We start from the raw sequence: 53,908 nt of genomic DNA, 5'->3' as shown, positions 1-53,908 counted from the left end.
GCCTATCACGGCGTGAGACCGGAGCAGGTGTTCGTCGGCAACGGCTCGGACGAGGTGCTGGCGCATACCTTCGTCGCGCTGCTGAAGCACGATGCACCGCTGCTGTTTCCCGATATCACCTACAGTTTCTATCCGGTCTATTGCCGTCTGTTCGGCATCGACTATGAGACCGTGCCGCTCGATCAGGCCATGCAGATGCGCATCGCGGATTATCGCCGGCCGGCCGGCGCGATCATCATCCCCAATCCGAACGCGCCGACGGGGATCGCGCTGTCGCGCGCCGAGATCGCAACGCTCCTGGACGAGCATCCCGATATTCCCGTGGTCGTTGACGAGGCCTATGTCGACTTCGGCGCCGAGACCGCAATTCCGCTGGTCGCGTCCCGTCGCAATCTGCTGGTCGTGCAGACCATGTCCAAGTCGCGCGCGCTCGCCGGGCTTCGGGTCGGATATGCGATCGGCGATGCCGATCTGATCGATGCGCTGACGCGCGTGAAGGACAGCTTCAATTCATATCCGCTCGGCCGGCCGGCCCAGGCCGGCGCGATCGCGTCGATCGCGGACGAGGCCTATTTCCAACAGAGCCGCCTTTGCGTGATCGAGGGCAGGGAGCGGCTGACCCGCGGACTGAAAGCGGCCGGCTTCGACGTGCTGCCGTCTCTGGCCAACTTCGTCTTCGCGCGCCATCCCGCGTATGAGGGGGCCGCGCTTGCAGCGGCGCTACGCGAGCAGGCGGTGATCGTCCGCCACTTCTCAGCGCCTCGCATCTCGGATTTCTTGCGGATCACCGTCGGAACGGATGAGCAGATCGACCGGCTGCTGTCGGCGTTGGCTGAGATCGTGGGACAACACGAGAAATCGTAGGGTCGGCAAAGCGGCTTGTCCGCCGTAGCTCGAAGAGCGAAGGCGGAAGCGCGCCCACCATCTCTCGCGCCGTTGCGAGGTGGTGGGCACGGCGCAAGGGCGCCTTTGCCCACCCTACGCACCGGCGATGTGGTCGCCTACCACCCCTCCAGCACGATCTTGCCGCGCGACTTGCCGCTCTCGAGCAGCGCGTGCGCGCGCTTGAGATTAGCCGCGTTGATGGTGCCGAAAGTCTGGTCGAGCGTGGTACGCAGCACGCCCTTGTCGATGAGATCGGCGACGTCGTTCAGCAAGTGATGTTGCGCGATCATGTCAGGCGTCTGGAACGAGGAGCGCGTGAACATCGATTCCCAGTGTACCGAGATCGCCTTGCCCTTGAACGTGCTCATGGCGAATTCCGGGGGATCGTCGATCAGGCCGAACTTTCCCTGCGGCGCCATGAACTCGGCGATGCTCTTGTAGTGCTGGTCGGTGAAGGTGAGGCTTGCCACCAGCGCGACCGGCGGCAGCTTCAGTTTCTCGATCTGCTCCTTCATCGGCTTGCCGTGATCGATCACCGCGTGCGCGCCGAGATCGAGGCACCATTTCTGTGACTCCGGCCGCGTCGCGGTCGCAACCACGGTGAGGCCGGTGAGGCGGCGGGCGAGCTGGATCAGGATCGAGCCGACACCGCCGGCGCCGCCGGTGATCAGGAGCGTGCGTGGATCGACGCTCTTGCCCGGGACTGCGCCGAGACGATCGAACAGCAATTCCCATGCGGTAATGGAGGTGAGGGGCAGGGCGGCGGCCTGCGCGAATGAGAGCGACTTCGGCCTGTTGCCGACGATGCGTTCGTCGACCAGATGGAATTCGGAATTGGTGCCCTGGCGCAGGATCGAGCCTGCGTAAAACACCTCGTCGCCCGGCTTGAAAAGCGTGACGTCGGGGCCGACAGCATCGACGATGCCGGCGGCGTCATAGCCCAAGATCTTGGTCTCGCCCTCCGGCGGCGCGGCGCGCTTGCGCACCTTGTAATCGACCGGATTGGCCGAGATCGCCTTTACGGCGACGCGGATGTCGCGTCCTTTGGGCTCTGGTTTGGCAGTCTCGAAATCGATCAGCGCGTCCTGATCCTCGATCGGAAGCGACTTCTTGTAGCCGACGGCCTTCATGGCTGGTCTCCATCAGATGGCGTATTCGCCTGCCGCTCTTAACTGTCCCGCTAGCTCCAATTTGGCAAGTACTGTACGTTCGGGGATATAGTCCCTGTTTGGATACTATTGGGAAAACAAGCATGAAACGGCGCAATTTTGCCCGTCGCCCCGGCTGCTCGGTCGAGGCGACGCTGGATTTGATCGACGGCAAGTGGAAGGGCGTGATCCTCTATCATTTGCAGAGCGGCACCCAGCGCTTCGGCGAACTGCGCCGCATGATGCCGGGCATCACCCAGCGCATGCTGACCAAGCAGCTTCGCGCGCTGGAGGAGGACAAGCTGGTCATCCGCAAGGTCTATGCCGAGGTGCCGCCGCGCGTGGAGTATTGCCTCTCCGAGTTGGGGGAGAGCCTGCGGCCGGTGATCGATATTCTCAAAGCCTGGGGCGAGAGCCACCAGCAGCGGCTGTCCTGCGCGCCGCCGCCTGACGTGGTGAAGAAGCCAAAGCGCGCAGCGTAATATCCGGGAGCGGCGTGCCGCTCCCGGAAGGGATCGCCTAGAACGCGACCTGCGTGCGCATTGCGACCGCGTTGAACGTCGAGCCCGTGTTCACCGAGGAGGTCGCACTCGCCTGCTTGGAGATGTCGCCATGCAGGTAATCGAGCATGAAGCGGACGTTGTTGTTGACGTACCAGTTCAGCGCCGCGGTGTAGATGGTTTGCCGTCCGCCCGCGATGCCTGCGGCGGTCGCGAGCTGATCGTTCAAATTCATCGTGCTCACGCGTCCGGCGATTTCCCAGGCGCCCCAGCCGCCACCGGCCAGCGAGAAGGGATTGGCCGGCTTGATGCCACCATACGAGGCGCTCGCCGCGTTGTAGGCACGGCTCTCGCCGGTCAGCACGTAGCCGACCTGCGCGTAGCCGCCGTCGAATTTCAGGCTCGACGCGCCGAGCGGCGGCAGGCCCGTATTCGCCGTGCGGTCGACGTTGAACCAGTAATATTCGCCCTGCGCGATAAACGAGCCATAGGTCGCGGCCGCTTCGACGCCGTAGACCTGCGCGCCCGATACGTTGGCAATCGCACCGGTGGAAATCAACGTCGTGGGATCGATCCGCAGCTCGGGCCGGTCGCTGAGCGTTAGCGTCTGCGCCTGCGTCACCTGGTTGCGCGGCGGCTGGATCAGCCATTCCGCATCGGCGCCGACATGCACGGAGTAGCCGTTGCCGCTGACCGGGTTGCCGGCGATGCGGGCGACTGCGCCATATTGCTCGCTGCTTCCGGGCGGGGAGACGCTGGAGGCGGAGTGGATCGCGCCCGTGGTCGGTCCTGTAACGTAGGCGCCCATCCAGAGCTGGTCATTCCACCAGCGGGTGCCAACCGCCGAGCGGAAGTCACCGGCTGCGATGTTCTGCGCGATGATGCCGGCCGAGGCGCGCTCCATGAACATGATGTCGTTGGAGCTGGTGGATTCGTCGAGCGTCCAGGCAATATCCATGACGCCGGCTTCGACCGCCATCTTGCCGCCGAATGGCTTGAGGCCGGTATAGCTCAGATAGGCGTTTTCGATGCCCGACGTGCCGCCGCCCGGCAGGAAGCCGACAGCGGTGCCGCCGGCCGCGCCGGTGCCGCCAAAACCGTCGGCCGTGCCGCCGAAATCGTAGATCAGGGAGTAATTCCAGTCGCCGAAGAACTTGCCGACGATGCCGATACGCGCCCGGCGAACGTTCTCGCCGCTGTCGAGCTTTTGCGGCACGGTTGATGCCGTGTCGGGGCGGTAATTGTAGCCGCCGACATCCCAGTGCACGCGGCTCGTGATGGCAACGCAGTTCTGCTCGTCCGCGGTGCAGATGGTCGGCCGGTTATTCGGCATCGTCACCACGACGCCTGACGGGGCGACCGGACCCTTGACCGGAATGGCCGCGTTGGCGTTGGCGAGGGCAGCTTTCGCCTCCGAGCGCGCTTCAGCCTTGGCCTCGGCCTTGGCTTCCTGCCTGGCTTTCGCCGTGGCGGCCGTGTTCGCGGCGGTCTGGTTCTGGAGCTTGTCGAGCTTTTGCTCCAACATCTTCAACTGCTGCTTCAGGAGTGCGATCTCCTGCTCGCTATTGCTGGCTGATTGAGCCTGGGCCTGTGAGGCCGCCAGCACGCCGGCGAGACCAATCGCCGTGGCTGCCATTCTTGTCCTGCTCATGTCGTGACTCCATCCTTTGACGAACTTCCCCAAGTCGCAACGGGAGAGCCTAAGAGTGATCGATGACTGCCCCGCGACGGCGCGCGCCCGGCTCTGCGGTTCCCACTGATGCCAATTCGCCGCAACCGAATCCGCCTGGCACGAGCATGCAGGATGATGCGCATCATGCCAATCCACCGCCCAAGTCAGATTGTGATTTCGCACGCCGGGCTTGCATGCCGGACACACCGGAAAGGGGCTGAATATTGCTCCCCGGCGCCCTTCTATTGGGGGGCGAACGCGCCTATATTCCGGCGTCTTTTCCAAGAGGTAGGAATGTTTCGATCGACCTGGATCGCCGTCGTCACGGCATTGTGCATAGGCTTTTCGGCCCACTTCAATCCGGCTGCGGCGCAAGACCGTCGCGTGCCCTCGTCGCAGGCCGAGCTGCGGCTGTCCTATGCGCCGATCGTGCAGCGGGTGCAGCCGGCGGTGGTCAACGTTTATGCCGCCAAGGTGGTGCAGAACCGCAACCCGCTGCTGGACGACCCGATCTTCCGTCGTTTCTTCGGCGTGCCGGGCCAGCAGCAGGAGCAGGTGCAGCGGTCGCTGGGTTCGGGCGTGATCGTCGATTCCTCCGGGCTCGTTGTCACCAACGTCCATGTCATCGAAGGCGCCGACCAGGTGAAGGTGTCGCTGTCGGACAAGCGCGAGTTCGAGGCCGAGATCGTCTTGAAGGACTCCCGCAGCGATCTCGCGGTGCTGCGTCTGAAGGATACCAAGGAGAAGTTTCCGGCGCTCGAATTCACCAATTCGGACGAGCTGATGGTCGGCGACGTCGTGATGGCGATCGGCAACCCCTTCGGCGTCGGCCAGACCGTGACCCATGGCATCATCTCGGCGCTAGCGCGTACGCAGGTCGGCATCACCGACTATCAGTTCTTCATCCAGACTGATGCTGCGATCAATCCCGGCAATTCCGGTGGCGCGCTGGTCGACATGAACGGCCGGCTCGCCGGCATCAACACCGCCATCTATTCGCGCTCCGGCGGCTCGCAGGGCATCGGCTTTGCGATCCCGGCCAATATGGTTCGGGTCGTCGTCGCCTCTGCCAAGAGTGGCGGCAAGGCGGTGAAGCGGCCATGGCTTGGCGCGAAGTTGCAGGCGGTGACGCCGGAGATCGCGGAGAGCCTCGGTCTGCGCTCGCCGACCGGTGCGCTGGTCGCGAGCGTCGTTGCCAATGGGCCTGCGGCGAAGGCCGGGTTGAAATCCTCCGACCTCATCACCGGGATCGACGGCCAGGCCGTGGACGATCCCAACGCGTTTGACTATCGCTTCGCCACCCGCCCGATCGGCGGGTCAGCGCAGATCGACGTGCAGCGCGGCGGCAAGCCGCTCAAGCTGACGATCGCGCTCGAGACTGCCCCCGATACCGGCCGCAACGAGCTCGTCGTCACCGCGCGCTCGCCGTTCCAGGGCGCGAAGGTCTCGACCATCACGCCGGCGGTCGCCGACGAGCTGCATCTCGACGCCGACACCGAAGGCGTCGTCATCACCGAGCTCGGTGATGACTCCCCGGCCGCCCAGGTCGGCTTCCAGAAGGGCGACATCATCCTGGCCGTCAACAACCAGAAGATCGGCAAGACCGGCGACCTCGAGAAGGTGGCAGGCGTCAGCCAGCGGCTCTGGCGCATCACGCTGGTGCGCGGCGGTCAGCAGATCAACGTCACGCTGGGCGGATGAGTCCGAAGCGACCACAGGAGACGCCAACTCTCTTTGCCGCGGCGGGGCTCGATCACGATGCCCCGCATCCGCTGCCGGATCGGCTGCGGCCGCGGGCGCTGTCGGAGGTCGTCGGGCAGGATCACATCCTCGGCCCTGATGGCGCACTGACGCGCATGCTGGAGACGCGCACGCTGGGCTCGCTGGTGTTCTGGGGCCCGCCGGGCACGGGCAAGACCACGGTGGCGCGGCTGCTCGCGGATGCGACCGACCTGCATTTCGAGCAGATCTCGGCGGTCTTCTCGGGTGTAGCAGATTTGAAGAAGGCCTTCGATGCTGCGCGCGCGCGCCGCGAGATGGGCAAGGGCACGCTGCTGTTCGTCGACGAGGTGCACAGGTTCAACCGCGCCCAGCAGGATTCGTTTCTGCCCGTGATGGAAGACGGCACCGTCGTCATGGTCGGCGCCACCACGGAAAACCCGTCCTTCGAGCTCAACGCGGCGCTTTTGTCCCGCGCACGCGTCCTGGTGTTTCGCTCGCTCGATGCGGCCGCGATCGAAAAGCTGTTCGCGCATGCCGAGGCGGTCGAGGGCCGCAAGTTGCCGCTCGATGCCGAGGCGAGGGCGGTGCTGGTGCGCATGGCCGACGGCGATGGCAGAGCTTCGCTGACGCTCGCCGAAGAGGTCTGGCGCTCGGCGCGAGCCGACGAGATTTTCAATGCCGCGCAATTGCAGGACATCCTGCAACGGCGTGCGCCAATCTACGACAAATCGGCGGATGGCCATTACAACCTGATCTCGGCCCTGCATAAATCGGTACGCGGCTCCGATCCGGACGCCGCGCTGTATTATCTCGCGCGCATGCTGGACGCCGGCGAGGACCCGCTGTTCCTGGCGCGCCGCGTCGTGCGCATGGCGGTGGAGGATATCGGCCTTGCCGATCCGCAGGCGCTCGTCATCGCCAATGCCGCCAAGGACGCCTTCGACTTCCTCGGCCACCCCGAAGGCGAGCTCGCGATCGCGCAAGCGGTGGTCTATCTCGCCACAGCGCCGAAATCGAATGCGGTCTACACCGCGTTCGGCACGGCGATGCAGGTGGCAAAACAGGCTGGCTCGCTGCTGCCGCCAAAGCACATCCTGAACTCACCGACCAAGCTGATGAAATCGGAAGGCTACGGTTCAGGCTACGAATACGACCACGATGTCCCCGATGCCTTCTCCGGCCAAGACTACTTCCCGGAAGCCCTGGGCCGCCAGACCTTCTACGACCCGCCCGAGCGCGGCTTCGAGCGCGAGATCAGGAAGCGGCTGGATTATTGGGCCAAGCTGCGCAAGGAGCGGGGCGGCGCGGGCTAGAGGCGGCCATTTCGCCGTGACGGGAGCCGGCTTTTAGGGTACGCAGGCAACCATGAGCCGCCGCATCAAGAGAATGAACCCAAAGCCCCGTTCGCGTGACGAACGCGACGATTCGCGTCCATTCAAGGCGCGCAGCGCAAAGAAGGCTGGACCGCGGCCTGGGACCAAGCCCGGGGTAAAGCCGCCGCGCTTTGCGGCCGAGCGCGCAGAACGGCGTGCGCCCAAAGCTGCAATGGAAGAGCCGGCTGCGGCAAAGCCCGTCGAGGCGTTGCTGCCGACCAAGGTCCAGACCGTCAAGGTGACGGCTGACGAGAACAACATGCGCGTCGATCGCTTTCTGGAGGCGCGCTTTCCCGGCCTGTCGTTCTCCCATATCCAGCGCGTCGTCCGCAAAGGCGAGCTGCGCGTCGACGGCAAGCGTGTCGACAGCAAGGACCGCCTGGAAGAGGGCCAGAGCGTCCGCATTCCGCCGCTGAAGCTCGACACACCGAAGGTTGCCGGCGAGCTCTCGGAGGCCGCACAGAAGACGCTCAAGGCGCTGAAGGAGATGACGATCTACGAGGACGACGACGTCCTCGTGCTGAACAAGCCCGCCGGCCTTGCCGTGCAGGGCGGCTCGGGCATGACGCGCCACATCGACCAGATGCTGGAGGTGATGCGCGATTCCAAGGGTCAGAAGCCGCGCCTCGTGCATCGCATCGATCGCGAGACGTCAGGCTGCCTTCTGATCGCGAAGACGCGCTTTGCCGCCTCGCATCTGACCGGCGCGTTCCGCTCGCGTTCGGCGCGCAAGGTCTATTGGGCATTGGTGCCGGGCCTGCCGAAGCCGAAGCAGGGCCGCATCTCGACTTTCCTTGCGAAAGAGGAGAGCGAGGACGACACCATCATGCGCATCGCGCAGCATGGCGACGAGGGCGCCAGTCACGCGGTGACCTATTACGCGGTGGTCGAGACCGCCGGCAACAAGCTGACCTGGGTGTCGCTGAAGCCGGTGACAGGCCGCACGCACCAGCTTCGCGCCCACATGGCCCATATCGGTCATCCTATCGTCGGCGATCCCAAATATTTCAACATCGAGAACTGGCAGTTGCCGGGCGGCCTGCAAAACCGGCTGCATCTGCTCGCGCGCCGCATCGTCATCCCGCATCCCCGCGGCGGCGTCATCGACGCCACTGCGCCACTGCCGCCGCACATGCAGCAGTCGTGGAATTTGCTCGGGCTCGACGCAAGCAGGTTCGACCCGATCGAGAACGCACCGGAGGAGTAGGGCGCATTGCCAACCACCTCCTCGGTGTCATCGCCCGCGAAGGCGGGCGATCCAGTATTGCAGAGGCCGGACCTAGAGAACTCGCCCTCACCACAACCGCCGCGGCGTACTGGATGCCCCGGTCAAGCCGGGGCATGACAGCGGCGGTTGTGGTTGAGACCGAAAGCACCCCTCAATTCCGAAATTGCTCCAGAAACATCCGCAAGCTGTCGTGCGGACTCTCGACATCCATGATCAGCCAGCCCTCCGGACCGTTGACCAGGATGAAGTTCAGCACGACCTTGCGGCCGTGATTGTCGAAGACCGCCGTGACATAGGTCTTGTCGTATTGCTTGCGGGTGATCGCGATTGCGACCGGGCCGAGCTTCCAGTTCGTGCTCTGCACCAGGAAATCATAGGGCTCGCTGCGCGGCGCGGACCACGCTTTGCGCAAGGAGGGGTCGAAGAATTGCCGGGTCGTCGCAGCATCCCGCGGCAGGCCCCTCGACAGCTCCGGCGAGCCCGCGCCGTAATAGGCATAGACGTTGCGGATCAGCGATTCCGGGGTGCGAAAGCCGGCCTCGGCCGCGGCCGGCCAAAGCCCGGCGAACAGGGCCACAATGCCCGCAAGTTCCCTCATGCCCGCCGCTCGCTTTATCGGCTGCCGGTCTTATTTTAAAAGCTTAGCACTCAGCGGTCGGGACCGAAAACTCACATGCGCGAATTGTTCGAAGAAGCAGCCGGCCAGCCCCCGCCGGACCCCAGGGAATCGGCGCGCGCCTCGGCGCGGACGCCGTTGCGCAAGCGCTTCTACAAGGAGGCCGGCGTTGCGGAGACCGAAGGCGGCTTTGGCATCACCCTCGATGGCAGGCCGATCCGCACGCCCTCTGGCCGCCAGGTGGTGATCCCCTCGCGCGCGCTGGCCGATGCCGTGGCCGCGGAATGGGCCGCTCAGGGCGAGGCGATCGATCCCGTGACCATGCCGCTGACGCGGATCGCCAACAGCGTGGTCGAGGGCGTGGTCGACCGCGTCGAGCTCGTCACTGATGACCTCGCGAAATACTTCGAGACCGACCTGCTGTTCTATCGCGCCGGCCACCCCGAGGGGCTGGTCGCCCGCGAGGCTGCGCATTGGGACCCCGTGCTGTTCTGGGCCGCAGAGGCGCTGGGGGCGCATTTCATCCTCTCCGAGGGCATCATGCATGTGAGGCAGCCGGACGAGGCGCTCCAGGCTGTCCGTGCGGCGTTGCCTGGCGATCCCTGGTCCGTGGCCGCCCTCCACATGGTGACGACCCTGACCGGCTCGGCGCTGCTGGCGCTGGCGTTGGCCCATGGTATGCGCCACGCCGACCAGGTCTGGGCCGCGGCTCATGTCGATGAGGACTGGAACATCGACCAATGGGGTGTGGACGAGGAGGCCGCCGCCCGCCGGGCCACCCGCCTGCGCGATTTCGACGCCGCCGTGGCAGTTTTGACCGCCGTGAAGCCGCCTGCGGCCCAAGGTCCTTAACGAGAGGTTTACGAGGGGCTCTTAGGGTGGGCCAGATTCTCGGGCCCTTCAGATGCCGACGCCGATCAGCTCGATCCTTCCGGTCAGTGCCGCCAGCCCCGTGGCTGATGCGGCAACGCCCGATCTTGTGCTTCAGGCCGGCAGCGTCGTCGATGCCAAAGTCGTCAGCTTGCTTGCCGACAATCTGGTGCGGATCGCGATCGCCAACCTCTCGATGGACGTGATGTCCGAGGTGGCGCTGACCCCAGGGCAAAATCTCCAGCTCGCGGTGTCGCAGAACGATGGCACCATCAGGCTCGCCGTCGTGGGCGGCGCAGGCGAGGCAAGCGCCGCTCAGGTCACGCTGACGCCGACCGCGGCGTCGCTGGTCGACAGCCCGCCGCTGGCGCCGTCGGTCAATGCGGCACGCAACACGCTGACACCTTTGGAGCAGGTCGCCGTTACAGCAGCCTCGGCCGAGGCGGTCACAAAGCACGGCAGCCAGGCGCCGCTGTTCGCCAATCTCGCATCGGTCGTCACCGGCAGCGATTTGCCGGCCGGACTGAAACAGGCCGTGCTGGACGTGCTGGCGCAGCAGACACCGCTCAACGCTGCGCTGGATGGCGGCGATATCGAGTCCGCGTTTCAGAAGTCCGGCCTGTTTCTCGAAGCTTCGCTGGCCGCTGGCACGACGCCCCAGTCAGGTGCGGTGCCGGATCTGAAGGCGGCCCTGCTCGTGCTGCGCGAGACATTGGCGGCGACGTCAGGCCTGCCCGCGACCGCCGCGCCGCAAGTCGCAGCACAGAACGCAGCGCCTGCGCCTGGCACTTCGGTCGTTCTGCAGACTGCAGTCTCGGCGCCGCAGGTGGCGGGCGAGACAGCACAGGCGGTGCTTCCGTCGCCCGGTGCGGCGATTGCTCAGCCTGCGCAATTGCCGCGCGAGGCTGCGCCGGCCACTGCGGTGCTGGCCAACATCACCGGCGAAACGCCCCAGGCGGCTCTGCCTCGCACCACCATGTCGGCAGGCCTTGCCGCGAGCCTGCTGCAGGAGGTCGCGCAAAACCTGCCGCGCCTGACCGGCAATGTGCCGGGTGCGACCAAGGCCGTTCCTGACGGCCATGTCTTCGAGGCGGCCGCGCGCATGACGACGCCGCCGCCGTTCCGTGGTGCGCTGCCGGCGCCGCAATCCGTCGCTTCGCCAACGCTCACGCCCGACACGCCACTCGCTGCAACCGTGCATCGCCTGCTCGACGATACCGATGCTGCGATCGCGCGGCAGACGCTGCTGCAGGTGGCTTCGCTCCCTGATCGCGTCGATGCCAGCGGTCATCGCAGCGATCCGACCGCGCCGCAGTGGAATTTCGAGATTCCGTTTGCGACCCCGCAAGGCACAGCGATGGCGCAGTTCGAGATCTCGCGCGACGGCGGCAACGAAACGCCCGATCCCGCAAAGCGCGCCTGGCGCGCGCGCTTCACGATCAATGTCGAGCCATCAGGACCCGTGCACGCGCTGATCACGCTCAACGGCGACAAGACCTTTGTGCGGATGTGGGCCGAGCGGCCGGCGACCGCGCAGCAGCTCCGCGCCGGCATCGGCGAGCTCAATCAGGCGCTGACCAAGGCCGAGCTCAAGCCGGGCGACATCATCGTGCGTGATGGGACGCCGCCGCAACCGGCTCCGGCGCGCGCCGGGCATTTCCTGGATCGCGCCACATGAGTGACCAATCCAAGCTCGCAATCGCGCTGCACTACGAGAAGGGCAGCGGCGCGCCTGTCGTCGTCGCCAAGGGCAAGGGCACGATCGGCGAAAAGATCGTCGAGATCGCCAAGGCCAATGATATTCCGATCGAGGAGAACGAGATTTTGGCCGGCGCGCTGTCCAAGGTCGAGCTCGGCGAGGAGATTCCGCCCGATCTCTACAAGGCCGTCGCCGAAGTTCTGGTGTTCGTGCTGCGGCTGTCGGGCGGCGCGCGCTAGCGCATAACGCCGCTAAGCACGAGATGCCGTAGGGTGGGCAAAGGCGCGCAGCGCCGTGCCCACCATCTGCAATTGGTAGGCACGCTTTCGCTTTGCCCACCCTACGGCAACTGCGTTCGTCGTGACGGCGTCGGCTCTATCCCAGCTTGAACAGCGCCTGCAAAAACTCCACCACCGCTTTGCGCGATTCCGCGGCCGTTGTCGGATTGCCGCCGACATGCGGGTTGAGCTCGACGCAAGGGTCCTTGTAGGTGAAGGGCGCGTTGGTATCGCCGTTCATCAGCACGCCGCGGTCGCCTTCCTTGATATGGCAGTTGCGCACGGTCTGGGCGTTGGCCGACACCACGACCGAGTTGACGCCGAGCAGCCCGCTGTCAAAGCCGTGCGCGCTGTCGGGATATTCGGTCAGCACCACGTCGCGGCCCGCAGCTTTCAGCCGTTCGACAAAGGCCTTGCAACTTCTCACGGGGTTATAATCATCAGGCGTGCCGTGGAAGATGCGGATCGGGCGCGCGGCGACGTCGGTGTCCGTCCGATAGGTCGTCGAGCAGTCCGGATAGAACGGGATATAGGCCGCGAACTGCAGGCCAGACTTGTTCCAGAGCTTGTTGAAGCGGTCGAGGCTCGCATAGAGCGTCGCCTGTCCGCCGCGCGAAAAGCCCATCAGCACGATTCGATCAGGATCGACGCGGGGATGCTTCGCCAGGATCTCCAGCGAGCGGTAGATGTCGATAATCAGGTTGAGGCGGCCGAGCAGGGCCTGGTTCGGCCCCGTCACCGTCAGCCCTCGGCCGGTAAAGCCGTCGATCACGAAGGTCGAGATGCCCATGGCGTTGAATTCGTGCACCCAGGCTTCCGTAGTGGCTCCGACGCCGCTCGAGCCGTGTATCAGCACCACGACCGGCATCTTGCCGGTGCCCTGCGCCACGCGGAATTCACCGGCAACGGTTACCGGCTTGCCGGACGCTTCATCGCCGTTGAGGAATTGCTGGTCGGAGAGGGTGAGTGACGGGATCGGGAAGATCTCGGTCCGGGCTGGTGCTTCCTTGGGAAGCGATTGAGCGCCGGCGAACCCTGATGAAACGCAGAGCGCGACGAGTGTCACGGCGACGCGGAATGCCGTCGGCATTGAATCCTCCCCTTAGATTTTTGGGAAGTAGATCAACGCTCATCAGCGCTGTCAATTTGCGCGAAGCAGCCTCAGGCCTTGTCGGCCGGCTCTTTCGCCGTCAGCGCCTGGTCGATGGCGAAGCCGCCGATCTCGCTCATCGCCTGCGAGATCACGTCACCTTTGCGCTCAAAGCCCCGCGAGAGATAGTCGAACTGCGTCCGCGCCAGCCGCAGCACCTCGATCGGCACCGAGACCGCGGTCTCGTTGAAAGCGTCGACGGAGGCGCGCAAGGTTTCGAGCTCGGTGGTGAGCTTGCCGATGTGGCTTTCCGCATCCTGCATCAGGCTGAGCAGTTTGCCGCGCTCGGTGTCGAAGGCAGCGCGCTCGGCGGCCGCGGCTGCGGTCACCTCCGCAAGCTGCGCCCGCAGCGCGGCGATCTGGCCCACCATGGCGTCGGAGGCAAGCTCTGCGGCTTCGTGGCGTTCGGCGTTACGCGTGCTCTCTTCCTGCGCCTGGTGATAGAACCGTTCGGCCGACATCGCCCGCTGTGCCAGCGACTCGATCAGACTTGCCGCGCGCAGCAGCATCTGGCCGTTCCGCCCCGACACCATGCTGGCCATGCGCCGCAGGAAGTCGGTGGTCTCGGACGCGCTGTTCGGAGGCAGGGGAACGACTGTGGCGGACATGAGGTGATGCTTGCAGCCGGACGTGATGACCGCCGCCGTACCGACTGAGCTCACGCAACATTCGGCGCCTGATCGTAAGCAGGGAGCAAGCCTGAATCGGCAGGCCCGGTCAACCGACCTGAACGCGCAAATCGTCGGCATCCCGTCCTTTGGCGTCAAGCGTCCTTCTGCCGCCCGATCCGCCCCAGATGGGTGAAGCCGAAGCCAGCGGAATATTTCAGGCCGTAGCCCAGCGCCCGGTCGATACCGATATGGGCGAGCCAGATCAGGGCGATGGAGAGGGTGAGGGACGAGGCGAGGCCAAAACCCAGCGTCATCAGCGTCACCGGCGCCATGTAGCTGTGGGCGGCGTTGTAGACCAGCGCCCCGAACTTGGCGTCCGACAGGTATGCCAGGAAGCTCAGATCCGGGACCAGGAAGAGCAGGGCGTAGACCCACCAGGAGCCGCCCCAGGTCGCATAGAGCGCAGTCATGGCCGCGAACAGAGCAAGCCCCTCGAGCCGCAGCAGGATCCTGACGCCGCCGGTCACAGCGCCTGTTTCAACAGGTCTTTCGTCCATCCTGGCCTCCAGGGCAAAACCTTGTAATTCCTTGCGCTTTCACGCTACTTCAAGGCAGCCCTGCGGCGCCGAAAGCCGCTTCCCGGCTTGCAAAATGCCGTGTTAGAACCCGCTTCACTTAAGGCTTAAGAACTGGCGGAGCAAATGAAACATATCCTGGACGCCCTTGAAGACCGTCGTGCCGGCGCCAAGCTCGGTGGCGGGGAGAAGCGCATCGAGGCGCAGCACGCCCGCGGCAAGCTGACCGCGCGTGAGCGCATCGAGCTCCTGCTCGACAAGGGATCGTTCGAGGAGTTCGACATGTTCGTCGAGCACCGCTCCACCGAGTTCGGCATGGAGAAGAACAAGATCCCGGGCGACGGCGTCGTCACCGGCTGGGGCACGGTCAACGGCCGCAAGACCTTCGTCTTCGCCAAAGACTTCACGGTGTTCGGCGGTTCGCTCTCTGAAACGCATGCGCTGAAAATCACGAAACTTCAGGACATGGCGATGAAGGCGCGGGCGCCCATCATCGGCCTCTATGACGCGGGCGGCGCCCGCATCCAGGAAGGCGTCGCCGCGCTCGCCGGCTATTCCTACGTGTTCCGCCGCAACGTGCTCGCCTCGGGCGTGATCCCGCAGATCTCTGTCATCATGGGCCCCTGCGCCGGCGGCGACGTCTATTCTCCCGCCATGACCGACTTCATCTTCATGGTGAAGAACACCAGCTACATGTTCGTCACCGGCCCTGACGTCGTGAAGACCGTGACCAACGAGGTCGTCACCGCCGAAGAGCTCGGTGGTGCCTCGGTGCACGCCACGCGCTCCTCGATCGCGGACGGCGCCTTCGAGAACGACGTCGAGACGCTTCTGCAGATGCGTCGCCTGATCGACTTCCTGCCTGCTAATAACACCGACGGCGTGCCGGAATGGCCGAGCTTCGACGACACCGCCCGCATCGACATGTCCCTGGACACGCTGATCCCGGACAATCCGAACAAGCCCTACGACATGAAGGAGCTGATCCTGAAGGTCGTGGACGAGGGCGACTTCTTCGAGATCGCGGAAGCCTTCGCCAAGAACATCGTCACCGGCTTCGGCCGCATCGCGGGCCGCACCGTCGGCTTCGTCGCCAACCAGCCGATGGTGCTGGCCGGCGTGCTCGACAGCGACGCCTCGCGCAAGGCCGCGCGCTTCGTTCGTTTTTGTGATGCCTTCAACATCCCGATCGTCACCTTCGTCGACGTGCCGGGCTTCCTGCCAGGCACCGCGCAGGAATATGGCGGCCTGATCAAGCACGGCGCCAAGCTGCTGTTCGCGTACTCGCAGTGCACCGTGCCGCTGGTGACGATCATCACCCGCAAGGCCTATGGCGGCGCCTTCGACGTCATGGCGTCCAAGGAAATCGGCGCCGACATGAACTACGCCTGGCCGACCGCCCAGATCGCCGTGATGGGCGCCAAGGGTGCGGTCGAGATCATCTTCCGCAGCGACATCGGCGATCCCGACAAGATCGCCGCGCGCACCAAGGAATATGAGGACCGCTTCCTGTCACCCTTCATCGCCGCCGAGCGCGGCTACATCGACGACGTCATCATGCCGCATTCAACTCGTCGGCGGATTGCGAGGGCGCTGGCGATGCTGAAAGACAAGAAAGTGGAAGCGCCGGCGAAGAAGCACGACAATTTGCCGTTGTGAAAAATGAGTAGGGTGGGTTAGGCGAAGCCGTAACCCACCACCGGAACTGACCGTGCCGAGATTTTGGTGGGTTACGCCGAGCAGATGCGCTTCGCGCATCTGCAGGGCTTACCCACCCTGCAGATTCGATCAAAATCCCATGACCGAAGACGATCCGACCGACGAAATCTCCGACATCGAAGACCGGATCGAACGGCTCGCCGCGATCGCCGAGCGGTGCCGGAAAATCATTTTGGCGTCCAAGATCGCGATCGGCAGCGGTGCGGCGCTGCTGTTGGTGACTATCCTCGGACTGTTTGGTTTTGGTCTGACCGCCGCGCTCGGTTCGATCGCTCTGGTGCTTGGCGGCATCGTCTCGCTCGGCTCGAACATCAGCACGTTGCGGCAAACGGACAATGCGATCGGCGCTGCGGAAGCGCGCCGGTCGGCGCTCATCGGCAGCATCGATTTGCGCGTGGTCGCCGATACGCCGATGAAGCTCGTGTAGTGCGCTGCTTCATGCGGCGGCCTTGACGGTCAGAACCTGCAACTCCGCGCGGCATTCGGCGGCGAAGGCTTGCAGCCGTTCCGCAGTTTGCTGGTCGAGGATCGCCTTCGCCAGACGCTCGGCACGGGCTACTTGCTCTCTGAGATAGTCGATGCGGGCCATGTGTCACCTTCCGCCAGGGTAATTTGAAGCAAATTGCATCGTTCCAGTGGCCGTAAGCCTATGGCTAATACCGGGTTAACGATGTGCTGTGGGTCACATTCCGCGCGTCTTATCCGCCGCAGCAAAGTGCGCCATCTGATCGGCATGAGCCTTTGCGAAGGCCGGACGGCCGATCGCGCGCGCGACGTATGCGCGGCAGCCGGGACTGTCCGCCAGAGCGTCGAAACCATCGACGACGCGCAGCACGTCCGACATCAGGATATCGGCGACGGAGAAGGAGCCCGCCAGCCATTCACGGCCGGCCAGCACCGGCTCCAGATGCTTGAGGCGGAGCTTGAGGAAATCGTCCACGAATTTCCACGCTTGCGTGTCGCTCGGATGACCCATGAACTTCGACATGGCCCAGGGCAGGCCGGCCATCTCGACCGAATTGAGCGCGGCGAACACCCATTCCGTTGCTTCGCTGCGGCCGTGCGGATCTGATGGCATCAGCCTATCGCTGAGCCCGCCGAGATGCAGCAGGATCGCGCCGCTCTCGAAGATCGAGATGTCGCCATCGGTCAGCCACGGCACCTGGCCGAAGGGCTGGTGCGCAAGATGTTCTGCGCCGCGTCCGTCGAACGGCACGCTTGCGACGCGATAGGGCAGCGCGGCCTCTTCCAGCGCCCAGCGCACGCGAAGATCGCGCACGAAACCGCGCGGGGGCGGGGGAACCCAATCGAAGGTGGTGAGCGTGAGGGCGGGCATGCGATCTCTCCGTGTTGTCTCAAGCCTAGGACGGCTGGAGGCGACCCGTTCCGACAGCGGCAGGAAAGTTTTTCGCTGCAGTCCGCAGGTCGGTTTAGCCGGTCAACTCGCTCGCGGGCCGACCTTGCCGGTGCGACATTCTCACTGCAGTGAGAAAGCCAGCAGCCACGCGCCCGCGCCCACACAGGCAATGCCGGCAGCACGCGCGATCCATCGTCCGACTGGCGTCAGTTTCTCCAACAGGACAAGCAGGGCCAAAAGCGCGATCCAGAGCACGTTCATCACGCCGCCGATGAACAAAAGCGCCATCAAGAGCCAGCAGCAGCCGACGCAATAGCCTCCGTGCTGCAATCCCAGCAGAAGGCTGCCACGCGCGTGGCCGCGAAAGCCGCCGTGGCGCATCAGGAATAGAAGCGGCGACTGGCATTGGACGAGACAGGCGTCCTTGAGCGGTGTCCATTGATAGATGCCGACCGCAATCAGCACAAACGCCCCGAGCAGGTTATTGGCGAGCGTCATCCGGGAGTCCAGCATGGCCATCCGCTCGATCACCCATTGCAGAAAAGTTGCCGCCAGCGAAAAGCCGCTCCAGGCGAGGAGATAGCCCGCCGCAAACCAGCCCGTCGCGGCGAACGGCTTGCCCTGTGCCATCGCCTGTCGAGCCACACGGGCGTACATGAGGATCATGGGCGTTGCCGACGGTGCCATCATTCCGACCATCATGATGACCCACATCAGGAAGACGTAAGTAAACTCGATTACCCGCCACGGCTCATTGGCCGGGAGCATGATTCCGATTCCCGCCGGAATCATGCGAAAACCGGTCATGTCCATGCCGCCCATGTCCATGTCGTTTGCGAGCCAGAGCACATAACTCCATGCCAGCGCGACGACGCCGCCGATCGCGCCGCTGACAATCCAGCGATCGCGCCGCAGCACGGTTTCCAGGGCGCTGTCGGTCATTTGCGAAGCGTGTTACGGGCCTTCTCGCCAGCCGTCACGGCAGGGGCGGCATCAAGCCTGGTTCGACCACTGGATCGGCGCATAGAGGCCGTTCTTGCCCGAGTTGTCCCAGCGCATGCCGTGATCGCTGAACGTATTGCCGGGAGCGCCGACGGCCATCACCATTCTGTCGGGGCTCACCGGATGGCCGATGTTGGCCCAGATTTCTCCGCTCGGATGCATGGTCGGCAACGGATCGACGGACATGTGCAGAATTCCCGGGATTTCCGCCGACCGCGTCTTACCGTCGATCCGGAACGTGATCGGGACCTTGCTCACCCCGAGGTTCTTGCTGATCAGCGGCGTGAACGCGGCCATAGGACCACCGGCCGCGCCGCTGAAGATCGCAGCCAGGGCCTCGGTTTGCTGATCGTCTGCCCGCTGATCCACATAAGTGGCTTGCGACCAATCTCCGTCGGCCATGACGCCCGGCGCGTGGAGGATAACCAGCACGTTCAGTCCATCGAGCGCTGTGTCACCGTAGCGGCCACTCTCGACGTGGAAGATCAGCGGCACATTGCAGAAGCCCTCGGTCGGTCGTGCGGTCAGCGGGGGGCCGGCCGATACGAGACACGGACATACGATGCTGCAACTGCAATTTTCGAAATAGTCACCGACAAGGTGCCATGAGACCTGGTCCACCATCGCTCTCTCCCGCTAGGCCGAACCTGACAGATCGCTTTCGAATGAAACGACCTGTGGTGGAAGGCTACGCTTCGTGAGCAGGGTTCGCAAGGCGACGCACCGATCAAGCTGATGTGATGCCGAGGCCGGCGCACACGCCCGCTACGGCCCGAGCTTCGCCAGCTTGCCTTGTTTTGCGGCCTCAACCGCACGCTCCGTATCCTCCGGCAGCAGAGTCCGCTCCGCGACCTGCCGTGCGGCCTCGCGCTTCACCGCAGCCACATAGGCGCCGTCGTCTGCATATCGCTCCGCAATCGACAGCCTGGGGTCGTGCACCTCCTTCCGCGCCGCTTCCGTCGGTGCGAACGGCACCACCGCGCCTTGCAGCGGATAGAGCGCGGTCGGGCCGAAACCTTGCGCGCGCGGATTCCAGGCGGTGTAGGTCGCGCGCGGCACGGCCAGCGCAAGCTGGCGAATGCCTGCGATGGCCATGCCGTCATCATCCGCCTTCGGCACGAACACGGGATAGCGGCCGATCTCCTTGGGCGGCAGCACGCTCTGGTCGGAGAAGGCGGCCAGCGTGTGGATGCCGGCATAGGGAAGGCCGGGGATATCGGTCGGTACCGCGCCTTGCGCCGGCACAAGCGTGCCGTGGGCACGCATGGGAACGCGGCTTGCGGGCGGCCTGGTGCCGTCGCTGATCCAGGCGTTGAGGTCGGTGAGCAGCGCGCGCATCGGCATGCCCGCATGCATGGGATTCTGCGGCAGCGACATTGCCGGCAAGCCCTTCTTCATGACGTCAGCGGCTTCCGCGAAATGCGGCGTGCCCGTGATCATGTAGGCGCGGACGTTGTCCGGCAGGTCGATGTGATTGCCGGCGAGATCGGTGACCAGCAGCGAGGCATGCGAGGCCCACCATTCGTGCTCACTGTCGGTCTGCATCACCTTCGGGCAGGTCGCAGAGAGCGAGCATCGGCGGAGCAGGCCGTCGGTCTTGCCGGAATAGGGATCGCTGAGGCTTGCATAGGTGAAGGGGAAGAGATCGGCCTGCCACGCCGGATCCTGCATATGGCGCGGGTTGCGACCAGGTTGACCGAAGCGGACATTGGTCGCCATCCGCCGCGTGCCGGCGACGTGCGGCATCAATCCGTCGAACACCATCCGGCCCTGCAGATCCTCGTTGAAGCCGAGATAGAGGAAGTCTCGCAGGAAGCGGCCGGATTGCGAGACGCCAAAACCAATGGCGCGGCTGACCGAGGGATGCAGGCCTTCGATCAGCGGATTGGCTGGCGTCTCGTCGTGGCGGAGGAAGCTGACGACATCGCGCACGGCGGCAAAGCCCATGCCGAGCGGCACCGGATCGCGCGCGGTGTAGGTGATCTCGTAGAGCGCGCCGGCATCAAAGCCGTCGGGCCTGGTGATCTCCACGGTCGCGGGATCGACGAGTTTGGCAGAAAGGCCTGGTGGCGTCTGCCGCGGATCGGCCCAGGCCGCGCGCACGGTGACGTTGAGGTTGGCGGCGTCCGCCGCGGGCCAGGTCAGCTTTGCGCGTGCGGGACTTGTGGTGTTGTCGAAGATCACCTCTTCGCGTGCAGGGCCTGTGATGCTTTTGATCATCGGCGCGCTCATCGCGAGCTGCCCGGGCTTGGACGGGATGTCACCCTGCCAGCCGACCCAGACCATCGTATAGCCCTGGCGATGCAGGAAGCCGATGCCGGCATCCTCGGCCTTGTCGGCATTGTTGGCGCCGGGCTGGGCGGAATCGTCAAACAATTGCGGTGCGAGCTTGCGGCCGCGATTGGGCACATCCAGCAGCAGCGTGCCGTTGCCGTGGGTGGGATCGCTAGGCCTGAGGATCACGACATCGGCGGTGGCCTCGACCTTGCCGTCGGTATTGCGCGGGGCGAGCGCAAGATCGGTAATGACGGCGTTGCGCTCATCAGCCGGATTAAGCGCGAAGATCGCGCGCGCGGTGATGCGCTCATAGGTGCCGACATTGCCAAAGCTGCGCCCGGCAAAGGCTGGCACGCGTTCAATGATGTCGAAGCGGACGATCTCGGCGCGCGAGGCCGGGGGGAAGAGGCAAGCGATCCCGATGAGGCTCGTGACGATCCTGCGCATGGCGGCCCTTCCCTGATGTCGCGCGCTCATGTTTCGTCGCGCGGTCTTTTTGTTGCCGGCACTATATCAAGCTATGCTGCGGCCGAACAACAGGAGGAAATCCGATGCCCGCTGCCTACTTCGTCGGCCGCGCCATCATCACCGATGCCGAAAAACGCGCCGCCTTGCAACGAATCTGAACGCGCGATTCAGCGGCAGTTCATGTCGTCGCCGCGACACTTCCTCTGCATCACTCGATCGATGAATCAGAGGATTAGGTCATGGAGCGCCGGAACTTTTTGAAACTTGCATTCGGTGTCGCGGCAGGAGCTGCCGCGTTCGCCGCCGCCGCGCAGGCCGCGCCGCTGGCGCCGCAGGTGCTGGGAAATGGCAGCATGCCATCAGCCAATCCGGACGCTCATCCCGCCGTCACCACCAGCGAGGAATCTGCCCAGCTCAAGCCCGAGCAGGTGCGCTGGGGTCACGGCCACTGGCATCACCGTCACTGGGGCTGGCACCACCGGCACTGGGGTTGGCGTCACCGTCATTGGGGTTGGCGCCGTCGCTGGCATCGCCGCCACTGGCGTCACTGGTAACGTCCGCGCCTGGACTGAAAAAGGGGATCGCGATTGCGATCCCCTTTTGATTTGTCTGTGCGTCTCAAGAAAATGACCGCGCGAGCCAATGCCGCGCGGCCAATTCGCAAATGCGAGCGATCAGAACGGACGGCAGCGCCCGGCGTACCAGCGGAAGCCATAGGGGCACACGCGCGGACGCACGACGACGACGGGCGGGGCGACCACGACCGGGCCGGGAGCCACGACAACGGGACCGCGCATCGGACGGCAGCCCCCATAGGGGCCGCGGTACCAGCCCGGGCCGCAACCACCCGCGGCGCTCGCCGCTTCGCTGAAACCAACGACCGCGCTGGCGAGCATCACGGCGGCAAACAGATATTTCATTTGATCGTCCTTCTCGTTCTCGGAGGAAATTCTTGAGGCAGGCTCTAGGGATTGGCGCTTGCGGCGCACAATGAATCAAAAGACACGATTCGACACATTAAATTTGGACACGTGCCGACGCGTCGCGATCCAAACCTGCCAATCATGACCTGAATGCGGCATGAACATTTTCCCGTACGGCCTTACGCGACATGACATGGGCGCTAGCGGCCGAGAAAGCCAAGCACCAGCTCCTTGTACTTTTCGGGCGCCTCCAGGAAGACGAGATGTCCCGTGTCTGGGATCACCTCGGCGCGCGCATTCGGCATCTTCGCAGCAAACGCTTTTGCAAGCTCGGCGTTCTGCCCCATCTTTGCGCGCAACGCCTCCGGCGCATTCGGCCGGCCCGGCGCGTTGTGGTCGTCGGCGCCCATGATGAACAGCGTCGGCTCGGTGATCTCAGGAATCTCGTGTGCGACCGGCTCGCGATAGATCATCTGGCCGGATGAGACGAAGGCGCGCAGCCAGCGCGGATAGTCGGGGCTGCCTTTGATGTTGAAGCGGGCGTCGATGAAGGGCGTGATCGCCTCAGGCGGCAACTTGATCGCGTAATTGGTCTGGAGCTGTTTTCGGTAGCCGTCGGCGGTGAGCTTGTCCTCGGTCTCGATCATCTTCTCGGTCGGCGTCGGCGGCACGTAGAGACGGTAGTCTTCGAGGCCGATCGGTGCGGTCAGCACCAGATGGGCGATGCGATCAGGATAGGCGCGGGCGATGCGCACGCCCAGCATGCCACCGAGCGAATGCGCGACGATGTCGGCCTTGTCGATTTTGAGGTGGTCGAGCAGCGCGATGGTGTTGCGCGCCAGCGTGTCGAAATGCAGCTCGCCCACCGGCTTGGAGGATTTGCCGAAACCGATCTGGTCCGGCACCACCACACGATAGCCAGCCTCGTTGAGCATCTTGATGACAGGCGCCCAGTAGCTCGACGGGAAATTGCGCCCATGCAGCAGCACGACAGTGCGGCCGTTCGACTGAACCGGGGCGACGTCCATATAGGCCATGCTGAGCTGCTCGCCGTCATTGACGACAGGCAGCAGATGCACGGGATAGGGATAGGCAAAGCCTTCGAGCGCAATGCCGTAAGGCTCGCGTTGGGGCGTGTCGGCGGCGCGTGCGGTCGTGAGTGGGGAAATGAGGAGGGCTGCGGCGAGCGCGGCCGGGAGGATGCGGATCATAGGGACGTCTCTGACGGCGACGGGATGATCGTTCGCATAAGCGCGTTGATGGCCGGGTCAAGCCCGGCCATGACGACGGTGACAGTTCACACGCGATTGTGTGCCGTCACTCATCTCGCGTGATCAGTCCTTGCCGTTCCCGAACAGCGCCGCAAACTGCTTCTCGCCGGTGCGGGTGAAATTCACCACGCGGCTGCCGGGTGTTGTGTCGCGCGCGGCCCATTTCAGTTCCGCGAAGCGCTGCATCATGGCAGCCCCGAGTGTGCCGGCGAGATGGTGGCGCCGCTCGCTCCAGTCGAGGCAGGCCTTGCAGACCGGGCGGCGCGGATGGCTGAGCATGTCGGGCGAGATCTGCAAATTCTTGGCGAGGAAGCGCTCGCCCTCGGCCGTCAGCTCGATATCCTGCTTCTTCTGCTTCACCAGGTTTCGCGACCGAAGTGAGTCCAGCATCTGCACGCCGAGGTCGCCGGCGAGGTGGTCGTAACAGATCCGCGCCCGGCGCAGCGCCGGATCCTTCGGCCCGGTGCGCACACGCATATGGCCGGTGCGTGCCGCAAGGCCGGCGAGGCCTTCGAGCACGCCGGCGACGTCGTCGTCGGTGAGGCGATAGTAGCGGTGGCGGCCCTGCTTCTCCGGCTCGACCAGCCCGCCGGCCTCGAGTTTTGCCAGATGCGAGCTCGCGGTCTGCGGCGTGATGCCGGCCTCTTGCGCCAGCTCGCTCGCCGTGAGCGCGCGTCCGTTCATCAGCGCCGTGAGCATGTTGGCGCGGGCGGGGTCGCCGACCAGCGAGGCGACCATGGCGATGTCGGGTCCTGATTTCATGCTTCGATGGTAGCCGAAGCATTGTGGTCGGGCAAGCCAGTACTCTCTCACCACATCGTCATTGCGAGCGCAGCGAAGCAATCCAGGATGCTTCAGCGGCGACGGTGTTGCTCGCGCTTTTCGCGATGGCCGAGAAAACGTCAGGAGAGCCCAACATGTCCGTCACCGTCTTCATCCGCTACCAGCTCGATCCGTTCAAACGCGCGCAGTTCGAGGAGTATTCGAAGCGCTGGCTCAGCATCATTCCGAAATGCGGCGGCGACCTGATCGGCTATTTCATGCCGCATGAGGGCACCAACAACATCGCCTTCGCGCTGATCACCTTCGAGAGTCTTGCCGCCTACGAGGCCTATCGCGCGCGGCTGCGGCAGGACGCCGAAGGCATGGCGAATTTCCATTTCGCCGAGGACAATAAATTCATCCTTGCGGAAGAGCGCACCTTCCTGCGCAAGGTGGTAGTCTAGGCCATCAACGCGAAGGAGATGCCCATGATCGCTGTGATCTTCGAGGTCTGGCCCAAGCCGGACCATCGCCAGGACTATTTCGACCTCGCGGCCGATCTGAAGCCGATCTTGCAAACCATCGACGGTTTCATTTCGGTCGAGCGGTTCGAGAGCCTCACCGAGAAGGGCAAGGTGCTGTCGCTGTCATTCTGGCGGGACGAGGCCGCGGTGCAAGCCTGGCGCAACACGATGGAGCACCGCCGCACGCAAGCCAAGGGCAGGGCAAAGATCTTTGCGGACTATCACCTGCGTATCGCCAGCGTAATCAGGGACTACGGCATGACCGATCGCGCGCAGGCGCCGAAGGACAGCCGCGCCGTGCACGATGCGCACTAGCGCGTTTCAATAAGCGTGCCTATCTCTGCGCGGCCAACAAGGGAGAGAAACATGCACGTGACAACCGCTGACAAGCGCGCGACGTTCAGGAAGCTGCACGAGAGCGGATGCTTCATCCTGCCCAATCCGGTCGATGTCGGCGGCGCCAAGGCGTTGCAGCATCTCGGTTTCAAGGCGATCGCCTCGTCGAGCGCGGGCTTTGCCTGGACCATCGGCAAGGCCGACAACCGCGTCACGGTCGAGGATGTCTGTCAGCATCTGGCAGCATTGAGCTCGTCCGTCGATATTCCCGTGAACGCGGATTTCGAGGGCGGATTTGCGGTCGAGCCGGACAGGGTCGCGGATAATGTCGAGCGCGGCGTGCGCACCGGCGTCGCGGGCCTGTCGATCGAGGATTCCACCGGCGACAAGGACAAGCCGCTCTACGATCGCGCGCTTGCGGTCGAGCGCATCAAGTCCTCGCGCAAGGCGATCGGCGACAGCAACACGCTGCTGGTCGGTCGCTGCGAGGCTTATCTGTGGGGCATCACCGATCTCAAGCTCGTCATCGACCGGCTCACCGCTTACGCGGATGCCGGTGCCGATTGCCTCTACGCGCCGGGCCTGAAGACGCGTGAGGACATCGCCGCGGTGGTGAAGGCCGTTGCACCCAAGCCGTTCAATTTGCTGATCGGCGGCTCCGGCCTGTCGTTGAAGGAAGCCGAAGATCTCGGCGTGCGCCGCATCAGCGTCGGCGGCTCGCTCGCCCGCGCCGCCTGGGGCGGCTTCATGCGCGCGGCGAAGGAGATGGCGGAGAAGGGTACGTTTGGCGAACTCGCGAGCGGTTATTCCGGCGGCGAGCTCAACAAGATGTTCAGCTAGCGCCATAAGACAACAGCGGCGGGAGTTTTCGATCCCGCCGCTGTTGCACGTCGTTGCAAATCGTTACTTGGCGCCGTCAGACGGCGTCTTCGTGTCCGGCGCCGGCTTGGCCGCAGGCGTATCCGCCGGAGCGGCCGGCTTGGCCGGCGCGGCACCCGTGGTCACGCCCGGCGCAGTGTTGTTGCGCGGCGTCACGTCACGCATGCCGGGAGGTGCGGCGGGGTTAGCCGGGGCCGTCTGCTGCGCGGTCTGTGTCGCAGGCGTATTGCTCGCCTGGTTGCCGGTACTGGTGTTGTTCAAGCCATAGAACACGGCGCCCAGCACCAGGGCGATAGCCACCGCGAACAGCGCGATCTTGCCGCTGGAGGCGGGGCCTTCGCCGAGCTCTGGATCAGCCTGGAGGTCGGCATCCCGGCGCGTCGCCCGAAGATACTCATCGTCGGCGAGGTTCGGGCGGTACGGATCGTTGGGAAAACGGTCGTCAGCCATCGATTGGGTCTCCTCGTTTATTGCGGCGTGACAACCCGGAAATCCAAGATTCTGTTCCGCGTTCTCCGATACTTTCGTCGCATGTTGCCCCCGCGCCGGGAATCGGGAACCTGTTCCGCGGGGAACCAAAGACGTAAGTTCCGCGGCCGGGGATGAGGGAACAAAGCGATGTGGAGCCTGCCACCGAGCGATAGCGTGCTGCATTTCCTCTCTCTGGTTGCGGTTGCCGCGCAAGGCATGACGGCCGCACTCGCCGCCGGCCGTCGCAGCATGGATTGGCTAGGGGTCTGCTTCCTCGGCTGCATCACCGCGCTCGGCGGCGGCACGCTGCGCGATCTCTTTCTCGGGCACTATCCGCTGGCCTGGGTGCAGAACCCGATCTATCTCGCGCTCGCCGGCGGCGCGGCCTTCCTCACAATCTTGTTCGCGCGTCTCGTGCACCGGCTGAAGCTTGCCTTCATCGTGCTCGATGCCATCGGCCTCGTCGTCTTCACCATGACCGGCTGCGACATCGCCTGGCAGATGGATGCATCGCTGCCGATCGTGATCGTCTCCGGCATGGTGACGGGCTGTGCCGGCGGCGTGCTCCGCGACGTGCTCTGCAACGACGTGCCGCTGCTGTTTCGCTCCGAGCTCTACGCCAGCGTCTCGGTGGTGACTGGCTTGTTCTATGCCACCGCGTTCGGGCTCAAGCCCAACGCGGAGCTCTGGACCATCCTGACCTTCGCCCTCGGCATCAGTTTTCGTCTCCTCGCCGTGCGCTACAAGTGGGAGATGCCGAAATTCGTGTTCACGGGAGACGAGGAGAAGTAGCTACGGCTCTTGCCCGCGCGCCTTTGCTACCTGCGCCGGCGTCACCAGTGGGCCGGCATTGCCCCAGGAATTGCGGATGTAGTTCGTCACCGCCGCGATCTCCTCGTCCGACAATTGCTTGGCATAGCCCGGCATCTCGCCGGTGTTCGGCGCGCGCGGCGTCGTCACGGTGTGCGCGCCGTCGAGGATGACGCGCAAGGTCGACGACGGATTGATCGATTGCAGCAGCGCATTGCCCGGCAACGGCGGATAGATTCGCGGCGCACCGGAGCCGTCGGCTTCATGGCAGGCGATGCAGAATTTGGCGTAGACGGCCTGGCCGGCTTTCATCTCGGCCTCATCGGGCGGCGTCACCTTCGGCTCGCGCCGCACCGGCGGCAGGTCTTTCAGATACGTCGCGATCGCGCGCACATCTGCATCGCTCATCTTCGAGGTCGAGCCGACGATCACCTCGGCCATGGGGCCGCCGGCATGACTTTTGGCGTTGCGGCCGCTCTGCAGATATTCGGTAATGTCGTCCGCGCTCCACGACTGCAACCCCGTGCGCGTGGCGCCATCGAGCCGCGGCGCGTACCAGCCGCCGAGTTGGCTGCCGGCCAGCGCCTGCGCGGTCTTGTCTGCGCCAAAATAGTTCTTCGGCGTGTGGCAGGCACCGCAATGGCCGGGGCCGGTGACGAGATAGCCGCCCCTGTTCCACGCAGCGCTCTTGCTCTGGTCCGGTTCGAACAGGCCGGGCGTGAAGAACAGCAAATTCCAGCCGCGCATCAGGAAGCGATAGTTGAGCGGCCAGTGCAGCTCCGGCGGCTTGTTGCGGCTGGTTACAGGCGCGAGGGTGCCGAGATAGGCACGGATCGCCAGCGTGTCGTCCTTGGTCATGCGCGTGAAGTAGGGGTAGGGAAACGCCGGATAATACAGCGAGCCGTCCGGCGCGGTGCCATAGCGCAGGGCGCGGGTGAAATCGGCGTCCTGCCAGGCGCCGATGCCGGTGTCGCGATCCGGGGTCAGGTTCGGCGCATAGATCGCACCGAAAGGTGTGTCGATGCGCTTGCCCCCGGCGAACGGCTTGGCGGGATCGGCGGTGTGGCAGCCCGCGCAGTCGCCGGCCTCGACCAGCGTCTTGCCATAGGCGATCAGCTCGGGCGACGGCTCGGCGGCGAGGGCGGCCTTCGTAACCGCACTGCACAACAGTGCAATAGCCAGAATCGTCCGCATCGAATGCCTTCTCCTGCGCCCCTCAATCGACAGCCGGATCATAACGGCGTCATGTCGTTTCGCGACAGCGGGGGTATGGTGACACAAACTGAAAATCGCCAATGCCTTTCCGGCCACGAAATTGCGTTTTTTTCCTGCCGCCACGGATGGGCCAGATTTGTGATGCGCCGGGTTAAATATCCGACATAGAGTGGCAGAGGTGGTCGGCGTGCCCTAGCTAAAAGCAATGGGCAGGCAACGGCTTAAGCAGCCAAACGCTCATAAGGGCGGAAGAGGACAAGAATGGGCATCAACCAGGGTCCGATCAGTCTCGATCAAAAATACACCCAGGACACCGGCCATATCTTCACGACGGGCATCCAGGCCCTGGTCCGTCTGCCCATGGCACAGATTCGCCGCGACCGCGCCGCCGGCCTGAACACCGCCGGCTTCATCTCCGGCTACCGCGGCTCGCCCCTCGGCGGCTACGACCAGCAGCTTTTCGCCGCGCGGAAGCACCTCGAGCAGTACAACATCAAATTCCAGCCCGGCGTGAACGAGGATTTGGCGGCGACCGCCGTCTGGGGCTCGCAGCAGCTCAACCTCTCGCCCGGCGCCAAATATGATGGTGTGGTCGGCATCTGGTACGGCAAAGGCCCCGGCGTCGACCGCTGCGGCGACGTCTTCCGCCACGGCAACGCCGCCGGCTCCGCCAAGAACGGCGGCGTACTCTGCCTTGCCGGTGACGACCACGGCGCCAAATCCTCCACCGTCCCGCATCAGTCCGACCATGCCTTCATCTCGGCGCTGATGCCCTATCTCTATCCCTCGAGCATCCACGAGATGATCGAGATGGGCCTGCTCGGCATCGCGATGTCGCGCTATTCCGGCTGCTGGGTCGGGATGAAGGTGATCACCGAGACGGTGGAGACCACGGCCGAGATCGACCTCACCGACGAGATGAAGCCCTTCATTATCCCGCCCGATTTCGAGCTACCGCCCGGCGGCCTCAATCTGCGCTGGCCTGACGACCGGTTCGAGCAGGACCGCCGCCTGCAGGACTACAAGGGCTTTGCCGCGATCGCCTTTGCCCGCGCCAACAAGGTCAACCGCGTCACCATGGATTCGCCGAACGCCCGTTTCGGCATCATGGCCTCGGGCAAGAGCTACGAGGATGTCCGCCAGGCGCTGCGCGAGCTCGGCATCACGGAAGAGGTCGCCGCCAGAATCGGCCTTCGCCTCTACAAGATTGGCATGCCCTGGCCGCTGGAGCCGGAAGGCGTACGGCAGTTTGCCGTCGGCCTCGAGGAAATCTTCATCGTCGAGGAGCGCCGCGAGATCGTCGAGAACCAGGTCAAGCAGGAGCTGTTCAACTGGCGCGATGACGTTCGCCCGCGCATCGTCGGCAAGATGGACGAGCACGACAAGCGCTTCCTGACCTTCGCCGCCGAGCTCAGCGTTGCCTCGCTCGCGACCTCGCTCACCGAACGCCTGCTTCGACTTAACCTCAACCCCGAGATTGCGGAGATGCTCCGCGCCAAGGCCGACTGGTTCAACGGTCGGCAGGCGTCGCAGATGATCCCCACGGCGCCAGTTTCTCGTACCCCTTACTTCTGCTCCGGCTGCCCCCACAACACCTCCACGAAAGTCCCCGAAGGCAGCCGCGCGCTCGCCGGCATCGGCTGCCATTTCATGGCGCTGTGGATGGATCGCTCGACCGAAACGTTCACGCATATGGGCGGCGAGGGTGTGCCATGGGTCGGCATCGCGCCCTTCACCGACGAGAACCACATTTTCGCAAACCTCGGCGACGGCACCTATTTCCACTCGGGCCTGCTCGCTATCCGCCAGGCAGTCGCGTCCAAGACCAACATTACCTACAAGATCCTCTACAACGACGCCGTCGCCATGACCGGCGGCCAGCGTCACGACGGCGATCTCTCGCCGCAGCAGATCACCTTCCAGCTCCACGCCGAAGGCATCCGCGAGATCTATCTGGTCTCGGAGACGCCCGACGCCTATCCGGCCGACACCATCGCGCCCGGCGTGAAGAAGTATCATCGCGACGAACTCGACAACGTCATGAAGATGTGCCGGGAGTACAAGGGCACGTCGGCGATCGTGTTCGTGCAGACCTGCGCCGCCGAGAAGCGCCGCCGCCGCAAGCGCGGCCTGATGGAGGATCCGGCGCGCCGCGTCATGATCAACCCGGCCGTCTGCGAAGGCTGCGGCGACTGCTCGGTGCAGTCGAACTGCATCTCGGTCGAGCCTCTGGAGACCGAGTTCGGCCGCAAGCGCGCCATCAACCAGTCGTCGTGCAACAAGGACTATTCCTGTCTGAAGGGCTTTTGCCCATCCTTCGTCACCGTCGACGGTGGCAAGCCGCGTCACCGCGCGCCGGCGGAGCTCGCTGACATCGGTGCGCTGCCCGAGCCGACCTCGAAGCCGACGCTCGACAAGCCCTACAACATCGCCGTCGGCGGTGTCGGCGGCACCGGCGTGCTCACCATCGGCGCGCTGCTCGGCATGGCCGCGCACATCGAGGGCAAGGCCTCGATGATCCTCGACATGTCCGGCCTCGCGCAGAAGGGCGGCGCGGTGCTCAGCCACGTCCGCCTGTCGGATCATACGGCCGAGGTGACCTGCTCGCGCATCGTCACCGGCACGGCCGATCTCGTGCTCGCCGCCGACGAGGTGGTCGCGGTCGCCAAGGACACGATCTCGCTCTGCGACTCGAGCCGTACCCGCGGCATCATCAACAGCCACGTCATCCCCACCGCCGATTTCGTCCTCAACCGCGACTTCAACTTCCAGACCCGCAAGCTCAACGGCCTGCTGGAGACGGCACTGCACAAGGACTCAGTCTTCTTCGATTTCACCAAGCCGGCCGAGCAGCTGCTCGGTGACAGCATTGCCACCAACATGATGATGATGGGCTATGCCTATCAGAAGGGCCTGTTCCCGTTGTCGGCTGAATCGATCGAGCAGGCGATCGAGGTCAACGGCGTCTCGATCAAGATGAACAAGGAGGCCTTCCGCCTCGGTCGCCTTGCGGTGGCAGACCCCGCGCGCCTCGCCGAGATGCTGAAGGGAACGGACGAGGTTGCAGCACCCAAGTCGCTGGACGCCATGACGCTCGACGAGATCATCGAGCACCGCGCCAAGCATCTCACCGCCTATCAGAACGGCCGCCTGGCCAAGCGCTATCGCAAGCTGGTCGACCAGGTCCGCGACGCCGCGGTCAAGGGCGGCTACGGCGATGCGCTGCCGCGCGCGGTCGCGATCAATTACGCAAAACTGCTCGCCTACAAGGACGAGTACGAGGTCGCGCGCCTGTTCTCCGACGGCGCGTTCGAGCAGCAGCTCCGCGATCAGTTCGAAGGCGACTACGTCTTCAGCTTCAATCTCGCTCCGCCGATCCTCAGCCGCGGCGTCGACGCGCTCGGCCGTCCGAAGAAGCGCGCCTTCGGCCCGTGGATGCTGAAGGCGTTCCGTACGCTGGCGAAGTTCAAGTTCCTGCGCGGCACGCCCTTCGACATCTTTGGCCGCAGCGCCGACCGCAAGCTCGAGCGCGATCTGATCGTCGGCTACGAGAAGGACGTCGCCACCGTGCTCGGCCTGCTGTCACCCGTCACGGTTGACACTGCTGTCGAACTCCTCTCGCTGCCCGACCGCATCCGCGGCTACGGCCCGGTGAAGGAGAAGGCGGTGGCGGATGCCAAGGCCCGCTACGCCCAGCTCGCTGCCGATCTGGCGAGCCCTCCGCCTGCGCCGAGACAAATCGCTGCCGAATAGGACGGTCTCGTAGGGTGGGCAAAGGCGCACTTGCGCCGTGCCCACGATCTTGGTCAGAGTCATATTGAAAGACGTGGGCACGCTTCGCTTTGCCCACCCTACGGATCGGCGTTCCGATATCGCGTGCGACCGATCGCGCCCTAGTCGTTCACCGACAGCACCATCATCGGATCGGCGATCTTCTCCGGCGCGATTTCCTGGTCGAGCGGCAGCACGGCGGTTCCGATCGCAAAGAACTCGATCACATGGGTCTGCCAGCCATGGCTGCCTTCGTGGATATCGACCCCGACGACGCCTTCGGCATGAGCCGCCTCGGCCTCGTACTGCATCCGGTCGATGGCAATCTCCCGCGCCTCGTACATGGCCGAGGTATAGTTCTCGAGCTCGACGTTTTGCCCGATGCTGCCAAGGCCCGCCAGAATGCCGCGATGGGCGACGTGATAGACGCAGCTTCCCATCACCATCTCGACCGGACGATAGCCGGAATGCAGCAGCGACCAGAAATCCTGCCCCGACAGGTCGGAGGTGAAGGGGCCGCCGTCATGGGCGCGGAATCCGGGATGGCCTTCGCCATGCACGACGCCGGTGCCGATGGCGATGAACTCGAGCAGATGTTCGTCCCACTCCAGCCGCTTGATCGTCAGCTTCACGCCGACGATGCCGTCTGCCCCCATGGCGGTGGCTTCTGCCCGCATTCGGCTCATTGCCAGCTCGCGCGCGTGATACATCGCCTTGGAGAGGACATCGAGCTCCTGGTTCTTGCTCCAGCTGCGGTACTGAATGCCGACATGGTAGACGCAGCTGCCAACGCACAAGCCGATCGGCTCGAAGCCGGCCTTGCGCACCAGCAAGAACTCATTGACCGAAAAATCGGAGGTGAACACGCCGGTCGAATGCGCCGAGCTGCGCAAACCCTTGAGGCGGTCCCTGGCGTGCGCCGGCATCTCGTCGGTCATGTCAAATGGCTCCCTCGGACTCATTGGACTGGTAGGATTGGTGATGTGGCGTAGTGCCGACCAATGGCGTGCGGCCGTCATGCATGTCCACGACCATGCGCACCTCATGAAGAATCGTGGCACCGCGCCTGGCGTCGACGGTCGTCGCCACGACGATGTGGCGGGCGAGATACTGCTTTCGATCGTTCTGGCCTTCGCGCTCGAACATCTCGCTGAAATTGAGATGCGCCAGCACGCCGTTGCCCTGGGGGCGCGCATTGGTTCGCAGCTCCTGATGAGCCCGCTGGCGAACGTGCTGCCAGAGCTCGCTCAGCCGCGTGGACTCGATGTTGCCCGCCCACGTCAGATTCGTGTTGTTGAGCCAGTCGTTGAGCCATTCATAGTAGGCGCCGATCGCGAGGCCCGTCGGCACCACGTCGGCTTCGAGCAACTTGACGAACTCGAGGGCAGGGACGGTGGCGACGATCGGGTCATCGCTTGGCGGCAATCCCTCGACGCGGACCGCGGTGCCAGTCAGGGTGAAATCCATGCTGTTGTCTATGCCGAGCGGGATCGTCCGCATCTTGACATCGAGAACTGCGTTGGCGCCGGCGGTCCATGCCTCTTCCTTCAACCGGCGCAGGGCCGTGTGCCAGCCCTCGGCGTGACCCTCGGTCCACGACCAGCCGTAATGCAGCCAGCAGGTCGCCGAGATCGCCGCGATCGGGCGCAACCCATGTGATCGCGCGATCAACAGCTCGGCCGGCGTCAGCGTGGCGGTCCAGGGCCGGCGTCCGCTGCGTACGCCCTCCAGCCGCTCCTTGATGACCTTCGGCACCTCGCGCCTTTGCAGGGAGTCCTGGATGTCGGCGATGCGTTCGTCGTGGGCGGCACGCCGGGCGAGGGTCTCGGCATCCGGCTGCTTGAAGATGTCGAAAATGCCCATCTCAGCCCGCCATGAAATCGCCGAGCGATCCGCTCAGAGCCCGCGCGTAGTCGCTGGCCTTCCGGGTTTCCTCGGCCAGCCGCGCGAACCATTCGGCGGGGTCGACGCTCTTGGTGTTGAGCACGACGCCGTGAACCACCATGGCGATGCTAGCCTTGAGCCGGCCGCCGTCGATCTCCAGGTTGTATCGCTTTTCGCCGAGCTCGACCGAGACGCCCCTGGTCTTCACACTGCGCGAAAAAAGCCCACGGCTTTCGTGGACTGTCACAAGTTCTGGCAGGGCTTCCTTGAGCCTGAGTGCGAAGGCGCGGAGATTGCTCTCGGCGTCCGACTTGAACCTGCGCAGCCACGCGGCCTGGATGTCGAAATTGAGGTTGTCGGTCACCGCTGCACCGCCGCGGCGTTGACGCCCTGCATGCCCTGCACCAGGCGGTCGCGGATCGCCGTCAGCTTGGCCTCGCGTTCGCGGTCGCCCGAGGCGACCTCGCGCTCGATCGCGATGACCTCGTGCATGGTCTGGATCGCCTCGTCCGCGACCTGCGCCAGCACGTCGATGTTGCGCTGATCGCCACCCAGGCTGCGGGCGGCGCTGGTCGCCGCGTCATGCGCGCCCTTCGAGGCCAGGATGGTGATTTGCCGTGCCGCTTCATCCAGCTTCTCGGATTCGGAAGCGGCCCTCGCAATATCGACTTGCACCACCGCCTGGCTTGCCACCGCCATCAGGCGCGGGATCACCACCAGCATCCCGTTCGATATCTTCATGAGCCGGGTCTCGGCGGCTTTCTTGTTCTGTCCGATGATCGGGATCAACATCGCGGATGCCACGAGATTTTCCCGCATCTCGGCGATCTTGCCGCGGAAGTTCGCGACCGCCGAACGAAACTCCATCACGTCGGCGGCATCAGTCGCATCGCCGGTTCCGACCGCATGCTGCCGCAGCGTTTCCAGCTCGGCCTGACCGCGGTCGAGCGCGAGTTGGCCGGCTGCGATCTCGATCTTCAGGTCGTTGAGACTTTGCCGCACTGCCAGCGCCTGCTGGTCGAGCAGCTGGACTGCAATCGTCAGGTCCGCCTTGGTCTTGCGCGCCTTGGCCTGTTCGGCATCCATCAAGTCGAGGAACTTCTTGCGGTTCTCCAGGAAGCCGCTGAACGCAGTGCGAGCATCGGCTACGGCGCCGATCAATTTGCCGAGCAGCCCTTTGCGTGTGACCGGCTGATCACCTCTTGCTTCGGCTTGTAGGTCCTGGATCCGCAGGATGTTCACGCCGTCAATCACACTCGCGGCAATTCGTCCGACCTCGCCGGCATCCTCGAGCCGGACGCCCGTCAACAATTGCCGCGATGTCTGGGCGATGGCGGCGAGTGCTCCATCGCCGTGCGCCAATAGGGTGGTGGTGTTCCGGAAATCCACCTTCGCGGCCGAGGTTTGGGCGGCCGTCAAATCCGCGGCGCTGAGATTGGCGATCTCGACAAGCCGTTCAGGCGCCGGTTCCGGCATCAACCGCGGGTCCGTCGTGGTCAAAGGCTGCGGGACTGGGGCGACGGCCGGCACCTGTCCCGGCGATGAGTCGAGATTGTCAAAGACGGAGAGATCGAGAGGCGCGGCTGGCTTGCTATCGGGCATTCTTAGTTCCACCGATCGCTCCGTGTCTCCCGGCCAGGCGAACGGAGCGGCTTCTGACGCTGCAACATAAACGTGTCGTGGGCGGCCGTATAGCGCCCAAGGATAGGGGTTCCGACCGGCCGCTGAACATGCTTGCTCGTCAGTTAGCGTCTTCCGAGCAGATTCGTTTGAACAGAAAGGCCCGTCGTGTTCGTTAGTAGGACGGACGCGGGAATTGGTTCGACCGTACCGATGGGTTCGAGACCTGAAAGAATCCCGTTCCCGCGATTTTCCGGAAACTGGCACAGGGGGCGCCTACCTTCGTGGCGTTTCGATTTTCTGTTCGAAATCAGTCGGCGTTCTACTGTGCATGGGGTTGTTTTCGGCCAGCAGGTTCGTTTTCGATAAAACGAAAAATTGCTTGTGCCGTCGGGCAAAACATCTTTAGGATTTCGCTCAGCCTTTCGTGCTCCGGCCGCAAGCGCATCCGGGACACGACAGCCTCACCGCATTTGCGCCAATCCGCCGCCCTCTCGCCCGACGGAATATTTCCGCGCTTGCCAACAGGGCATCAGCGGTCCAGAAAAAAGAGCCAAGAAGAAACGCGAGCGGAGACCTCTGTTTTGACCATCAAGGGCAAGGCCTACATTGCCGGGATCTACGAACACCCGACCCGGCATGCGCCGGACAAATCCACCGCCCAGCTTCACGCCGAGGTCGCCAAGGGCGCGATCGAGGATGCCGGGATCAGCAAGGACGATGTCGACGGCTATTTCTGCGCGGGCGATGCGCCCGGCGGCGCCTGGCCGATGGTCGATTATCTCGGCCTCAACACCAAGAAGCTGCGTCATGTCGATTCCACCGAGACCGGTGGCTGCTCCTACATCATCCATCTCGGCCATGCCGCCGAAGCCATCGCCGCGGGCAAATGCTCGATCGCGCTGATCACGCTGGCCGGCAAGCCGCGCACCGGCGTGATGCCGCCGCGTGCGGCCGGCGCCGAGGTCGATTTTGAATCTGCTTACGGCGCGACCACGCACAATGCCTATGGCATGTGTGCCATGCGCCATATGCACGACTATGGCACCACCAGCGAGCAACTCGCCTGGATCAAGGTCGCGGCCTCGCACCATGCGCAATATAATCCGCATGCGATGCTCAAGGACGTCGTCACCGTCGAGGACGTCTTGAACTCGCCGATGATCTCCGATCCGCTGCATCGCATGGATTGCTGCGTCGTCTCCGACGGCGGCGGCGCGTTGATCGTGACGACGCCGGAGATTGCCAAGAGCTTGAAGAAGCCGCTGGTGCGCTTGATCGGCCATGGCGAGGCGATGAAGGGGCCGCGCGGCGGCAAGGATCTCGACCTCACTTACTCAGCCGGTGTGTGGTCCGGCCCGCGCGCGTTCGAGGAAGCCGGCATCGCGCCGAAGGACATCAAATACGCCTCGATCTATGACAGCTTCACCATCACGGTGCTGATGCAGCTCGAGGACCTCGGCTTCTGCAAGAAGGGCGAGGGCGGCAAGTTCGTCGCCGACGGCAATCTGATCTCGGGCGTCGGCAAGCTGCCGTTCAACACCGACGGCGGCGGCCTCTGCAGCAACCATCCGGTCAACCGCGGCGGCATGACCAAGATCATCGAGGCGGTCAGACAGCTGCGCGGCGAGGCGCATCCGAAGGTGCAGGTGAAAAATTGCGATCTCGCCATCGCGCACGGCACAGGTGGCCTTTTGGGCGTTCGCCACGCGGCCTCGACCGCCATTCTGGAGCGCGTGTGATGAGTGAAGTGAAGAAATATCCGGCCCCAGTGACTAATCCGGAGACTGCAGCGTTCTGGGACGCAGCCAAGCAGGGCAAGTTCATGATCAAGCGCTGCTCCGCGTGCGGCGAGGCGCATTACTTCCCGCGCTCGATCTGCCCGTTCTGCTATTCCGACAAGACGGTGTGGGAGGAGGCCTCGGGCGAGGGCACGATCTATACCTGGAGCCTGATGCGGAAGTCGCCGACCGGTCCTTACGCCATCGGCTACGTCACGCTGAAGGAGGGGCCTTCGGTGCAGACCAACTTCGTCGACTGCGATTTGGAGAAGTTGAAGATCGGCCAGAAGGTGAAGGTGGTGTTCAAGCCGACGGACGGGGCGCCACTGCCGTTCTTTACGGTGGCCTAGGGCGGTCCTCATCCTGAGGAGCTTGCGAAGCAAGTGTCTCGAAGGATGGCCACGACAAGAAAGCGTTTCGGGCATCCTCATGGTTCGAGACGGCGCTAGAGCGCCTCCTCACCATGAGGATGAGAACGAGAGGAAACAAAACATGTCCGCTAGATATGAAGAACTCAAGGGCCTGAAAAACCTCGGCCAGAAATATGCCTACGGTGATCGCGAGGTCATGCTCTACGCCTACGGCATCGGCCTCGGCGCAGACCCGATGGACGAGAACGAGCTCGCCTTCGTCAACGAGGGCACGTTCACGCCGCGGCCACTGAAGGTGGTGCCGACCTTTGCTTCCGTCGCCGCCTGGGGCTCGGGCCCCGGCGAGATGAACCTCAACCGCGTCATGGTTGTCGACGGTGAGCGCGACATCACCTTTCATCAGCCACTGCCGGTGGCCGCTAACATCACCGCCGATTCCTCCGTGCTCGAGGTCTACGACAAGGGCAAGGACAAGGGTGTCGTCATCAGCCATCAGACCGTTCTCAAGAACGAGAAGGGCGAGAAGCTGGCAACGCTCGTCGCCTCGCGCTTCGCTCGCGGCGATGGCGGCTTTGGCGGGCCGAACCTGACCCAGCCCGATCCGCACAAGATCCCCTCGCGCGCGCCCGACAAGACCATCGACATCGTCTCGCGCCCGGACCAGGCGCTGGTCTACCGCCTCTGCGGCGATCGCAACCCGCTGCATTCGGATCCCGAGTTCGCCAGGAAGGCCGGCTTCCCGCGTCCGATCCTGCACGGCATGTGCACCTACGGCATCACCTGCCGCGGCGTGCTCCAGACCTATGCCGATTACGACGCGTCAGCGTTTCGCCAGCATGTCGCGCGGTTCTCCTCACCGGTCTTTCCCGGCGAGACCGTGACTATGGACCTTTGGAAGGACGGCAACACGATCTCGTTCGAAGCCAAGGTGAAGTCGCGCGGGGTGACGGTGATCAAGAACGGCAAGACGGTGCTGGGTTAGCCCTCGCTGTCATTCCGGGGCGCGCAAAGCGCGAACCCGGAATCTCGTTCTACAGGCTCTGGATTCCGGGTTCAGCCTGCGCGCTTCCCCGGAATGACAACAAAAAACAGGGAGAAGCCACCATGGGACTACTCGATGGCAAGGTTGCGCTGATTACCGGCGCGGGCGGCGGGCTCGGTGAGGCCTACGCAAAACTGTTCGCGCGGGAAGGGGCCGCGGTCGTAGTCAACGACCTCGGCGGGCCCCGTGACGGCTCCGGTGCCGACAAATCGATGGCGCAGCTTGTGGTGGACGCGATCAAGGCCGAGGGCGGCAAGGCGGTCGCGAACGGCGCCGACATCTCCACCATGGAAGGTGGCCAGTCGGTGTTCGACGACGCCATCAAGCATTTCGGACGCGCCGATATCCTGGTCAACAATGCCGGCATCCTGCGCGACCAGACCTTTCACAAGGCCAGTGAGGCCGATTGGGACAAGGTCATCAAGGTGCACTTGAAAGGCACCTTTTGTTGCACCATGCCGGTGTTTCGCTGGATGCGGGAAAATGGCGGTGGCGTCATCGTCAACACCTCCTCGACCTCGGGTCTGATCGGCAATTTCGGCCAGACCAATTACGGCGCGGCCAAGGGCGGCATCTGGGGCCTGTCCAACGTGCTGGCGATCGAGGGCCGCAAGTACAACATCCGGATCTGGACGCTGGCGCCGGGCGCCCTGACCCGCATGACCGCAGACCTGCCCCGCTATAAGGAGAACCCAGGTGCGGCGCTGGGGCCGGACGGCATCGCACCGGCCGTGCTATACATGGTCAGCGATCTGTCGGGTGACCAGACCGGCAAGGTGCTGGGCGTGTCCGGGCCCCGCGGCGTACGCGAGATGCGGATGATGGAAATGGAAGGCTGGAAACCGCCGCATGCGGGCTGGAATGCCCAGGACATCGTCGATCATGCCAAGGAGATCTTCTTCTCCGAGGAGCAGATCAAGATGGGCGCGCGGCGGTTTTAGCCACACGACAGAGAGACAAGGACGACGATGAAACTCACCGCCGACGCCAAGGGCACCTTCGCAATCGCGCCGACACCTTTCCACGACGACGGCCGGATCGACGAGCGCTCGATCGACCGCCTGACCGATTTCTACGAGGAGGTCGGCTGCGACGGCGTCACGGTGCTGGGCATCCTCGGCGAGGCGCCGAAGCTCGATGCCGCCGAGGCCGAGCAGGTGGCAGTGCGCTACGTCAAGCGCGCCAAGAAGATGCAGGTGATCGTCGGCGTCTCCGCGCCGGGCTTTGCCACGATGCGCTCGCTGGCGAGGGCCTCGATGGATGCAGGCGCAGCCGGCGTCATGATCGCGCCGCCGCCGAGCTTGCGCACTGACGACCAGATCGTTGGCTATTTCAAGCAGGCAGCCGAGGCGATCGGCCCCGATGTGCCCTGGGTGCTCCAGGACTATCCGCTGACGCTCACGGTGGTGTTCACCCCCGCCGTGATCCGCAAGATCGTCATGGACAATCCGAACTGCGTGATGCTCAAGCATGAGGACTGGCCGGGCCTGGAGAAGATCTCGACGCTGCGCGGCTTCCAGAAGGACGGCTCACTCCGTCCGCTCTCGATCCTCTGCGGCAATGGCGGCACCTTCCTCGACTTCGAGATGGAGCGCGGCGCCGACGGTGCCATGACTGGTTACGCTTTCCCCGAGCTTCTGATCGACGTCGTCAACCTCTCCAAGGCTGGCAAGCGCGACGCCGCGCATGACTTGTTCGACGCGCATCTGCCGCTGATCCGTTACGAGCAGCAGCCCGGCGTCGGCCTGACCGTGCGCAAGTACGTGTTGCAGAAGCGCGGCATCATCGCCTCCAGCGCGCAGCGCAAGCCGGGCGCGACGATGACGGCGACCGCGAAGGCCGAGGTCGATTACCTCTTGTCGCGCGTCGCCCGTTTCGACAAGCGCGCCAATCTCGGCCCGCAATCTAGCGCCGCAGGTTAGTTGAATGCCCGAGACATCAGCATCACGCCCGGCCTCGACGATCCTCCTGCTGCGCGACGGCCCGAAGGCCGACGGCAAGGGCCGCGGCGAAGTCGAAATCTTCATGATGGTCCGCCATCATCAGATCGAGTTCAACTCGGGCGCGCTGGTGTTTCCCGGCGGCAGCGTCGATGCCGGCGATCAGGAGATCGTCAAGCGATCCGAGCTGTATTCGGGCGGCGAGGGCCTCAGCGAAGCGGACCGCGGTTTTCGTATCGCCGCGATCCGCGAGACGTTTGAGGAGAGCGGAATCCTGCTTGCGCGTGCGAAGGGCTCGAACGCACCTGTTGACGCCAAGCGCGCCGGCGAGATCGCCGACGCACATCGCGTCGCGCTCAACGAGCACAAGATCAGCTTCCTCAGCATTTTGGCCGACAACGGTCTCCAGCTCGCACTCGATACGCTCGTGCCTTATGCGCACTGGATCACGCCGGAGGGCATGCCGAAGCGCTTCGACACCTGGTTCTTCCTTGCGGCCGCACCGCCCGACCAGCTCGGCGCGCATGACGGGAGGGAGTCGACCGACTCGATCTGGCTCTCAGCGCGCGAGGCGGTGGAGGGCGGCGACAGCGGCCGCTTCAAGCTGCCGTTCCCGACCACACGCAATCTGATCCGGCTCGCCAAGCAGCCGAGCGTGAGTGCCGCGCTCGATCATGCCAAGGGGATGTCGATCGTCACGGTGATGCCGGTGATGACCAAGACCGACACCGGTCGCCAGCTCCGCATTCCCCCCGAGGCCGGCTATGACGGCGAGGTGTTCGAGGTCGGAGCGGTCGGCTAAGACACTTCGATACCGAACGAAGTATTGGCTGCGGCTGATGCGCTAGGTTCCGTCCATCGCGAATGGACGGGACGGATCAGATGGACGTCAGACAGGACACCAACATCGCCGTCGAGCTGGCGCTGTTGGTCGCGCTCGCAACCCTCTGGGGTGGCTCCTACACCTTCATCAAGCTCGGCGTCGCCACGATCCCGCCGGTGACGCTGATCGCCGCGCGCACAACGGTCGCGGGCTTGCTGCTGCTCGCGATCATGTGGGCGAGGGGCATCAGCATGCCGACGGATGCCGCGACCTGGCAGCGCTTCGCGTTCCAGGCCGTGCTCAACAGCGTCATCCCATGGACCCTGATCGCCTGGGGCGAGCGCCACGTCGATGCCGCGCTTGCCACTATCCTCAATTCGGCCGGCCCCATCTTCACCTTCCTGCTCACCGCAATGGTCACGCGCCATGAGGCCACGACGCCGCGAAAGCTGTTCGGCGTGGTGGCGGGTATGGCCGGCATCCTACTGATCGTCGGCGTCGATGCGTTCCGCGAGATCGGCAGCGGCCTCCTCGCGGAAGCGGCGATCGTCGCCGCTACCATCTGCTACGCCTGCGCCGCGATCTTCGGCCGGAGCTTCAAGGGCCTCGATCCGATGGCACCCGCCGCCGGCTCGCTGCTGGCGGGCGCGGCCGTGCTGATCCCGGCCTCGCTCGTGCTCGAGCAGCCCTGGACGCTGTCGCCCTCGCTCAGCTCCGTCCTCGCGCTGTTGGCACTTGCGGTGTTCTCGACCGCAGCCGCGTTCGCGATCTATTTCCGGCTGATCCAGACGCTCGGCTCGGTCGGTACCACCGCACAGGCCTACTTGCGCGTCCCCATCGGGGTCGCCATCAGCGTCGCCTTCCTCGGCGAGATCCTGAGCCGGACCGCCTGGATTGGCTTGGCTAGCGTCGTCCTCGGCGTCGCCGCCATGACGATCCCGGCCCGGCGGGCAGCCGTCGCTAAACCATCATGAAAAACAGCCCGTTCCGGCCCGTGGAGGCATGTTCCCCCGGAGGGGCGATACAGCGTATATTAGGAGGGTATGGAGTCCGGTTCCGCCCCAATGTCCGCCGAAACGCCACCGAATCCGCCGCCGAAGCGATCGTTTTCGCTGTCGATCGGCCAGATGACGTATGGCAGCTTCATCCTGGTGCTGGCGGTGATCATCGTCACCTCGACCGCCAGCGTGATCGCAATCCGGCACATCGACGCCACCTTCGCCGAGCTCCAGCGGCTGCAAAGCGTCGGCGATCTCGCCGAAGATATCGACCGCCGCATGAACGATTTGCGGCTCGCCGCGCGTGACTTCGTCACCGATCCCGGCGCCGGCATCCAGTTCAAGCAGGTCGGCGAGGCCGCGTCGACCCTGAGCGACATCCTCAAGAAGACCCGCATCGAGCTTGCCCCCGAACAGCAGGACATGATCGACGGCGTCTCCGAGCGGCTTGCGACCTATCGCAGCGGGCTGGATCGGATATCGACCCTGATCGATCGCCGCGCGCAACTGCTTGCCGGGCTGCCTCCGCTGCGCGACCAGTTCGACGCGGCGGTCTCCGAAAGCGGGGATCGTGATCTCGCCGCGCGCCTTTCGGAGGCCCAGAGCCGGATCGCGCTTGGATTGCTCGCGCGCAATCCCTCCGCGGCCGAACAGGCCGCGCAGGGCATGCGGAGGATGGACATTGCCGATGGCAAGCTGAAGGCGGCGGTGAACAATTACGCCGATGCCATCATCGCGGTCGCGGTGCGCGAACGGCAGATCGCCGATATCGACCGCGAGGTGCTGGGCACCGAGGGCCGGCTGATCGGCCGTGTCACCGAATTGCTGCGCGACGTCAGCGACCGCCGCGGCCATGTGCTGTCGCGCGACTTTGCCCGGACGCTAGCCGAGGCGCGTTGGCAGAGCATCGTGCTCGGCAGCATGGGCGTGTTGATTGGCATCCTCGCCGCCGTCTTCGTGGTGGGGCGGACGGTGCGGCCGCTGGCCCAGATCGCACGCTCCATTCGCGCGCTTGCGGCCGGCGAGAAAAGGACCTCCATTCCCTCGGCTGATCTCAACAATGAGATCGGCGACATCGCACGCGCCGCGGAGGTGTTTCGTCGCGCGCTGGAGGAGGCCGATACCGCGCGCGAGGCGGCGGTGCGCGCGCTTACCGAGCAGCGGCTGGCCGAGGAGAGCTATCGCAAGCTGTTCGAGGGCTCGGTCGACGGCATCTACGTGACGACGCCGGCCGGCGATCTTCTCAATGCCAATCCGGCGCTGGCGCGGATGATGGGCTATGACAGCCCGCAGCACCTGATCGACAGCATCAACGACATCGCCCACACCATCTATGTCGATCCCGAGGCGCGCGCGGAATACCAGCGGTTGATGCATCGCGACGGCATGGTGCGCGAGTTCGAGTATCAGGTGCGCCAGCGCAGCGGCAACATCCTCTGGCTCTCCGACAGCGCGACCGGTGTGCGGGACGAGCAGGGCACGATCGTCCGCTACGAGGGCACGCTGCGCGACATTACCGACCAGAAGCGGGCGGAAGATGCCATCGCCGAAGGCCGGCGCCTGTTGCAGCAGGTCATCGACACCGTGCCCGCGGTCATCAACGTCAAGGACCGCGATCTCCGCTACGTGCTGATGAACCGCTACATGGCCGGCATCTTCGGTATCGAACCCGGCGAAGCGCTCGGCCGCACAACCGCCGATCTGATGTCGCGCTATGGCGCGGCCAAGACCGACGAGAACGACAAGCGCGTGCTCAGCCAGCGCAAGGGTCTCGGCTTCTACGAGGAGGAATACAAGGACGCCTCCGGCAACATGCGGCAATGGCTGGTCAACAAGCTGCCGCTGCTCGATGCCGAGGGCGAGATCGAGCGGATTGTCACCGTGGCGCTCGACATCGGCGAACGCAAGCGCGGCGAGCAGGAGATGCGCAAGGCCAAGGACGCCGCCGAAACCGCGCTGCGCAATCTGCGCGAGACCCAGGCCTCGCTGATCGAGGCGGAAAAGCTGGCCGCCCTCGGACGCCTCGTCGCCGGTGTCGCACACGAGGTCAACAATCCCGTCGGCATCAGCCTGACGGTCGCCTCGGCGCTCGAGCGCAAGACCGCCATGTTCAGCGCCGAGGTCGAGCGCGGCGAGCTTCGCCGATCCACGCTCAATGACTATCTCAGCACCAGTCGCGATGCGTCCTCGCAGCTCGTCTCCAACCTGAACCGTGCGGCCGAGCTGATCCAGTCATTCAAGCAGGTCGCGGCCGACCGCAACTATTCGGACCAGCGCAGCTTCGACCTTGCCGACCTCACCGAGCAGGTGGTGATGAGCCTGCGTCCGGGCCTGCGCAAGCAGAACCTGACGCTCAACGTCGAGTGCCAGCCCAATCTGACCATGAACAGCTATCCCGGCCCGTACGGCCAGGTGCTGACCAATCTATTCCTGAATTCGGTCGCGCACGCCTTTCCCGACGGGCGGCCCGGGATCATCGACATCCAGGTGCGCGAGTCCGGCAAGGACAATGTCGAGGTCATCGTGTCTGACAATGGCTGTGGCATGAGCCTCGACGTGCGGCGCCGCGCCTTCGATCCGTTTTTCACGACGCGGCGCGACCAGGGCGGTACCGGTCTCGGATTGCACATCGTCTACAGCATCGTCACCAACCGGCTCGGCGGCCGGCTCGATCTCGATTCCGAGCCTGGCAGTGGTACGCGCATCCAGATGATCCTGCCGCGTACCGCACCGCTGGAGCAGGCTGCCGAATAAATCTGTGGCTAATCGACGTCGACGAGCTTGTGCAGGGTGGCGCCGAAAATCAGGCTGGCTTTGCCGACCAGCGCCGTGCCCGTCATCTCCGCACGGGTGTCCGTGTAGGTCCCGCTGACGCCGATGCCAACAGGGGCAGGGCCACCGAATAGCGGATTGTCATCGCCGCGCGGGGAGGTGTGTCGTTGCACCAGCACCTCGCCCTTGAAGGTGTGGTCGTCCTTCACCACGTAGCTGCCGGTGTAATAGAGGTAGGCATCGCCGCCAAGGATCTTGCCGTCGCGAAAAAGAATCACGCCGCTGCCTTTGCCTGTCCGACCATCGAGCAGGCTCACGTGAATCGAATAGAGGCCGTTCTTCATAACGTCCCATCGGCCGGTCACCATCGCCCAATGGCGTCACCGGTGAAGCTTTTATGCCAAAGCGCAACCTCCCGCGCAACGCGGCAATTTTGCCGGCTGTGTCCCGCGCCGGCACGCGAGCCGTAGTTGTCCCGGCTTGCGTGTGACGCTGACATGACGGTCTCATCATGCAGCGAGGCCTGTCCAACGAATCAGAGTTGGCCCGCGAAATGCATAACCATTGTTGCACTGGCCGCGGGGTGCTGGAGCAAGACAAACGTGAGCAACTGGATCGATTCCGGCGGCGATGAGCCGCGTCTGTACAGTGCGCGTCCCACGATTTGCGAAACACAACGACGGCGGATCGGCCGTCCGACACGGTGGCGAAGCGCGGCAAGTCTTGCTTGCGCGCTGGCGTTGATCGCGTTGGTTGCCCCTAGGGGCCACGCACGCGACCGCGGCCAGTTCGTCAATACCAATGCCGAGCTGAAAGCCTGGTTCGACGGCTTGCGCAGCGGCAAAGGGCCATGCTGCTCCGATGCGGACGGCTCGGCGATCTCGGACTCCGATTGGGAAAGCAAGGACGGGCACTACCGTGTCCGCATCCCGCGCCTCGGCTACATGATTGAGGGCAAGCAGCAGGAACTCGTCTGGGTCGACGTGCCGGAGGAGGCCGTGATCTCGGAGCCCAACCGGGTTGGACGAACCATGGTGTGGCCGATCTATGGCTATATGGGCGTCACCATCCGCTGCTTTATGCCCGGCAGCATGACCTAGCTGGCCGGGCAGCGCCTCGCCTGCCGCGTCACGTATATTTCTTGTCGCGCTCGAGCAGCTCGACGGAGATGCCTTCGGGACCGCGGATGAAGCAGATGCGGACGCCGGGCCGGATCGTGGTCGGCTCCCGCGTGAATGTCACGCCCTTGGCCTTGATCTCGGCCGCGACCGCGTCGATGTCCTTCACGGTGAGCCCGAAATGGTCGAGGCCCTGATGGGGATGTGGAGGCGGCGGGCTGACGGCGCTTTCGCCTTCCAGAGGCGCAATGAAGATCTTTGCGCCGCCGAGATTCACGTCGATTCGTCCCGGTGCGCGCACAATCTCGCCGCCGAGGATATCGCGCAGCCAGGCGGCGGTCGTTTCCGGATCCGGGCTGCGCAGATGGACGTGATCCCAGGTGACGACGACAGGCATTTCAATTCCTCCCGATAGGGTCTTCGATGTTGCGGCGCATGTTAGCGATCCCCATGGACGATCGCCACATGGCTCTAGGAGGATCCGCCTAGTTGTGGGAACCTTAATTCGCCTCGCGGATTGAAGGATGAGCGAGCAGCGCACCCATGAAATCAGGGTTTGGCCGGATCGGACTGGGACATTTCGTCGGGGACGGCGAGGAGCGGCAGCGGCTCCAGTCAGCCACAGGCGTTTGGTTGAAGCGGGGCCTGTTGTCGCTGCTGGCCGCGAGTGTGGTCGGTGGTGCAATCTGGCTGTTGATGCCTCCCTCCGAAGGCAATGTTGCTCAAACCGAACCTGTAAAATTGGCGCTGGCAGGAGTCGATTCTGCTTCGCCAACGTCAGCCCCAGATACCTCCGCTACGAAAGCCGCCGGGCTCGACCGGATGAAGATATCGTCGCAGACTTGGCGCCGCGGCGGGCTCGGCTCGAAGGCGCTGGTGACGTTCACCGTGCGAAATGACAACGACTATGCCGTAAAGGATGTCGAGATCGTCTGCGCCTTCACGCGGCGCGACGGCAGTCATTTGACGGACCGCAGCCGCGTGCTGGCTGATACGGTCAGCATGAAGAGCCGCAAGACTTTTGCACGCGTTCCAGTCGGATTCGTCAATGTGAATGCCGATCAGGCGAAGTGCTCGGTTGTCACGGCGCGGCGCGCCTAAAAGGCCACGCATTCGCTAGCGGAAAAGTTACCGTCCGTGCCCCTTGGCCGGAAATCTTGGCGTCGCCAATTGAACCAAAGGCTGGGCGCAGGAACCAATTAATGGATCGCCGGTTGAGGCGAAGGACCCACGCGGGGATGCGGGGGCGGAGTGCGGTCAATGCCCATCTTTCGGTATTTCATGTTTGTCGGCGGAGCGCTGCTCGCATTGCTGTTTGCGGCAGATTTCGTTTGGCCGACAGCGCCGGTTGCGCAGACCATTGGGGTTGCGAGCTACGATCAGCCGGCGATCCGGATCCGGTCCGACCGCCATTTGCCTGACCGGGTCGTGCTCGACACCAATCAGCCGACCTTTGCCGCGCCGATGGTGAAGACGGCTGCCGCCGCGCCACAGTCGACCGCGCAGGCGGACGTGTTGGCTGACATGTCGGCCAAGGCACGGGTGCGCGACACGTTCGCCCAGTTCACGCCGGCCGAAGCAGCTGCAGCGAAGAAGGCCGACGCCACTCAGCAAGCTCAGGTTGCCCAGGCCCAGACGCCTCAGGCTCCGGCGCATCCGAAGCGCAAGGTCGTCCGGGCGCATCCGGCACCTCAGCGTGGCCAGCCGATGATGCTGGTGGCGCAGCAGCCGCATTTCGGTCTGTTCAACACCACCTGGTGAGGGTGCCTTGGCCCGCCTCGAAATGGGGCGGGGAGGGCTTTTTATTGTCCGGCCTCTCTGCTAATTCGAGCCAATCCGAACGTCGTCGGTGCGCTGGCCTGCCAGCATAGGACCGCGGCGCTTCGGCCGGTGGCCCAATACCCGGGGTCAGGCGCTCGTAGCTCAGCTGGATAGAGCATCGGATTTCGATTCCGAGGGTCGGAGGTTCGAATCCTTCCGAGCGCGCCAGTCCACGACGAGCCGATTACCCTGATTCATGCGTCTGGAGCAGGTCGCTGAAGGCGACGTCCTTGTAGAAGTAGCGTTGTTGCTCCGTCCTCGCCGACTTCGTCCGTGTTGCGCGTTAATTGGCCTGGAGCCGGATTTGCCGGGCCCGCGCCAGCGTGTCCGAGGGCGCTTCGTGGAAGGTCGCGCGATAGGCCGCGGCAAACTCTCCGAGGTGATGGAAGCCCTGGGCGCGCGCGCACGAGGCGACTGAGGCACCCCCGCTTCTGAGGAGTTGGGTGCGGGTGGCCCAAAGCCGCTTCAGCCGGATGTATTGATGCAGGCTCATGCCGCGCACCTTGGCCACCGCGCCCCCGAGGGTCCGGACCGAGACGCCGAATTGATCGGCGAGATCGGCCGTATAGATCGGAGCGGTTGGATAGGCTCTGACGTAGTCATCGATCTGCTGCACGAGCCTGGCCGAGCGCACGCCCGCTCTTGGGGCAGTGCGATCTGACAGTGGGTTCATTTGAAACAGGTCATCGAAGGCGAGCAGCAGGCCCTCCTGAAGATGGGCGGCGACCTCCGTGGTCTCGAACATCTGTGGCTGGACCGACGCGGTCCGCAGGATGTCTTGCACCAGCTGCCGCGCATCGAGATGTGCGGAAGGGTCGGCAATGCGAACCCGCAAGGCATCGGCACGATCGAACCAGCCGCGGTCCCGAAGTGTGGGCGAGAACATGATCAACGCGTGATGATTGATCTGGGGCTCGACGAAATGGCAATGGTGGTTGCCGCGCAAGCCGATGAAGAAGCGCGAATCGATATCCATTCCGCTCGAACTGGCGCGCAGATCATCGCTCATTGGTAAGATCACCATGCCGCCCGGCGCGCGGTAGGTGGTCTCGAGGATGCGCGCAAACGACCTTGCGACGATGATCCGGCATGCCGGCAGGTTCACGATTGCTCGCGCTGCGGCGAAATTGGCGACGTCAAGGGGAATGCTCCGGGAATCTTCCAGGGCTTCGGCCGGTCGAAACGCGTCCACATCGGTAAACCGGGTTACCTGGAGCGCGGAGGAGGGAGCGAGGGCGTCGAAGAACATGCTTCTGGCCGGATGCTGCAATATGACAATAAAATGAACGTCGGTACGTGGCCATCAATGGCGAAACACGACGATTCAGTAAACCGGATTTTCGGCCGTAGTATTGCGGACATCATGCCACGATCGATCTCACCGTCAACGGTCGCGGCTCATCGGCTGACCGGTGGTGAGGTCGATGAAATGGAGCCTTGTACAGGCAGGGCAACTAAAGGATTCAAAGCTCCGTCCCTCGTGCTCCTGTCGCCTTTCGAGATGGGTTTGCACATTCATGCCCGTCTGCGGGCATCGGAAAACGATCAAATCGGCCATCAGCACAGGATGACAGCACCGCAAATTTTATCTTTGATCTAGATCAGTTTTGGAATTGCTCCAGCCTGACGGCCAGCGGCGGTCCCCCTATCTCGCAAAAGCGAAGGGGCCCCAGAGAGCCCCTTCAAATCTCACCAGCGGCGATAGCCGTAATAGCCATAGTAGCGCGGGCCATAATAGCGCGGGCCGTAGTAGCGCGGCGGCCCATAATATCCATATCCGGGGCCGTAGCCGTAATAGACGTTCGGCCGCCACCAGCAGCGTCCCCAGGCGTTGCAGACCATGCGGACCTGCTCGACGTCAGAGACCTGCGGGGTTGCAGGCGCAGGCGCAACGGGCATGGCCGACGCTGACGATGCCGCAAGGGCACCGAGCAGGGACGCGGCAACGAGGCCGATCTTGAGATTCATGATGTGTATTCCTCCGCTTACGCCATGCAGGATATCGAAGTTGTTCTGATCAAATTGTGGCAAAGTCGGAATGTAATGCTGATGAACAAATCTCAGCTCGCCCGCCATAGGCCTGACCATCACTTTGCCAAGTGAGCTCTTCCCGTATCATCGCCACCTTCATTGATCCTGCGCAATTCGTCCGTGCGGCTTCCTGCCTAACTTTGCCATCGTGAGCAGTCCTTCGCCGAATTCGAAGAACAGGCGCACACATGGTTTGGAGCAGTGCAATGAACAAAATGAGGATCGACAAGGGCGACTGGCTCGTCGTGTGCGACGGACGCAAGGCGCTCATCCTGGAAAATCTCGGCGACGAGATGTTTCCGAACCTTCACACCAGGGAGGTTCGCGAGCAGACCAATCCGTCCACGGCCGCGCAAGGGACCGATGCGCCTGGCAGGCTCCATGCATCGGTCGGCGGAGCCCGCAGCTCGGCAGAGCAGACCGATTGGCACGACGAGGCCGAGCGCACCTTTCTGCGCAGTCTCGCCGAACGGCTCGATACCGCGCTCAGCGCCGGGGAGACCTCGGGCCTGACCATGGTGGCCTCACCGCGCGCACTGGGCATGATCCGCACCGATTATTCGGACGCGGTGCGCAGGGCGCTCCGGGGCGAAGTCGGCAAGGACCTCGTCAAGTTGCCGGTCCATGAGATCGAGAAGCAGTTGCTGCTATCGGGGGCCGTCGGATAGGGCTCTCCGCCCGGAGAGGACGCGCGCGGCGCCCCTCAGTAGCAGGGGTGCCGGCGGCGGTCCTGACCGACATAGCTGGCCGCGCTCTGGTAGCAGTGATTGGTCGACGGGCCGTCGTAGTAGGCGAAGGTGCCGGGGGTGATACCCGGGCCGTAATTGTGCAGATAGCTGACCGGGTAGGGCAGCGGATTGGCGTAATAGCGGTGGTACCGGTGATGTACCCGCGCCTCCGCGTAGCCAGGGGCTAGGATTGCTGCCGACAGGGCAGCAACCGCGGCTACAAGGGTCAGCTTGCTCATCTCGATTCTCCGGAACCCGCGCAAAAAGGTCTGCCATCTATAGCCATTTCGGGCCGCCGGGGCACCCGTCCGAAGCCTGGAAATCGGGGCAAATCCAGCAGATTCCCGGATAGGTGTGACAGAATTGCCGGACCTGGGGTCCAAGCCTGCCCATTTTTGGCCTTTTCGGGATGCTTAACGAATTCCCCACACAAGTATGGCCAAAGAGAATCCGGTCAAAGATTTCTCCTGCCGGGTCCTTTGGGGGTTTGTTGGGGTGCTCTTCGGGGCCGGTACGTTTCCTTGCAAGGTTTTTCGCCGTCAAGCCATGCGCATCACGCTTCTCAGCCTGCTGTTGCTCTTCGTCGCTGCCGCTACTCCCGCGCGGGCTCAGCTGCATATCACCCGCGACCACGGCGGCTATGTCGAGGAGTACAAGGCCAAGTACAAGCGCGTCCGCGCCACCGGCGAGCGCGTGATCATCGATGGCATCTGCAATTCGGCCTGCACGCTGGTGCTCGGCATCGTGCCGCTGAACAAGATCTGCGTGACGCCCAAGGCGAGTCTCGGCTTCCACCAGGCCTATTACGACAAGGCCTTCACCTTCGGTATCAAGGTCACCAGTGCGGAAGGGACCTCCGACCTGATGTCCTACTACCCCGATACGGTGAAGGACTGGATCCGCCGCAATGGCGGGCTCACCACCGACATGAAGAAGATCAAGAACGGGGTCGAGCTCTGGAAGATCATCGATCCCTGTCCGGAAGAATGGTGATCTGCTGATCTGAGCCACCGCGTCCGTCGCGGCGCAGCATCAGAAATTCGCGTTGCCGCACCGCCCTTCGCTCAGGCAATGAGGGGCAATGAATCATAATCAAGATCATCTCGCTGCCCGCGCGGCGCCGGTGTTGTTCGTCCTGCTCTGGAGCACCGGCTTTATCGGCACCAAATACGTCATCAACAGTGCCGATCCCTTGACCTACCTCGCCATCCGCATGGCACTGGTGGTCGGTCTGATGGCAATCATCGCGGGCGTCGCTCGACCGAAATGGCCTGATCGCGCCGGGACCGCGCACAGCGCCGTCGCCGGCATCCTCGTCCACGGCTTCTATCTCGGCGGCACCGCTATCGCGATCGCGCATTCGATTCCGGCGGGGCTCTCCGCACTCATTCCGGGGCTGCAGCCGATCCTGACCTCGACGATTGCCAACCGCTGGCTCGGCGAAAAGGTGACGCCGGTGCAATGGGCAGGCCTCGTGCTCGGCCTCGGCGGTGTGGCGCTGATTCTGCACAACCGCCCGATGTCCGGCGAAGCCGGGCTCGGCTGGATCGCCTCGGTAGTCTCGCTGATCAGCATCACGCTCGGCACGCTCTACCAGCGCCGCTACTGCAATCACATCGACTGGCGAGCCGGCAATCTCGTGCAGTACGTGGCGGTGACGATCTTCTTCACGGTCGGTGCGTTCCTGTTCGAGGATCGGGTCGTGCACTGGACACGGGAGTTTGTGCTTGCGCTGGCCTGGCTTGCGGTCGCGCTCTCGATCGGGTCGATCGGGCTGTTGTACTGGCTGATCCGCCATGCCGCAGCGACGTCGGTCGCGAGCCTGTTCTATCTGGTGCCAGCCGTCACGGCGGTGATGGCCTATCTGTTGTTCGGCGAAAAGCTCGATGCGTTGGCGATCGCTGGCATGGCGATGTGTGCGGCCGCTGTGTTCGTGGTCAACCGGCGCTTTGCCGCGTAGTCGGGCTTGCCGGAATACATCCCTGACGTGCAGCGTCCGTCGTGTTAGTCTGACCGTATTTCAGCGGCCCTTTCACACGGTGATTTTCCATGAAAAAGGCGAAGCGTGCACTGCTCGGCAGGTCGATGAAGCCGGTCCGGATCGCCTGCATCAACTATGCCCCGGAGTCGATTAGCGGCGGCGATATGAGGCAGCTCACCGCGGCACTGCAAAAGTGTTACGACAAGCATTTCCTGCCGGTGTGGGGCTATCCGGTCGACCTCTATGTCACGCGCAAGCCGAAGGCCACCGATTGGCAATTGGTCTATTTCGACGACGCCCTGCACAAGAATATGCTCGGACGTCACGAGCTGACCTATCGTGGCCAGCCGATCTCGAAGATCTTTGTCAAGGCGCTGGATGGCGAGGCGGTCAGCGTAGCAGCCTCGCACGAACTGTTTGAGATGGTGCTCGATCCCATGGCCAATCTCTGGGCCGACCAAAATCGGCACACCCAATACGCCTATGAAGTCTGCGACGCCGTGGAGGAGGACACATTTGACGTCGACGGATTGCCGATGTCGAACTTCGTCTATCCGTCCTGGTTCGAGCCGTTTAGGCATCCCCGCGGGACCAAGTTCGACCACAAGGGAACGCTGACAGCTCCGTTCTCGATGACCGAGGGCGGCTACGTTATCAAGAAGGTCAACGGTCGGAAGGTGATCCGGGCGTTCGGCTCGCCGGAGAAGCGGCGGCGCTTCGCCAAGGAGGACCGGCGGGGTCATCGCAGCGAGTTTCGCGATCCGAAAGGCGTCCATCATCCGGGCCGGCGCAAGTCCAAGCGGTCAGGCTAGAGCGGTTCACGGATTTATTGAATCGGAAGGGATTCCGGATCTGGGGCGAATGTGATTCAAGATGCTGGCTGGGC

General features: G+C 64.1%; 57 protein-coding genes and 1 tRNA gene (1 of these 58 cut by a window edge). 33 read left to right on the top strand and 25 right to left on the bottom strand.

Going from position 1 to position 53,908, the window contains the following annotated elements:
- A protein-coding gene (gene hisC / locus L6637_RS35345) for a histidinol-phosphate transaminase (protein ID WP_237873555.1) crosses the window boundary here: on the top strand, window positions 1-864 show its 3' portion. 210 nt of this gene lie to the left of the window's left edge; the window shows 864 of its 1,074 coding nt (coding positions 211-1,074); the start codon falls outside the window, past its left edge; its stop codon occupies window positions 862-864.
- 137 nt (window positions 865-1,001) lie between these two features.
- Here the strand turns inward: hisC and L6637_RS35340 are convergent, their stop codons facing one another.
- Window positions 1,002-2,015: a zinc-binding alcohol dehydrogenase family protein gene (locus L6637_RS35340; RefSeq protein ID WP_237861456.1), complete on the bottom strand. Its 1,014-nt coding sequence runs from the start codon at window positions 2,013-2,015 to the stop codon at window positions 1,002-1,004.
- Between the two features lie 122 nt (window positions 2,016-2,137).
- On the opposite strand from L6637_RS35340, the gene L6637_RS35335 reads away from it, so the two are divergent.
- Window positions 2,138-2,515 carry a winged helix-turn-helix transcriptional regulator gene (locus L6637_RS35335; RefSeq protein ID WP_237861457.1) on the top strand — a complete coding sequence of 126 codons (378 nt, stop codon included), beginning with the start codon at window positions 2,138-2,140 and terminating at the stop codon, window positions 2,513-2,515.
- 37 nt (window positions 2,516-2,552) lie between these two features.
- Here L6637_RS35335 and L6637_RS35330 read toward each other — a convergent pair whose 3' ends face one another.
- Complete coding sequence (locus L6637_RS35330) at window positions 2,553-4,184, bottom strand: OprO/OprP family phosphate-selective porin (protein WP_237873552.1); 1,632 nt, start codon at window positions 4,182-4,184, stop codon at window positions 2,553-2,555.
- A gap of 315 nt (window positions 4,185-4,499) precedes the next feature.
- On the opposite strand from L6637_RS35330, the gene L6637_RS35325 reads away from it, so the two are divergent.
- Genes L6637_RS35325 through L6637_RS35315 form a run of 3 tightly spaced genes read left to right on the top strand, consistent with a single transcriptional unit; the run spans window position 4,500 to window position 8,507 of the window.
- Window positions 4,500-5,906, top strand: a complete 1,407-nt coding sequence (locus L6637_RS35325) for a DegQ family serine endoprotease (RefSeq protein WP_237873551.1) — start codon at window positions 4,500-4,502, stop codon at window positions 5,904-5,906.
- Window positions 5,903-7,240 carry a replication-associated recombination protein A gene (locus tag L6637_RS35320; RefSeq protein ID WP_237873550.1) on the top strand — a complete coding sequence of 446 codons (1,338 nt, stop codon included), beginning with the start codon at window positions 5,903-5,905 and terminating at the stop codon, window positions 7,238-7,240. Before L6637_RS35325 ends, L6637_RS35320 begins: the two co-directional genes overlap by 4 nt.
- A 52-nt stretch (window positions 7,241-7,292) precedes the next feature.
- Window positions 7,293-8,507, top strand: coding sequence for an RluA family pseudouridine synthase (locus tag L6637_RS35315; RefSeq protein ID WP_237861462.1), 1,215 nt, complete (start codon window positions 7,293-7,295; stop codon window positions 8,505-8,507).
- 172 nt (window positions 8,508-8,679) lie between these two features.
- Here the strand turns inward: L6637_RS35315 and L6637_RS35310 are convergent, their stop codons facing one another.
- Entirely contained in the window at window positions 8,680-9,126 is a 447-nt protein-coding gene (locus L6637_RS35310; RefSeq protein WP_237873548.1) for a hypothetical protein, read from the bottom strand.
- Between the two features lie 75 nt (window positions 9,127-9,201).
- On the opposite strand from L6637_RS35310, the gene L6637_RS35305 reads away from it, so the two are divergent.
- Genes L6637_RS35305 through L6637_RS35295 form a run of 3 tightly spaced genes read left to right on the top strand, consistent with a single transcriptional unit; the run spans window position 9,202 to window position 11,952 of the window.
- The gene (locus L6637_RS35305) at window positions 9,202-9,996 is read left to right on the top strand and encodes an ATP12 family chaperone protein (RefSeq protein ID WP_237873546.1); all 795 of its coding nucleotides are present in this window, start codon (window positions 9,202-9,204) and stop codon (window positions 9,994-9,996) included.
- Between the two features lie 52 nt (window positions 9,997-10,048).
- A complete protein-coding gene (gene fliK, locus L6637_RS35300; protein WP_237873544.1) occupies window positions 10,049-11,692 on the top strand; it encodes a flagellar hook-length control protein FliK in 1,644 nt (547 codons plus the stop codon).
- The gene (locus L6637_RS35295) at window positions 11,689-11,952 is read left to right on the top strand and encodes an EscU/YscU/HrcU family type III secretion system export apparatus switch protein (protein ID WP_237873543.1); all 264 of its coding nucleotides are present in this window, start codon (window positions 11,689-11,691) and stop codon (window positions 11,950-11,952) included. Before fliK ends, L6637_RS35295 begins: the two co-directional genes overlap by 4 nt.
- 136 nt (window positions 11,953-12,088) lie before the next feature.
- Here the strand turns inward: L6637_RS35295 and L6637_RS35290 are convergent, their stop codons facing one another.
- The 3 genes from L6637_RS35290 to L6637_RS35280 form a co-directional block, all read right to left on the bottom strand.
- Window positions 12,089-13,081 (bottom strand): dienelactone hydrolase family protein, encoded by a 993-nt coding sequence (locus L6637_RS35290; protein WP_237873540.1) that lies wholly within the window; start codon window positions 13,079-13,081, stop codon window positions 12,089-12,091.
- Window positions 13,082-13,152: 71 nt separating this feature from the next.
- Entirely contained in the window at window positions 13,153-13,749 is a 597-nt protein-coding gene (locus tag L6637_RS35285; protein ID WP_237873538.1) for a hypothetical protein, read from the bottom strand.
- 155 nt (window positions 13,750-13,904) lie between these two features.
- The gene (locus L6637_RS35280; RefSeq protein WP_237861472.1) at window positions 13,905-14,309 is read right to left on the bottom strand and encodes a DUF4260 domain-containing protein; all 405 of its coding nucleotides are present in this window, start codon (window positions 14,307-14,309) and stop codon (window positions 13,905-13,907) included.
- A 144-nt stretch (window positions 14,310-14,453) separates the two neighbouring features.
- Between L6637_RS35280 and L6637_RS35275 the strand changes: the two genes are divergently transcribed.
- Both L6637_RS35275 and L6637_RS35270 read left to right on the top strand, forming a co-directional pair.
- On the top strand, window positions 14,454-15,986 hold the full coding sequence (locus L6637_RS35275; RefSeq protein ID WP_237873537.1) for an acyl-CoA carboxylase subunit beta: 1,533 nt from the start codon (window positions 14,454-14,456) through the stop codon (window positions 15,984-15,986).
- A gap of 139 nt (window positions 15,987-16,125) precedes the next feature.
- On the top strand, window positions 16,126-16,473 hold the full coding sequence (locus L6637_RS35270) for a hypothetical protein (protein ID WP_237873535.1): 348 nt from the start codon (window positions 16,126-16,128) through the stop codon (window positions 16,471-16,473).
- A gap of 9 nt (window positions 16,474-16,482) precedes the next feature.
- On the opposite strand, the gene L6637_RS35265 is transcribed toward L6637_RS35270, so the two are convergent.
- The 5 genes from L6637_RS35265 to L6637_RS35245 form a co-directional block, all read right to left on the bottom strand.
- On the bottom strand, window positions 16,483-16,635 hold the full coding sequence (locus L6637_RS35265) for a hypothetical protein (protein WP_237861476.1): 153 nt from the start codon (window positions 16,633-16,635) through the stop codon (window positions 16,483-16,485).
- A gap of 93 nt (window positions 16,636-16,728) precedes the next feature.
- The gene (locus L6637_RS35260) at window positions 16,729-17,382 is read right to left on the bottom strand and encodes a glutathione S-transferase family protein (RefSeq protein ID WP_237873534.1); all 654 of its coding nucleotides are present in this window, start codon (window positions 17,380-17,382) and stop codon (window positions 16,729-16,731) included.
- 141 nt (window positions 17,383-17,523) lie between these two features.
- Window positions 17,524-18,345, bottom strand: coding sequence for a DUF2182 domain-containing protein (locus L6637_RS35255; RefSeq protein WP_237873533.1), 822 nt, complete (start codon window positions 18,343-18,345; stop codon window positions 17,524-17,526).
- 51 nt (window positions 18,346-18,396) lie between these two features.
- Complete coding sequence (locus L6637_RS35250) at window positions 18,397-19,029, bottom strand: DUF1326 domain-containing protein (RefSeq protein WP_237861479.1); 633 nt, start codon at window positions 19,027-19,029, stop codon at window positions 18,397-18,399.
- A gap of 141 nt (window positions 19,030-19,170) precedes the next feature.
- A complete protein-coding gene (locus L6637_RS35245) occupies window positions 19,171-21,129 on the bottom strand; it encodes an alpha/beta hydrolase domain-containing protein (RefSeq protein WP_237873532.1) in 1,959 nt (652 codons plus the stop codon).
- A 260-nt stretch (window positions 21,130-21,389) separates the two neighbouring features.
- Between L6637_RS35245 and L6637_RS35240 the strand changes: the two genes are divergently transcribed.
- Window positions 21,390-21,704, top strand: coding sequence for a twin-arginine translocation signal domain-containing protein (locus L6637_RS35240; RefSeq protein ID WP_237873530.1), 315 nt, complete (start codon window positions 21,390-21,392; stop codon window positions 21,702-21,704).
- A gap of 120 nt (window positions 21,705-21,824) precedes the next feature.
- On the opposite strand, the gene L6637_RS35235 is transcribed toward L6637_RS35240, so the two are convergent.
- The 3 genes from L6637_RS35235 to L6637_RS35225 form a co-directional block, all read right to left on the bottom strand.
- Complete coding sequence (locus L6637_RS35235; RefSeq protein WP_128966804.1) at window positions 21,825-22,070, bottom strand: GCG_CRPN prefix-to-repeats domain-containing protein; 246 nt, start codon at window positions 22,068-22,070, stop codon at window positions 21,825-21,827.
- Window positions 22,071-22,273: 203 nt separating this feature from the next.
- A complete protein-coding gene (locus tag L6637_RS35230) occupies window positions 22,274-23,284 on the bottom strand; it encodes an alpha/beta fold hydrolase (protein ID WP_237873528.1) in 1,011 nt (336 codons plus the stop codon).
- A gap of 123 nt (window positions 23,285-23,407) precedes the next feature.
- Window positions 23,408-24,106: a winged helix-turn-helix domain-containing protein gene (locus L6637_RS35225; RefSeq protein WP_237861484.1), complete on the bottom strand. Its 699-nt coding sequence runs from the start codon at window positions 24,104-24,106 to the stop codon at window positions 23,408-23,410.
- Window positions 24,107-24,261: 155 nt separating this feature from the next.
- Here L6637_RS35225 and L6637_RS35220 point away from each other — a divergent pair, with 155 nt between their 5' ends.
- The 3 genes from L6637_RS35220 to L6637_RS35210 are packed head-to-tail and all read left to right on the top strand — an operon-like array spanning window position 24,262 to window position 25,806.
- Window positions 24,262-24,570 (top strand): NIPSNAP family protein, encoded by a 309-nt coding sequence (locus L6637_RS35220; protein ID WP_237861485.1) that lies wholly within the window; start codon window positions 24,262-24,264, stop codon window positions 24,568-24,570.
- A gap of 24 nt (window positions 24,571-24,594) precedes the next feature.
- The gene (locus L6637_RS35215) at window positions 24,595-24,945 is read left to right on the top strand and encodes an antibiotic biosynthesis monooxygenase family protein (protein WP_237861486.1); all 351 of its coding nucleotides are present in this window, start codon (window positions 24,595-24,597) and stop codon (window positions 24,943-24,945) included.
- A gap of 51 nt (window positions 24,946-24,996) precedes the next feature.
- Window positions 24,997-25,806, top strand: coding sequence for an isocitrate lyase/PEP mutase family protein (locus tag L6637_RS35210; protein WP_237873527.1), 810 nt, complete (start codon window positions 24,997-24,999; stop codon window positions 25,804-25,806).
- Window positions 25,807-25,869: 63 nt separating this feature from the next.
- Here the strand turns inward: L6637_RS35210 and L6637_RS35205 are convergent, their stop codons facing one another.
- Window positions 25,870-26,295 (bottom strand): hypothetical protein, encoded by a 426-nt coding sequence (locus L6637_RS35205; protein WP_237873525.1) that lies wholly within the window; start codon window positions 26,293-26,295, stop codon window positions 25,870-25,872.
- A gap of 168 nt (window positions 26,296-26,463) precedes the next feature.
- Here L6637_RS35205 and L6637_RS35200 point away from each other — a divergent pair, with 168 nt between their 5' ends.
- The gene (locus L6637_RS35200) at window positions 26,464-27,108 is read left to right on the top strand and encodes a trimeric intracellular cation channel family protein (RefSeq protein WP_237873523.1); all 645 of its coding nucleotides are present in this window, start codon (window positions 26,464-26,466) and stop codon (window positions 27,106-27,108) included.
- Here the strand turns inward: L6637_RS35200 and L6637_RS35195 are convergent, their stop codons facing one another.
- Window positions 27,109-28,320 (bottom strand): c-type cytochrome, encoded by a 1,212-nt coding sequence (locus L6637_RS35195; protein WP_237873522.1) that lies wholly within the window; start codon window positions 28,318-28,320, stop codon window positions 27,109-27,111. It lies immediately after the preceding gene.
- Between the two features lie 282 nt (window positions 28,321-28,602).
- On the opposite strand from L6637_RS35195, the gene L6637_RS35190 reads away from it, so the two are divergent.
- The gene (locus L6637_RS35190; protein ID WP_237873519.1) at window positions 28,603-32,094 is read left to right on the top strand and encodes an indolepyruvate ferredoxin oxidoreductase family protein; all 3,492 of its coding nucleotides are present in this window, start codon (window positions 28,603-28,605) and stop codon (window positions 32,092-32,094) included.
- 140 nt (window positions 32,095-32,234) lie between these two features.
- On the opposite strand, the gene L6637_RS35185 is transcribed toward L6637_RS35190, so the two are convergent.
- The 4 genes from L6637_RS35185 to L6637_RS35170 are packed head-to-tail and all read right to left on the bottom strand — an operon-like array spanning window position 32,235 to window position 35,598.
- Window positions 32,235-33,050 (bottom strand): heavy metal-binding domain-containing protein, encoded by an 816-nt coding sequence (locus L6637_RS35185; protein WP_237861493.1) that lies wholly within the window; start codon window positions 33,048-33,050, stop codon window positions 32,235-32,237.
- Window position 33,051: 1 nt separating this feature from the next.
- Window positions 33,052-33,975, bottom strand: coding sequence for a heavy metal-binding domain-containing protein (locus L6637_RS35180; RefSeq protein ID WP_237873515.1), 924 nt, complete (start codon window positions 33,973-33,975; stop codon window positions 33,052-33,054).
- Window position 33,976: 1 nt separating this feature from the next.
- Window positions 33,977-34,360 (bottom strand): hypothetical protein, encoded by a 384-nt coding sequence (locus L6637_RS35175; RefSeq protein ID WP_237873513.1) that lies wholly within the window; start codon window positions 34,358-34,360, stop codon window positions 33,977-33,979.
- The gene (locus L6637_RS35170) at window positions 34,357-35,598 is read right to left on the bottom strand and encodes a toxic anion resistance protein (RefSeq protein WP_237861496.1); all 1,242 of its coding nucleotides are present in this window, start codon (window positions 35,596-35,598) and stop codon (window positions 34,357-34,359) included. Before L6637_RS35170 ends, L6637_RS35175 begins: the two co-directional genes overlap by 4 nt.
- 602 nt (window positions 35,599-36,200) lie before the next feature.
- On the opposite strand from L6637_RS35170, the gene L6637_RS35165 reads away from it, so the two are divergent.
- The 8 genes from L6637_RS35165 to L6637_RS35130 all read left to right on the top strand — a co-directional run bounded on the left by L6637_RS35165 (window position 36,201) and on the right by L6637_RS35130 (window position 45,325).
- Window positions 36,201-37,358, top strand: a complete 1,158-nt coding sequence (locus tag L6637_RS35165; RefSeq protein ID WP_237861497.1) for a thiolase domain-containing protein — start codon at window positions 36,201-36,203, stop codon at window positions 37,356-37,358.
- Window positions 37,358-37,747 (top strand): Zn-ribbon domain-containing OB-fold protein, encoded by a 390-nt coding sequence (locus L6637_RS35160; RefSeq protein WP_237861498.1) that lies wholly within the window; start codon window positions 37,358-37,360, stop codon window positions 37,745-37,747. Before L6637_RS35165 ends, L6637_RS35160 begins: the two co-directional genes overlap by 1 nt.
- Before the next feature lie 142 nt (window positions 37,748-37,889).
- Window positions 37,890-38,750: a MaoC family dehydratase gene (locus tag L6637_RS35155; protein WP_237873511.1), complete on the top strand. Its 861-nt coding sequence runs from the start codon at window positions 37,890-37,892 to the stop codon at window positions 38,748-38,750.
- A 122-nt stretch (window positions 38,751-38,872) separates the two neighbouring features.
- Complete coding sequence (locus L6637_RS35150) at window positions 38,873-39,751, top strand: SDR family oxidoreductase (protein ID WP_237861500.1); 879 nt, start codon at window positions 38,873-38,875, stop codon at window positions 39,749-39,751.
- 27 nt (window positions 39,752-39,778) lie between these two features.
- Window positions 39,779-40,732 (top strand): dihydrodipicolinate synthase family protein, encoded by a 954-nt coding sequence (locus L6637_RS35145; RefSeq protein WP_014494558.1) that lies wholly within the window; start codon window positions 39,779-39,781, stop codon window positions 40,730-40,732.
- Between the two features lie 4 nt (window positions 40,733-40,736).
- Entirely contained in the window at window positions 40,737-41,552 is an 816-nt protein-coding gene (locus tag L6637_RS35140; protein ID WP_237873509.1) for an NUDIX hydrolase, read from the top strand.
- Window positions 41,553-41,632: 80 nt separating this feature from the next.
- On the top strand, window positions 41,633-42,547 hold the full coding sequence (locus L6637_RS35135) for a DMT family transporter (RefSeq protein ID WP_237873507.1): 915 nt from the start codon (window positions 41,633-41,635) through the stop codon (window positions 42,545-42,547).
- Between the two features lie 90 nt (window positions 42,548-42,637).
- Window positions 42,638-45,325 (top strand): PAS domain S-box protein, encoded by a 2,688-nt coding sequence (locus L6637_RS35130; protein ID WP_237873505.1) that lies wholly within the window; start codon window positions 42,638-42,640, stop codon window positions 45,323-45,325.
- A gap of 8 nt (window positions 45,326-45,333) precedes the next feature.
- Here L6637_RS35130 and L6637_RS35125 read toward each other — a convergent pair whose 3' ends face one another.
- On the bottom strand, window positions 45,334-45,687 hold the full coding sequence (locus L6637_RS35125) for a GrlR family regulatory protein (RefSeq protein WP_237861504.1): 354 nt from the start codon (window positions 45,685-45,687) through the stop codon (window positions 45,334-45,336).
- 258 nt (window positions 45,688-45,945) lie between these two features.
- On the opposite strand from L6637_RS35125, the gene L6637_RS35120 reads away from it, so the two are divergent.
- Complete coding sequence (locus L6637_RS35120) at window positions 45,946-46,443, top strand: hypothetical protein (protein ID WP_237861505.1); 498 nt, start codon at window positions 45,946-45,948, stop codon at window positions 46,441-46,443.
- 28 nt (window positions 46,444-46,471) lie between these two features.
- On the opposite strand, the gene L6637_RS35115 is transcribed toward L6637_RS35120, so the two are convergent.
- Window positions 46,472-46,858 carry a VOC family protein gene (locus tag L6637_RS35115; protein WP_237861506.1) on the bottom strand — a complete coding sequence of 129 codons (387 nt, stop codon included), beginning with the start codon at window positions 46,856-46,858 and terminating at the stop codon, window positions 46,472-46,474.
- A gap of 146 nt (window positions 46,859-47,004) precedes the next feature.
- Here L6637_RS35115 and L6637_RS35110 point away from each other — a divergent pair, with 146 nt between their 5' ends.
- The 3 genes from L6637_RS35110 (at window position 47,005) to L6637_RS35100 (ending at window position 48,450) form a co-directional block, all read left to right on the top strand.
- Complete coding sequence (locus L6637_RS35110; protein ID WP_237861507.1) at window positions 47,005-47,562, top strand: hypothetical protein; 558 nt, start codon at window positions 47,005-47,007, stop codon at window positions 47,560-47,562.
- A 159-nt stretch (window positions 47,563-47,721) separates the two neighbouring features.
- A complete protein-coding gene (locus tag L6637_RS35105; RefSeq protein WP_237861509.1) occupies window positions 47,722-48,222 on the top strand; it encodes a hypothetical protein in 501 nt (166 codons plus the stop codon).
- 151 nt (window positions 48,223-48,373) lie between these two features.
- Window positions 48,374-48,450: transfer RNA gene (locus L6637_RS35100), tRNA-Arg, on the top strand.
- A 115-nt stretch (window positions 48,451-48,565) separates the two neighbouring features.
- On the opposite strand, the gene L6637_RS35095 is transcribed toward L6637_RS35100, so the two are convergent.
- On the bottom strand, window positions 48,566-49,531 hold the full coding sequence (locus L6637_RS35095; RefSeq protein ID WP_237873503.1) for an AraC family transcriptional regulator: 966 nt from the start codon (window positions 49,529-49,531) through the stop codon (window positions 48,566-48,568).
- A 33-nt stretch (window positions 49,532-49,564) separates the two neighbouring features.
- Here L6637_RS35095 and L6637_RS35090 point away from each other — a divergent pair, with 33 nt between their 5' ends.
- A complete protein-coding gene (locus tag L6637_RS35090; protein WP_237873607.1) occupies window positions 49,565-49,882 on the top strand; it encodes a hypothetical protein in 318 nt (105 codons plus the stop codon).
- A gap of 89 nt (window positions 49,883-49,971) precedes the next feature.
- On the opposite strand, the gene L6637_RS35085 is transcribed toward L6637_RS35090, so the two are convergent.
- Window positions 49,972-50,250, bottom strand: a complete 279-nt coding sequence (locus tag L6637_RS35085) for a hypothetical protein (protein WP_237873501.1) — start codon at window positions 50,248-50,250, stop codon at window positions 49,972-49,974.
- A gap of 269 nt (window positions 50,251-50,519) precedes the next feature.
- Between L6637_RS35085 and L6637_RS35080 the strand changes: the two genes are divergently transcribed.
- Window positions 50,520-50,981: a baeRF12 domain-containing protein gene (locus L6637_RS35080; protein ID WP_237861512.1), complete on the top strand. Its 462-nt coding sequence runs from the start codon at window positions 50,520-50,522 to the stop codon at window positions 50,979-50,981.
- Between the two features lie 35 nt (window positions 50,982-51,016).
- Here the strand turns inward: L6637_RS35080 and L6637_RS35075 are convergent, their stop codons facing one another.
- Window positions 51,017-51,280: a hypothetical protein gene (locus tag L6637_RS35075; RefSeq protein ID WP_237873499.1), complete on the bottom strand. Its 264-nt coding sequence runs from the start codon at window positions 51,278-51,280 to the stop codon at window positions 51,017-51,019.
- 307 nt (window positions 51,281-51,587) lie between these two features.
- Here L6637_RS35075 and L6637_RS35070 point away from each other — a divergent pair, with 307 nt between their 5' ends.
- From L6637_RS35070 to L6637_RS35060, 3 genes are all read left to right on the top strand, one after another.
- Entirely contained in the window at window positions 51,588-52,034 is a 447-nt protein-coding gene (locus L6637_RS35070; protein WP_237861514.1) for a hypothetical protein, read from the top strand.
- Between the two features lie 88 nt (window positions 52,035-52,122).
- The gene (locus L6637_RS35065; protein WP_237873498.1) at window positions 52,123-53,001 is read left to right on the top strand and encodes a DMT family transporter; all 879 of its coding nucleotides are present in this window, start codon (window positions 52,123-52,125) and stop codon (window positions 52,999-53,001) included.
- A gap of 89 nt (window positions 53,002-53,090) precedes the next feature.
- Complete coding sequence (locus L6637_RS35060; protein ID WP_237861517.1) at window positions 53,091-53,834, top strand: hypothetical protein; 744 nt, start codon at window positions 53,091-53,093, stop codon at window positions 53,832-53,834.
- Window positions 53,835-53,908 lie beyond the last annotated feature (74 nt).

This window comes from Bradyrhizobium zhengyangense (genome assembly GCF_022012435.1).
In the GTDB taxonomy this organism is placed as follows: domain Bacteria; phylum Pseudomonadota; class Alphaproteobacteria; order Rhizobiales; family Xanthobacteraceae; genus Bradyrhizobium; species Bradyrhizobium zhengyangense.
This window is presented reverse-complemented; position numbering and strand designations above follow the sequence as displayed.

Excerpts from the sequence above, each read along its gene's own strand:
- L6637_RS35340 (WP_237861456.1), bottom strand. The coding sequence starts at position 2,015 with ATGAAGGCCGTCGGCTACAAGAAGTCGCTTCCGATCGAGGATCAGGAC.
- L6637_RS35335 (WP_237861457.1), top strand. The coding sequence starts at position 2,138 with ATGAAACGGCGCAATTTTGCCCGTCGCCCCGGCTGCTCGGTCGAGGCG.
- L6637_RS35330 (WP_237873552.1), bottom strand. The coding sequence starts at position 4,184 with ATGAGCAGGACAAGAATGGCAGCCACGGCGATTGGTCTCGCCGGCGTG.
- L6637_RS35325 (WP_237873551.1), top strand. The coding sequence starts at position 4,500 with ATGTTTCGATCGACCTGGATCGCCGTCGTCACGGCATTGTGCATAGGC.
- L6637_RS35320 (WP_237873550.1), top strand. The coding sequence starts at position 5,903 with ATGAGTCCGAAGCGACCACAGGAGACGCCAACTCTCTTTGCCGCGGCG.
- L6637_RS35315 (WP_237861462.1), top strand. The coding sequence starts at position 7,293 with ATGAGCCGCCGCATCAAGAGAATGAACCCAAAGCCCCGTTCGCGTGAC.
- L6637_RS35310 (WP_237873548.1), bottom strand. The coding sequence starts at position 9,126 with ATGAGGGAACTTGCGGGCATTGTGGCCCTGTTCGCCGGGCTTTGGCCG.
- L6637_RS35305 (WP_237873546.1), top strand. The coding sequence starts at position 9,202 with ATGCGCGAATTGTTCGAAGAAGCAGCCGGCCAGCCCCCGCCGGACCCC.
- fliK (WP_237873544.1), top strand. The coding sequence starts at position 10,049 with ATGCCGACGCCGATCAGCTCGATCCTTCCGGTCAGTGCCGCCAGCCCC.
- L6637_RS35295 (WP_237873543.1), top strand. The coding sequence starts at position 11,689 with ATGAGTGACCAATCCAAGCTCGCAATCGCGCTGCACTACGAGAAGGGC.
- L6637_RS35290 (WP_237873540.1), bottom strand. The coding sequence starts at position 13,081 with ATGCCGACGGCATTCCGCGTCGCCGTGACACTCGTCGCGCTCTGCGTT.
- L6637_RS35285 (WP_237873538.1), bottom strand. The coding sequence starts at position 13,749 with ATGTCCGCCACAGTCGTTCCCCTGCCTCCGAACAGCGCGTCCGAGACC.
- L6637_RS35280 (WP_237861472.1), bottom strand. The coding sequence starts at position 14,309 with ATGGACGAAAGACCTGTTGAAACAGGCGCTGTGACCGGCGGCGTCAGG.
- L6637_RS35275 (WP_237873537.1), top strand. The coding sequence starts at position 14,454 with ATGAAACATATCCTGGACGCCCTTGAAGACCGTCGTGCCGGCGCCAAG.
- L6637_RS35270 (WP_237873535.1), top strand. The coding sequence starts at position 16,126 with ATGACCGAAGACGATCCGACCGACGAAATCTCCGACATCGAAGACCGG.
- L6637_RS35265 (WP_237861476.1), bottom strand. The coding sequence starts at position 16,635 with ATGGCCCGCATCGACTATCTCAGAGAGCAAGTAGCCCGTGCCGAGCGT.
- L6637_RS35260 (WP_237873534.1), bottom strand. The coding sequence starts at position 17,382 with ATGCCCGCCCTCACGCTCACCACCTTCGATTGGGTTCCCCCGCCCCCG.
- L6637_RS35255 (WP_237873533.1), bottom strand. The coding sequence starts at position 18,345 with ATGACCGACAGCGCCCTGGAAACCGTGCTGCGGCGCGATCGCTGGATT.
- L6637_RS35250 (WP_237861479.1), bottom strand. The coding sequence starts at position 19,029 with ATGGTGGACCAGGTCTCATGGCACCTTGTCGGTGACTATTTCGAAAAT.
- L6637_RS35245 (WP_237873532.1), bottom strand. The coding sequence starts at position 21,129 with ATGCGCAGGATCGTCACGAGCCTCATCGGGATCGCTTGCCTCTTCCCC.
- L6637_RS35240 (WP_237873530.1), top strand. The coding sequence starts at position 21,390 with ATGGAGCGCCGGAACTTTTTGAAACTTGCATTCGGTGTCGCGGCAGGA.
- L6637_RS35235 (WP_128966804.1), bottom strand. The coding sequence starts at position 22,070 with ATGAAATATCTGTTTGCCGCCGTGATGCTCGCCAGCGCGGTCGTTGGT.
- L6637_RS35230 (WP_237873528.1), bottom strand. The coding sequence starts at position 23,284 with ATGATCCGCATCCTCCCGGCCGCGCTCGCCGCAGCCCTCCTCATTTCC.
- L6637_RS35225 (WP_237861484.1), bottom strand. The coding sequence starts at position 24,106 with ATGAAATCAGGACCCGACATCGCCATGGTCGCCTCGCTGGTCGGCGAC.
- L6637_RS35220 (WP_237861485.1), top strand. The coding sequence starts at position 24,262 with ATGTCCGTCACCGTCTTCATCCGCTACCAGCTCGATCCGTTCAAACGC.
- L6637_RS35215 (WP_237861486.1), top strand. The coding sequence starts at position 24,595 with ATGATCGCTGTGATCTTCGAGGTCTGGCCCAAGCCGGACCATCGCCAG.
- L6637_RS35210 (WP_237873527.1), top strand. The coding sequence starts at position 24,997 with ATGCACGTGACAACCGCTGACAAGCGCGCGACGTTCAGGAAGCTGCAC.
- L6637_RS35205 (WP_237873525.1), bottom strand. The coding sequence starts at position 26,295 with ATGGCTGACGACCGTTTTCCCAACGATCCGTACCGCCCGAACCTCGCC.
- L6637_RS35200 (WP_237873523.1), top strand. The coding sequence starts at position 26,464 with ATGTGGAGCCTGCCACCGAGCGATAGCGTGCTGCATTTCCTCTCTCTG.
- L6637_RS35195 (WP_237873522.1), bottom strand. The coding sequence starts at position 28,320 with ATGCGGACGATTCTGGCTATTGCACTGTTGTGCAGTGCGGTTACGAAG.
- L6637_RS35190 (WP_237873519.1), top strand. The coding sequence starts at position 28,603 with ATGGGCATCAACCAGGGTCCGATCAGTCTCGATCAAAAATACACCCAG.
- L6637_RS35185 (WP_237861493.1), bottom strand. The coding sequence starts at position 33,050 with ATGACCGACGAGATGCCGGCGCACGCCAGGGACCGCCTCAAGGGTTTG.
- L6637_RS35180 (WP_237873515.1), bottom strand. The coding sequence starts at position 33,975 with ATGGGCATTTTCGACATCTTCAAGCAGCCGGATGCCGAGACCCTCGCC.
- L6637_RS35170 (WP_237861496.1), bottom strand. The coding sequence starts at position 35,598 with ATGCCCGATAGCAAGCCAGCCGCGCCTCTCGATCTCTCCGTCTTTGAC.
- L6637_RS35160 (WP_237861498.1), top strand. The coding sequence starts at position 37,358 with ATGAGTGAAGTGAAGAAATATCCGGCCCCAGTGACTAATCCGGAGACT.
- L6637_RS35155 (WP_237873511.1), top strand. The coding sequence starts at position 37,890 with ATGTCCGCTAGATATGAAGAACTCAAGGGCCTGAAAAACCTCGGCCAG.
- L6637_RS35150 (WP_237861500.1), top strand. The coding sequence starts at position 38,873 with ATGGGACTACTCGATGGCAAGGTTGCGCTGATTACCGGCGCGGGCGGC.
- L6637_RS35145 (WP_014494558.1), top strand. The coding sequence starts at position 39,779 with ATGAAACTCACCGCCGACGCCAAGGGCACCTTCGCAATCGCGCCGACA.
- L6637_RS35140 (WP_237873509.1), top strand. The coding sequence starts at position 40,737 with ATGCCCGAGACATCAGCATCACGCCCGGCCTCGACGATCCTCCTGCTG.
- L6637_RS35135 (WP_237873507.1), top strand. The coding sequence starts at position 41,633 with ATGGACGTCAGACAGGACACCAACATCGCCGTCGAGCTGGCGCTGTTG.
- L6637_RS35130 (WP_237873505.1), top strand. The coding sequence starts at position 42,638 with ATGTCCGCCGAAACGCCACCGAATCCGCCGCCGAAGCGATCGTTTTCG.
- L6637_RS35125 (WP_237861504.1), bottom strand. The coding sequence starts at position 45,687 with ATGAAGAACGGCCTCTATTCGATTCACGTGAGCCTGCTCGATGGTCGG.
- L6637_RS35115 (WP_237861506.1), bottom strand. The coding sequence starts at position 46,858 with ATGCCTGTCGTCGTCACCTGGGATCACGTCCATCTGCGCAGCCCGGAT.
- L6637_RS35110 (WP_237861507.1), top strand. The coding sequence starts at position 47,005 with ATGAAATCAGGGTTTGGCCGGATCGGACTGGGACATTTCGTCGGGGAC.
- L6637_RS35105 (WP_237861509.1), top strand. The coding sequence starts at position 47,722 with ATGCCCATCTTTCGGTATTTCATGTTTGTCGGCGGAGCGCTGCTCGCA.
- L6637_RS35095 (WP_237873503.1), bottom strand. The coding sequence starts at position 49,531 with ATGTTCTTCGACGCCCTCGCTCCCTCCTCCGCGCTCCAGGTAACCCGG.
- L6637_RS35090 (WP_237873607.1), top strand. The coding sequence starts at position 49,565 with ATGAACGTCGGTACGTGGCCATCAATGGCGAAACACGACGATTCAGTA.
- L6637_RS35085 (WP_237873501.1), bottom strand. The coding sequence starts at position 50,250 with ATGAATCTCAAGATCGGCCTCGTTGCCGCGTCCCTGCTCGGTGCCCTT.
- L6637_RS35080 (WP_237861512.1), top strand. The coding sequence starts at position 50,520 with ATGAACAAAATGAGGATCGACAAGGGCGACTGGCTCGTCGTGTGCGAC.
- L6637_RS35075 (WP_237873499.1), bottom strand. The coding sequence starts at position 51,280 with ATGAGCAAGCTGACCCTTGTAGCCGCGGTTGCTGCCCTGTCGGCAGCA.
- L6637_RS35070 (WP_237861514.1), top strand. The coding sequence starts at position 51,588 with ATGCGCATCACGCTTCTCAGCCTGCTGTTGCTCTTCGTCGCTGCCGCT.
- L6637_RS35065 (WP_237873498.1), top strand. The coding sequence starts at position 52,123 with ATGAATCATAATCAAGATCATCTCGCTGCCCGCGCGGCGCCGGTGTTG.
- L6637_RS35060 (WP_237861517.1), top strand. The coding sequence starts at position 53,091 with ATGAAAAAGGCGAAGCGTGCACTGCTCGGCAGGTCGATGAAGCCGGTC.